Genomic DNA, 56,342 nt, shown 5'->3' with positions numbered 1-56,342 from the left:
GACGAAACGTTGCCTTCCCCCGTTGCCCTCGACGAAGAATCGGACGAAGGAGTGAATGCGCACGAAAACCAAGAGTCTGATATGCAAAGCGATGAGAATTCGACGCATCATCATAAATTAATGCACGAGTACCGACCGTCTTCCACGATGGCTTGGCCACCGCCTCCTCCGACGGACGATCATAAAATGGTGCATCAACTTGACGACGTGACGAAAGATTCCGAGATTAAAGCCACTCAAGTCTTCGACAAACTTGAAACCGTCAATAACTTTATGATGAGTGCCGAAGAAAATGCCAAAGAAGTCATTAAATTGATCGAGAGCAACATCGCTCTTTTTGAGACTTTGGTGACGAAATTTCCTAAAATCGAACAATTTCAAAACGCATTAGACGACAATAAAACCATGAAAGTACGCGTTGAAGATATGTTGATGAATGCGCAGATGGCGGAAGACGAAATTATGATGACGATGGATATTATGCAGTATCAAGACATTCACCGCCAAAAAATTGAACGCGTTATCAACGTTATGCGCGCACTTTCGAAGTATATGAGCGCGCTTTTCGAAGGTGCGAAAGACGACACCAAACGGGTCAGCTCCGCGGTACATATTCACGGAGACGAAACGACCGAAGACGTCGTTAGCAACGAAGATATCGAAGCGTTGATCGCTAGTTTAGGAAAAAAATAGGTGTCTAACGTCGAACTGCTTTCTCCTGCCGGAAATTTTGAAAAGTTAAAAATAGCGCTCTCATACGGCGCGGATGCCGTTTACGCGGGAGTGAGCCACTTCTCTTTGCGTATCAGGTCGGGTAAAGAGTTTACGTACGAGAGTTTCGAAGAGGCCATCGCGTATACGCATGCGAAGAACAAACGCTTGCATGCGACGATTAACGGGTTTCCGTTTAATGCGCAGATTCCTCTTTTGGAAAAGCATATCGAACGCGTCAGCGCGATGAATCCCGATGCTTTTATCGTTGCGGCTCCGGGCGTCATCAAACTTGCGCAAAAGATCGCTCCGCATATTCCCGTGCATCTTTCGACGCAAGCCAACGTTTTAAGTTATTTGGACGCGGAAGTGTATGCAGATATGGGCGTCAAGCGCATTATTGCCGCGCGCGAAGTCAGTCTCAAAGATTTGGAACAGATTAAAAAACACTTGCCGCATATCGAACTCGAAGTTTTCGTTCACGGTTCCATGTGTTTTGCCTATAGCGGGCGTTGTTTGATTAGTTCGATTCAAAGCGGTCGCGTTTCCAATCGCGGAAGTTGTGCCAATGATTGCCGTTTTCCTTACACGCTTTACGCGCACAACGAAGAGAGCGGAACCCTCTTTAGAGTTGAAGAGAACGAAGAGGGAACGCATATTATGAATGCAAAAGACCTCAATTTAAGTGCACATGTCAAAGAAATTTTAGATTCGGGCGTGATCGATTCGTTGAAAATCGAAGGACGTACGAAGAGTGCTTATTACGTAGGTATCACGACCAAGACGTATCGCCAAGCGATTGACGATTATGCGCGCGGAGCTTTTGATGCAAACGTCTATGCGAAAGAGCTTGCCACGACGAAAAACAGAGGCTTTAGCGACGGTTATTTGGTCAACCGTCCTTACGAAAAAAACGATACGCAAAATTTGGCGCATTCGATCAGCGAAGGGTCGCATCAGGTGGCGGCGCAAGTCGACGAATCGGGTAAAACCTGTTTGTGCAAAGACGTTTTGGCGCTACATGTAGCCTATGAAATCATCACTCCCTCATCGGCACACGTTGAAGCGGTTGACAATGAGATCGGGACGATTTTTAAAGAAGACGGTCTTTGGAAAATTCGGTTTAAAAAGCTTCAAACGCCTTCAGGAAAACAGTTTGAAGAGATTCATAGCGGCAACGTCAATGCGATCGTTTTACCGACGTTGTTGGCGGGATTTACGTTTTTTAGAATACAACAAAAGGATAGTATGTGAAATTCGTTTCTATATTAATGGGAAGTAAAAGCGATTACGGCGTGATGGAAGAGTGTGCCAAAACGTTGGAGAAATTCGGCGTCATGTACGAATTGATCGTTTCTTCGGCGCACCGAAGTCCGGATCGTACCCATGCTTACGTTAAAAATGCGGAAGCCAAAGGTGCAAAAGTGTTTATTTGCGCAGCGGGAATGGCGGCGCATTTAGCGGGAGTCGTTGCTTCGTTAACGACAAAACCCGTTATCGGCGTTCCAATGAAAGGCGGCGTCATGGAGGGGATGGACGCTCTTTTAAGTACGGTCCAAATGCCCGGAGGCATGCCCGTAGGTACGGTGGCGATCGGTTCGGCGGGTGCAATGAACAGTGCGTATTTGGCAATGCAAATTCTCGCGATCGACGATGAAGAGTTGGCGGCTAAATTGAAAGAAGATCGCATCTTAAAAGCCAAAAAAGTCGAAACCGATTCTTCAGGGATTGAAGTTATTTTATCGTAAGGAGACGCATAATGAACAGTTGGTTAGAAATTGAGGCATTTAGCCGTTTGGTCAACTTAGATATACCCGCTGTTCGTTTATTGATAGACGAAGGAAAACTTGCGTCCAAAGAAGAAGAGGGGCAATGCTTCGTCGAAATCAGCCGCAGTGCGCAAGCTTTGATTCCGGCAACGCAAGGCGTCGTCGTTGAAGACGGCTTTAGCAATACCGGAAACCTGACGATGAGCTCGGAATTCGTCGAAAAAACCGTCGGGGCTATTTTAAGCTTGCACGAAAAGGTTTTGGATGCGAAAGAAGAGACGCTAGACGCGCTCAAAAGTGAAAACCGTTTTTTAAAAGAGGCCCTCTTTTCGATGCAGGAGCTTTACGACGAAGATCGCAAAACGATCGAAACGCTGAGTAAGCAAATCGAATTTTTAAAAGACGAGCTTGATTTTACCAAACGAAAATATAAAATGATGTGGAATAAAGCGGTGGAGGGTTATACCCCGCCTACGAAATAATCTTTACATGTAAGAAAAAGGATCTGTGCGTGCTTACTTTTAGTCAAATGCTTTTAAACCTCCAAACCTATTGGCAGCAAGAGGGATGTACGATCGTTCAGCCCTACGATATGCCAGCAGGTGCGGGAACGTTTCACAATGCAACGTTTTTACGAAGCCTCAGTTCAAAACCGTGGGCAACGGCATACGTCGCTCCGAGCCGAAGACCTACCGACGGACGTTACGGCGAAAATCCCAATCGTTTGGGAAGTTATTACCAGTTTCAAGTGTTGATCAAACCAAGCCCCGATAATATTCAAGAGCTTTACCTTAAAAGCCTTGAAATGCTAGGACTCGACATTAAAAAACACGATATTCGTTTCGTGGAAGACAACTGGGAATCGCCGACTTTAGGCGCATGGGGCTTAGGCTGGGAAGTGTGGTTAGACGGTATGGAAGTGACGCAATTTACGTACTTTCAGCAAGTCGGCGGTATCGTGTGCAATCCCGTTTCGGTTGAAATTACTTACGGCGTCGAGCGTTTGGCGATGTACCTTCAAGAAAAAGAGTCCGTTTTCGATCTCGTGTGGAACGAAAACGCGTTTGGCGTCACGACGTACGGCGACGTGCATAAACAAAGCGAATACGAGTTTAGCCGTTATAATTTTGAAGTCGCAAACGTTGCAATGCTTTTTGAGCATTTTGAAAACGCGCAAGCCGAATGCAAGCGTTGTTTGGACGAAAATTTGCCGTTACCTGCGTACGATTATTGTTTGGCGGCGTCGCATACGTTTAACGTATTGGATGCCAGAAAAGCGATTTCGGTAACGCAACGTCAAAATTATATTTTAAAAATTCGCGAGCTTGCCAAAGGGTGCGCGCTCAAATACAAAGAAGTAGTCGGATAATGCGCTTAGGCGAGATTTACGACTTTCTAGACGCCTTAAGCCCCTTTGCGACGCAAGCTTCTTGGGACAACAGCGGTTTACAGATCGGAGCGCGATCCGCTGCCATCGAGCGTATCTATTTAAGCCTCGACGTTGATCGCGCTTTGGTCGAAGCGGCAGAAAAACACTCGTTGATCATCACGCATCATCCGCTCATTTTTAGCGGCTTGAAACAGCTCGATTTTTCGCGTTATCCGTCAAATTTGATTCAAACAATCGTACGGAAAAATATTGCGTTGATTGCGATGCACACCAATTTCGATCTTTCGCATCTCAACGCGTACGTCGCTCGAAAATTGGGTTTTGAGATCGCGCTGACGAAAGATTTCGTGGCGTATTGCGACATCGATGAAAGTTTTGAAGCCTTGACATGTAAGGTTAAAAATGTCTTAGGGATAAAGCATCTACGCGTCGTTCAAACCTGCGAACATGTCAAGCGTTGCGCCTTAACGACGGGTGCGGGCGGAGATTTGATCCGCACCGTCGAGGCCGATTGTTTTTTAACGGGCGATTTAAAATACCATCAAGCTTTAGAAGCCAAAGAAAACGGGCTTAGTTTAATCGACATCGGACACTTTGAGAGTGAAGCGTATTTTGGGGCGTGTTTAAGTGAGCATTTGAAAAATTTGCCATTAAAAGCTATAATATCAAATTCTAAAAACCCCTTCCAACACATATAGAGGACACAGAGCATATGAATAAGTACTTAGAGCAGTTAATTGAGCTTTCCAATTTAGACAAAGAGATTGACGATTTTGCGCCGCGCATCGCTAAAGTGGAGAAGACGTTAAAACTCTCTTTAGATAAAGAAAAAGAGCTAAAATCGCAAACCGAGGTTTTTCAAGCCGACATCGCCGACGCTAAACTCAAAAAAGCAAAAAACGAAGCACATTTGGCGGAACTTTCTGCTAAATTAAAAGATTTTACGAAAAAAAGTGCGTTGGTAAAAACGGCAAAAGAGATTAAAGCCTTGCAACTTGAAGAGGAAATCGCCAAAGAACAATGCGATTTTGCGAACGAAGAGATCGCTCGTTTGGAAAAAATCATCGAGCTAAAACAAAACAGCATCAGTGCCCTTCAAGAGAAAATCGCGCAAGCCGCAGCCGAAGCCGAAAAGATTAAAGAGACGATCGATTCGCAAATTCAAGCGATTGAAGAAGAACGCAAAAATGTTTACAAAGCCAAAGACGAATTGGTTTCCGATATGAGTCATAAAATTTTGACGTTTTACCAAAAAATTCGTAAATGGGCAGGAAACTCTACGGTCGTGCCGGTCAAAAAACAGGCTTGCTACGGATGTTTTATGCGTATCAACGATAAAACGTATGCGAGTGTTTTAAAACAAGACGATATCGTGACATGTCCTCATTGCGGTCGCATTTTATACAAAGAGATCGAGGAAGAGAAGGCGTAAGCGTTGCGCTTTGTCTATTACGGTGCGGCGGTGTTGCTCTACGTAGCGGCACTGCCTTTTTTAGTTTTCCTTTGCTTTAAATCCAAATATACGTTTTCGATTCCCGCACGCTTTTTTCTGAAAAATAACGCTCCTTTCGAACCGAATGCCCGTATGTGGTTTCACGCGTGTTCTTTAGGCGAGGTGCGATCGTTGAAGCCTTTGGTGGAGACTTTTGCGCCGAGCGACGTTCGCATTAGCGTTATGACGCAAACCGGATTTCGCGAAGCCGCTTTACTTCATACGGCGGTGCGTTATTTGCCGTTTGAAATTTTTTTACCGTTTTGGATACGCCCTCAAGACGTTTTAGTCGTGATGGAAGCCGAGCTTTGGCCGCTTTTGTTTATCAGCGCGAAAGCCAAAGGAATACGAACGGTGTTACTGAATGCAAGAATATCGGATCATTCCTATGCTTCGTACGCGAAATTTGCATGGTTTTACCGTTGGATTTTTCGCTACGTCGATACGGTATTGGCGCAAAGCGAAGAGGATAAGGAGCGTTTGGCTTTTTTAGGCGCGAAGCGCATCAGCGTCGTCGGCAATATCAAACAGTACCAACGCTACGGCGTTACGAAAGTTTACGATAAGCCGAAAAACAAGCGATTGATCGTCATTGCAAGTACGCATGAAAAAGAAGAGGCGTTGATCTTAGAGCATATCGCGATCAAAGAAAACGATACGATCGTCGTCGTACCCAGACATCCGGAGCGTTTTGAAAAAATTCGACGTTGGTTGGCATCGTATGCGACAGAGCATCGACGTTCATTTGACTCTCTTTCGCACAGCGAGAGCTTGGATAGCGATCTTATTTTATGCGACCAAATGGGACGCTTGATCGATCTTTATGCCGTTGCCGACGTGGTCATCTTAGGCGGCTCGTTTGTGGAAGGCGTCGGCGGGCACAATCCGCTAGAGCCTGCATTTTTCGGCGTTAAATTAATTAGCGGAGCATCGATCTTCAATCAAAAAGTGCTCTTTGAAGCGGTAGAAAACGCCAAAATCGTTGCGATCGACGCACTTTACGATGTTTTTGAACACATCGACGAAGTCCGTCCTTCTTTCATTACTCCCAAAGACGCGATTGAGCCTCTTTTGGAAAAAATCAGAGGAACAGACCATGATAGATAAAGCCTATAAACTTTTAGCCCTTCAAGAAAAAATTTCCAATCGCGCCGCAAAAGAGTTAATCGATCGAGGCGTTGTTTACGCGGCGGGAAAAAAAGTAAGTGTTGCGCGCGGAGAGTTGGACAGTTCGACGAAGTTTAAAGTCGAAAAAATCGCACCGATTCGCGTTTTATTTGAAGACGCGTTTCTTATGGCGGTCGATAAGCCGGCATTTATGACTTCCGAAGAGGTCGCCGAAGCGAAAAATTTACCGTTGTTACATCGTTTGGATCGCGAGACGAGCGGAGTTTTATTATTAACCAAAGACGATGATTTTCGTAAAAAAGCGGTCAATGCATTTAAAAAACGCGATGTTCAAAAAGAGTATATTGCGATCGTCGAAGGTAAAGTCGTTGAAGCTATGGAGATTAACGCTCCGATTTTGACGATTAAAAAGGGCAATACGGCGTACAGTAAAATTAGCGATGACGGTAAAGAAGCGATCAGTTACATCGAACCTTTAATGATCGAAGGTAAACGCTCCAAGATTCGCGTCAAGATCGAAACGGGACGAACGCATCAAATTCGCGTGCATTTAAAAAGTATCGGAGCTTCCATTTTAGGCGATACCGAATACGGCGGGCGTCCTTACAAACGCTTAATGCTTCATGCTTCCAAAATCGCACTTTTAGGGTATAAATTTGAGAGCAAAGAACCTGAAGATTTCATTAAATTCGCGGCAGTCTGATTTAGAATTGAGACACTCAAAAATACGATAAAATCGTTATTTATAAACAATAAGGCTCTTTTGAATATACGCAAAAATTAAGGTTTAATTTAGTTTAAAGTATTGGTTGGATACAATACGAACTCTTTTTCAAATGAAGATGTTTGAATAGCTTAGGAAGGATAATGCGTGTTTGAGGTTTTAACCGATTCATTTCGTACGGCCGTTAATAAAATTCGTTTCAGCGACGATGAAAAGTCGCTCAAAAATGCACTTGAAAATTTAAAAAAAGCATTACTCAAAGCCGATGTGCATCATAAAATCGTTCGAGACTTGCTCAAACAAGTCGAGATCGAGACTAAAGCGAAAGGCATCGGACAGGTTAATTTTTTACGCGCTCTCAAAACAAATTTAACGCAGATTTTGACGGTTCCCGGTCGCCAAGGATTCGTTTATGCGTCAAAACCGCCGACCAAAGTTTTGATGGTCGGTCTTCAAGGTAGCGGTAAGACGACGACGACCGTGAAATTGGCAAATTATTTAAAATTAAAACAGAAAAAAGTGTTGGTCGTCGCCTGCGATTTACAGCGTTTAGCCGCCGTAGAGCAGTTAAGACAGTTGTGTAGCGCTAACGAAATCGATCTTTATTTTGAAGAAAACGGTAATCCCGTAACGATTGCCAAAAATGCACTCAAAAAAGCCAACGAAGGCTTGTACGACGTCGTTTTGGTCGATACTGCGGGTCGATTGGCGATCGATGCAGAGTTGATGGATCAACTCGAAGCGATTAAAAAAGAGACCGCGCCCGATGAAATCTTTTACGTTGCCGATTCGATGACAGGTCAAGATGCGGTGCGAAGTGCGGTAAGTTTTCATGAAAAAATTACCTTAAGCGGCGTGATTCTCAGTAAATTCGACGGTGACGGTAAAGGCGGCGTAGCGTTAGGTATCGCCGAGCAAACCGGCGTTCCGCTTCGTTTCGTGGGCGTGGGCGAAAAAGTAGCGGATCTCGAGCATTTTATTCCCGATCGTATCGTTAACCGTTTAATGGGCGAGGGCGATCTTGAAACTTTGGCGGAGAAGACCGGTTCGATTATCAACGAGCAGCAAGCCAAAGCGATTACGAAAAAGATCAAAAAAGGCGAGTTTAACTTTAACGACTTTTTGGAACAAATGGAGCAGATGAAAAAGCTCGGAAGCATGAAATCGTTGATCGGGATGATTCCGGGACTCTCGTCGGTCGCGGGAAAACTTCAAGACGTCGATATGGAAAATTCCGTTGAAATGAAGCGCATCAAAGCGATGATCGGCTCAATGACCAAAAAAGAACGCGAAGATCCGGAGCTTTTAAACAACAGTCGCAAAAGAAGAATTGCGGAAGGCTCCGGACTTTCTCAAGTTGAAGTCAACCGCTTTTTAAAGCAGTTTGCCAATGCTGCGAAAATGGCAAAGAAGTTTTCGGGCAAAAAGGGAATGCAAGATTTGCAAAATATGCTATCCCAAAATAAACACGCACATCTTCGTTAAGATGTGACGGTTTATATCTACATGTAGACTTACATGTAGATATAAGTTGTAACAAACGAAACATAAACATAGGAGACCATAAAATGGCAACAGTTGTAAGATTAACACGAATGGGTAGAAACAAAACTCCGTTTTACAGAATCGTCGTAACGGACAGCAGAAAAAAACGCGACGGCGGTTGGATCGAGTCTATCGGTTATTACAATCCTCTCACTAATCCCGAAAGCATTAAATTCGATGCGGAGAGACTTGCTTATTGGAAAAGCGTCGGCGCAAAGCTTAGCGACAGGGTTGCAAAAATTACCGGTAAATAATGATGATTGATAAATTCCTCGAAGAGTTTGCAAAACTTTTGGTAGATAATCCTAAAGGCGTAAGAGTCGAACGAAGCGATGTCGACGGCAGTTTTTGCGAAGTGGTCATTTATGCGGACAAAATCGATACGGGTAAATTGATCGGTAAAGACGGCAAAATGATTAACTCGCTTAAAACGCTTATTTCCGGTTGTAAAGCCAAAGACGGCAAGTCTTATAGAGTTACCGTTAAAGCCAACGATGAATAATCAATCTTCTCTCATCGAAGTCGCCGTTCTCGGGCGACTCGTGGGACTTAAGGGAGAACTCAAACTTCATTTGGAGTGTGATTTTCCGGAACAGTTTAGAAAAGGCAAAACGTTTACGACCCAAAAAGGCGAAATGCTTGAAGTCTTTTCGTACCACCAAGCGCGCTCGCTCATCTCTTTTGTCGGCTATCTTGACCGAGAATCTGCCGTAAAGCTCGTCAATACTCAGTTGTTTACGTCGAAGGAAACTTCGCTTAAAGAGTGTGCGCTTCAAAAAGACGAATTCTTTTGGTTTGAGTTGATCGATGCTCGCGTGATCGATGAAGACGGGACGCTCTTAGGCACCGTCGATGAGATCGAGCGTATCGTAACGACGGATTATTTGGTAGTTCGAACCGATGCGGAGTTGGTCAAAAAAGGACATGTCACATCCTTTTATCTTCCGTATATCGAGCGGTATATTCTCTCGTTCGACCCAAGTGCAAAAGAGATACGTAGTAAAGATGCTTTAGGAATTCTGGAGAATTCGTGATGCGTTTTTCTTACGTGACGCTTTTTGAGGGATTGATCGCTTCGTATTTTGAAGATTCTATTTTGAAGAGGGCGATCGCCAAAGGGCTCTTAAGCGTGGATTTTTTTAATCCTCGCGATTTTACCGACAACAAACACGGTAAAGTAGACGACTATCAAGCCAGCGGCGGAGCAGGACTCGTGTTGTTTCCGCAACCGCTTTTTGATCTGTTACGTCGGATCAAAGAGTCTTCGCCCGAGGCATATATGATTTTTCCGACACCCGCCGGAAAACTTTTTACGCAAAACGATGCGAAACGCTTGGCGCAAAAAGAGCATATTGTTTTTGTTAGCGGACGGTATGAGGGGATCGACGAACGCGTTATCGAGACGTTCGCCGATGAGCTCTTTTGCATCGGGGATTATGTCCTAACCGGAGGGGAACTTCCGAGTTTGGTACTCAGCGATGCCATTAGCCGTAACATCAAAGGTGTTTTAGGCAACAGTGATTCGTTAAACGTGGAGAGCTTTGAAGAGCCTCTTTTAGAGGCCCCGTGTTTCTCAAAGCCGGCAATTTATGAAAATAAATCCGTGCCCTCAGAGTTTTTAAAGGGAAACCACGCTAAAATCACAAGCTTAAAAAATAAAATGTCTGAATCAAAGACGAAATATTTCAGACCGGATCTGTTTTCTCGCTTTAGCGTGAAGCATTAGAAATGATATAAAGGATGATGCAATGAGAAATAAATATATTGAAGCTTTTGAAGCAGGACAGATTTCTGCGAAGAATATTCCTGATTTTAGAGCAGGTGATACGATTAAAGTTGCCGTTAAAATTATCGAAGGCGACAAACAACGTGTTCAAAATTTTGAGGGTATCTGTATCGCAAGACGCGGAACCGGTACGGGTGAAACATTTATCGTACGTAAAATCGGTGCTAACGGCGTAGGCGTTGAGAGAATTTTCCCTATTTTCTCCGACAGTATCGAAGAAATCGTTGTCGTAAGACGCGGTATCGTTAGACGTTCAAAACTCTTCTATCTTCGTGATAGACGCGGTAAAGCTGCAAAAATTAAAGAACTTAGAAAATAATTTTTTTTCGAAGCGGTGGATGTCTTGGTTTCGCCGCTTCTTCTCCTTTTTTCTTCGCGTATCTTCTTTGAAAGTTTGTAATGTATCTTGATCAACGCTGTTTAACCTGTATTTACGACCAAAGTAAACGCGTGGGTACGCTCTTAAATCTAACGTCGGAACAAAAAAACGCTATCGACTCCTTGGCACGCCGATTGATTGAGGATTTTGACACCGATCAAACGCCGCCTCACAATGCCGCACCGCTTTATGAAGCGATGGCTCGGTTATTGGGCGTTAGGGATTTGTACGGCGACTTTAAAAAAGCTTCATCTCTCAAAGCCAAAGCCTTTCTCCCTTTATGTCAAACGCATATCGAGCAAAGCACCGCCCCTCTTCTAAGTGCACTTAAAACCGCCGTGGCGGGTAACGTGATCGATTTGGCGGCGGTTATGCTCTACGACCTCTCCGAAGAACTGGAAAAAATCTATCATACCCCTTTTGCAATCGATGATTTTTCGGCATTGCAAGCAACACTTCAAAAAACGCACACCTTAGTTTACCTTGCGGACAATGCGGGGGAAGAAATGTTTGATAAACTGTGCATTCAGACGATTCGAAGGCTTTACCCGACGATCGACGTCTATTATTTCGTGCGCGGTCGACCGATTATTAACGATTTGACGTATGAAGATGCTATGGCTTCAGGCATGGACGAAGTGGCAACGCTTGTCGACAGCGGCGTTCCGACGCCCGGATTGGCGTTTGAGCTGATGTCGCCGTCGGCTCGAGAGCTTTTTGAAAAAGCCGACTGTATCCTTTCCAAGGGCATGGGTAATTTTGAATGTCTGAACGAACGAAGCGATGATCCGATTTTTTTTCTTTTTAAAGTCAAATGTCAGGTTGTCGCCGAAGCCGTAGGGGCAACGCTCGGCGACATCGTGTGTAAAAAATCTTAAAGTTCGCTATAAGCTTGTTGTAATTTTCTCACGCCTTCATCGATTTGCTCTAAGCTCGAGTTGGTATAGTTGAGTCTTCCGTAACCGCTTTCATGTTTATCGGCAAAGAAAACCGAACCGGGCACAAAGGCAACCCCTTTTTGAATGGCAAGGTCGAACAGTTTCATACTGTCGTTGCATTTTTTAAAATGAACCCAAATAAACATACCGCCCTCCGGTACGACAAAATCGATACTCTCGCCAAAATAACGTTTGAGTGCCGCTACCATCGCATCGCGTTTCGGACGATAATAATCGACGAGGCTTTTGACATGTGCTTGCAATTCGCCGCTTTGCATCATGCGCGCGCAGACGAGTTGAAAAAATTTGGAATTTTGAAGGTCCGTACTCTCTTTGGAAAGGGTTAACGCACTGATAATCTCTTTGGGTGCTTTGATCCAACCGATACGAAAATCCGGTGCCAAAGTTTTCGAAAACGTTCCCAACGCCACGGTCCATTCGGGTAAGAGATCGGCAAACGAAGTCGTCGATACGCCTTCGTAGCGAAGCGCTTCGTACGGGCTATCTTCCAACAAGATGACGTGATATGCTTTCGCCAAACGCACTACTTCAAGACGGGTTTGCATGGTGTACGAATAGCCTGTGGGGTTTTGAAAAATCGGTATCGTATAAAAAAATTTGGGACGATGGGTTTTAAAAAGAACTTCCAAGGCTTCGGTATCAACGCCATCAGGCGTTAAGGGTGCCGCTTTGATCGTAACGTCGTACATGCGAAAAAGCCCCAATGCCGCAAGATAGCTTGGGTCTTCGACGATAATGCAATCGTTCGGGTCTAAAAACGTTTTACACATCAAATCAAGCCCTTGTTGAGAGCCGTTCGTTAACATAATCTCTTCTGCGTGCGTGTCGCGGTAGTGTTTGGCGATTTGCTCTTTGAGGGCGGGAACGCCTGAAGCATTGCTGTATTGGAAAAGACGATTGTCTTTTTCGGCAAAAAGCGCTTTGGAGTGTTTTTCGATAGCATCCGCCGGAAACAACGCCGCATCGGGAAGTCCGCCGGCAAAAGAGATAATCGTATTTTGTGCCGTCAAATCTAAAATCGTTCGCGTAAACGAACGTGAAGCGGTTGTGATGCGTTTGGCTAATTTGGTTTGCATAAGAAGAGCCTTTTTCAAAATATAAAGCGTTATTATAGAAAAGATACGATGAAATAACCACCGATAAACACCGATTTCCTTTGTCCGTTTGTGCTATAATTGTTGCATGAAACATAAAAGAACGACTCAAAACGACCATATCGAGCGTATCAACGAAACGTTGTATGCGATTCATGCCGACTTGTCGCAAAATTTAAGCGTCGAAACCTTGGCGGGTAACGTTGCGATGTCGGTCTTTCATTTTAACCGCATTTTTAAAGAAGTCGTCGGCGAGAGCGTTCATGCGTATGCGAAGCGCGTCAAACTCGAACATGCCGCCAACGTGTTACTTTTCACGCCCGAGGCAACGATTACGCACATTATGCGCGAAGTCGGATTTCACTCCAATGCTTCTTTTACGCAGGCTTTTAAAGAAAACTTCGGCGTTACGCCCAGTAAATGGCGCGAAGTCGACCAAATCAATGCCCATCGCGATTTGAGTTTCTCGGGGAAACCCTTACATGTCAAAGTGGCGGCGATGCCTTCGTTCGAGGTTGCCTACGTTCGGCATAAAGGTTACGACAAGAGTATTCAAACCGCATGGTTAAAACTTCAGGCGTGGGCATTGCAAGAGGGTATCGCGTTTAACGCGCAAACCATGATCGCCCTGCACCATAGTAATCCGCGTTTTGTCGAGGCTTCTAAATGCCATTACGTTGCGTGTTTGGAGCTTCCCAAAACACGCAAATTTTACCGAAGCGGTGAAATCGGCGTGATGAAAATACCGCAAACCTTTTGCGCAATTTTCTCGTTGCAAGGCGTCTACGGCGATTTGAAAAAGTATATGGACGTCATTTACCATGAATGGTTCCCTAAAAGCGATTATGAAAAAGTCTCTTTACCTTCGTTTGCGATCTATCGGCAAAACCACTTCATCGATCCGTGCGAACGGTTCGACCTCGACTTTTGCGTTCCCGTACGGTTTAAGTAAACGCCGGATTTTGATCGCATCTTTATTTTTTAAGAGTATAATTTTGCAAAAAAAGAAGCTTCATGATGAAATATCCTCCCTTATTTATTAGTGCAACCAATACCGATATCGGTAAAACCTATACGACGCTTAGGTTGCTTGAAACATTGAGCGAACAAGGCTTGAAAGTCGGCGTGATGAAACCTATCGAGACGGGCGTAGCTCCTGTTCCTTTAGACGGGACGCTTTTGTTCAAGACTGCCAAAGCGCACAATAAGGCGTTAGAATCGTTGACGATTCACGACATCGTTCCGTACCGGTTTGAATTGCCCGCGGCGCCGTATGTCGCCAAAGGACGTAAAAAAATCGATCCGGACGTTTTACGCCATGCTTATGAAAAGATCGAAGCTTTAAGCGACATCGTTTTGATTGAGGGGGCGGGCGGTTTGCTCGTGCCGATCGAAGAAGATTTTTACATGTACGATCTGATGCGCCTTTTTAACGCCCGAACGCTCTTGGTGGCGCACGATAGATTAGGGTGCATCAACGATTTATTGCTTAATTTGCATTTGTTGGATTCTTTAGGCGTCGATAACTACGAATGGTGCGTCAATTCCAAATGCGCGGAGGATCGTGCGGCGTTTGAGAAGATTTCCCTGCCGTTTTTAAAAAAACTCTTCGGCAGGGTTTTAAGCGTGCAAGACGATATGTCCGCAATCGCACGCAGTTTAGTAACTTACCGTGACGTTAACGCGAATATAGTCTAACGGACGATCGGAGTATTTGACGATCGGTTGGTTTTTATAATACGCGGTGTTGCGAAAAAGCGGCGCACCGTCGTTTCGTTCTTCGTAACGCGTCGTACAACGTCTTTGCGTTTTATACGTCGGTCCCGAATTGTTTTCCGCAACGTTTTTTCCGACCATCGTTCCGACCACCGCTCCGCCGATCGTTGCCGCCGTTTTACCCGTTCCGCCGCCGACTTGATGACCTAAAACGCCGCCGGCGACACCGCCGATAATCGCACCCACGGTTCCTTCGTTTCCCGAAGAGGAAGAGGGCACTTCGACTTGTTCGTCCCAACACTCTTGATACGGAACGCTTGTGGATGAGCCGTGGTATTCTCGTTGGCTATTGGAGACGCGAACGTCTTCTTGAAACGTAAAACTTTCGGCATAAAGTGCAGAAGCGAAAAGGCATAAGCATGAGAGATAAAGGTGTTTTTTCATAACGTTTTTCTCCTTTTTTTCGGAATTGTAGCACATCTTGAACAATAAAACGTTAATCAAACTTACAGTCATGCTTTGTTACAATTTTGGCAGATTTTGCAAGGAGCAACGCGTGAAACATTTGATCAATACGCGAGATTTTTCGTTGGAAGAAGTCGAACATATCTTGGCGCGCGCCGATGAATTTTTAGACGAAAAACCAAGAGATATTTTGAACAATAAAACGGTCATTACGATTTTTTTCGAAAATTCGACGCGAACGCGCAGTAGTTTTGAAATTGCCGCAAAACGGCTCGGTGCGATGGTCGTGAGTTTGGACGTTTCGCGTAGTTCTTCGAGCAAGGGCGAAACGCTTTTCGATACGGCGGCCAATCTTGATGCCATGGGACCCGATGCGATCGTCGTGCGACATAAAAGTTCCGGTGTTCCGCATATTTTAGCCAATTACGTCAATTGCCCTATCGTAAACGGCGGCGACGGCTCGCATGCCCATCCGACGCAGGCTTTGTTGGACCTTTTTACGATGCGACGCCATTTCGGCGACGTGCGCGGTAAAAAGGTCGCGATCGTCGGCGATATTAAAAATTCCCGCGTCGCCAACAGCAATATCGAGCTTTTAGGCCGTATGGGCGTCGAGGTTATTTTGGTCGCTCCGCCGCATTTCCTACCGCAAACGCATTTACGTACCTCCCATCGCATCGAAGAGGTGATCGACGACGTCAACGTCATCATGAGCCTTCGCACGCAAACCGAACGCCATACCAATCAAATTTACGCTTCGCTCAAAGATTATGCGACCGATTTTTGCATTACGTCTAAGTTGATGAAAGATCGCGATATTATCGTTTTGCATCCAGGCCCCGTGCATCGTAACGTGGACGTAGACGATTTTATGATGAAAGATCCGCGGTCTAAGATTTTGGAGCAGGTTAAAAACGGCGTTGCCGTTCGAATGGCGGTTTTGGAGAAGCTGATTGCCCATTGAGTTTGTTCAAACGCTCAATCGCTTCGGACAACAACGTACGCCTTTTTTCTTTGTCGTCGATTATAACATTAAACAGTTTTACGCCCAAGCGCTTTCAACGCTTGATCCGGATATTTTGTATGCGCTCGATGCCGAGCCTCCTTCTTTGAAACAGACGTTTACGTTTGAAAAATCGTTTCCGGATTTTCACAATTACCTTCGTAAAATCGAGGCGGTTCAAGAAGCAATACGCTCGGGTAATACCTACCTTCTCAATTTGACCGCACCGACGTTGTTGCGCGGCGATTTAGACCTTCGCGCGATTTTTTATGCGGCAAACGCACCGTTTAAACTCTTTTTTAAAGATCGGTTCGTCTGCTTTTCGCCCGAACGTTTCGTCAAAATCGAAAACGATTGCATTATGGCGTATCCGATGAAGGGAACGATCGATGCAAGCATCGATAATGCGAAAGAACGTATTTTAAACGACGAAAAAGAAAAAGCCGAACATGTGATGGTCGTCGATCTTTTACGCAACGATCTCGCACGTGTCGCGACAAACGTCCGTGTCAAGCGTTTTCGTTACGTCGAGGCGATCCAAGCGGGCGAAAAAGAGCTTTTACATGTCAGTTCGCATATTAGCGCATGCTTGGAGCCGACATGGCATGATCGTATCGGCGAGATTATCGCCGATTTATTGCCGGCGGGGTCGATCAGCGGAACGCCGAAACGAAAAAGCGTCGAGTTGATCGAGCAAATCGAAGGTTATGACCGCGGCTTTTTTACCGGAATTTTCGGCGTATACGACGCAAAAGGGCTAAACAGTGCGGTGATGATCCGTTTTATCGAAAAAACCGATGAAGGGTTTGTCTACAAAAGCGGCGGAGGAATCACGCTTTTAAGCGATCCGCTGAAAGAGTACGAAGAGGTGTGCCATAAAGTTTATATCCCCGTGCTTTGAAACGATCAAGGCCGTTGATGGCACGTTATTGCATTTGGAGTACCATCAAGCCCGCTTCGATCAAACGAGGCGAGCACTGTTTACATGTCAAGAGCCGATCGCGCTTTCACGAGCGATCATTCCGCCTTGCCGCGGCGTTTTTCGGGTGCGCGTCGAATACTGTGAAACGATTACGCACATCGACTACCGCGCGTACGAACCTACACCGATCCAGACGATCGCTTTGGCCGAAAGCCCGCTTGCGTACGACTACAAATATTGCGATCGCGAAGCGTTGAATCTGCTGAAACGCGACGATACCGATGAGGTGTTGATCGTTCGTCACGGCGAATTAAAAGATACGACGATTGCCAATATCGCTTTATGGATCGACGGCGAATGGAAAACGCCTTTGTGTCCGCTTTTGGCAGGAACGACACGGGCAAGATTGCTGGCGCAAGGGAAGATTAAAGCCGAAAGTTTATCCGTAGGAGACATTCAAAAAGCCCGAAAATTTGCTATAATGAATGCTCTTAGAGGATTTGAAATTCTTGAAAACGTATGTGTGAAGGATTAAGTATTGAATTGGGATTTATCCGCTTTATACAAGCACGAATCTGACTTAGAAGCAGATTTGAACGAGGCACGAAATCGTGCGATCGGTTTTGAGAACGTCTGCAAAGGCAAGCTCAAAGAGCTGAGCGGTCACGAATTTTTAGAATCGATTCGTGAGTACGAGGCGATTAACGAGATTTTGGGTCGCATTATGACGTATGCTTTTTTAAACTTTGCGACCGACAGCGACAAAGGCGGTTTTTTCGCCCGTTACCAGCAAGAACAAAGCCGTATCGGCGAGCATTTGCTTTTTTTCGAACTTGAATTTAACAAACTAACGAAAACCAAACAAGAAGAACTCATCGCGTTAAGCCCGCATTACGCCTTTTATTTAGAATCGCTCATCGAAGAAAAACCCTATCAGCTTTCTCAAAAAGAAGAGCGTATTTTATTGAAAAAAGAGATGACGTCCGCTTCGGCGTTTAGCCGTTTGTTCGATGAACACTTTAGCCGATTGACGTTTAACTTTGAAGGCAAAAAGCTCTCCGAAGAAGAGATTCTCAGCAAGCTTCAAGACCCCTCCCGCGAAGTGCGCAAAAAAGCCGCCGACGCTTTTACGAAGGGCTTAAAACCCCATCAGCCTTTGTTAGCGTATATTTTTAACATGATCAAAACCGATTTGGCAAGCGAATGTGAACTTCGCGGTTATAAAAATGCCGAACAACCGCGCCATTTAGACAATAAAATCACGCAAAAAAGTGTCGATGCGCTCATCGCCGCCGCCGAAAACAGTTTTCACCTCGTGCATGAATATTATGCGTTGAAAGCCAAGCTTTTGGGATTGGAAACGTTGTACGAGTACGATCGTTACGCACCTTTGGAAGAGAGCAAGGCGTGCTATGATTTTGAAAACTCGAAACAGATCGTCTTAGACGCGTTTGCCAAATTTAATCCCAAATTTTACGAGATCGCTTCAACGGCATTTACGCAAGGTTGGATCGACGTTTTTCCTCAAACGAAAAAACGCGGCGGCGCATTTTCACATCCGGCGACGCCTAGCACGCATCCGTACGTGTTGCTCAACCACACCGATACGCGGCGTGATCTGTTTACCTTGGCGCACGAGCTTGGGCATGCGATTCATCAGTATCTTTCTCGCGACGTCGGTTATTTAGGCAGCGATACGCCCTTAACGACCTCCGAAACCGCTTCGGTTTTTGCCGAAATGCTTGTTTTCGACGCCATTAAAGAGGGATTGAGCTTAGACGAAAAACGCTCTTTATATGCCAGTAAAATCGAAGATATTTTTTCAACGCTTTACCGTCAGATCAACTTTACGACGTTTGAACGCAAAGTGCATGCGCATGAAGGCGAATTGGATACGGCAACGTTCAATCGTTACTGGATGCAAGAGAGTCAAAAGATGTTCGGCTCAAGCATTACGCTCAGTTCCAATTATCATTTGTGGTGGAGTTATATCCCGCATTTTATTCATTCTCCGTTTTATTGCTATGCGTACAGTTACGGGCAACTGTTGGTACTGGCGTTGTACGGTTTGTATAAAAAAAGCGATAAAGCGACGTTTGTACAACACTATACGAGTTTTTTAAGTGCCGGAGGAAGTCAAAGTCCTAAGACGTTGATTCAAAAGTTCGGATTTGACATCGACGACGAGCGTTTTTGGCTTTTGGGTATCGGCGAAATCGAAAACTTACTCCAAGAATTCAAAGGAATGTGCGATGCTTGACGCTTTATTGGGGGACGAAGAGTTTTGTCAATTGATGAAGAAGCACGGTAAAGAGATGGTAGAGTTGCTTTTAAAGCGAGGCGTTCATTTTTCCGTTTTGACCAATATCGCCGATGTGACGTTTGAGCCGGAACTTCCGCCTGAAATTCGACAAAATTTTAAACCCATTACGATGTTTTATTTGGCGGGTTATACGTTTGAAAGTACGCAGGTGTATAACGGGACGATCAGTTTTGAAGCGGGATTCGGAAGTCATAATTTCGGCTCTTTGGTGACGTTTCCGTTGGAGTCGATTTTACAAATTATCGTCGAGGAAGTGCCTATTTTTATTAACCTCGGTACCGCTTCTAGCAAAAAAACACCCAAAGAAGACAAATCAAACGGGCTTCAACGCTCCATGAGCGCGTTTCTCTCCAATCCCCACAATCAAAAATTGATTAAAAAATAACAAAGGATCGAAGAAGGCGGGTTGTACGAAACAGCCCGCTTTGATTCTTACATGTAAGCTTTACATGTAAGAAGTCGTTAACTCTTTAGCTCTTGTTTGCTCATAATGTAATTAATGACGTTATCGATCAAAGCATCGTGTTTGCGGTCTTTGATATGGCAAAGATAGAGCATTCGCGTGAGTTTAAGCCCTTTCATTTTCGTCGTAAACAGTAAGCCTTGCTCGACCTCTTCGCTGATAATATGTTTCGAGAGAATCGATACGGTCGGCTTTTCTTCGATGTTGGCTTTCATGAGCGTATTTTTGACGGCGGTCGAACTTGTGACGATACTTTTGACCTTAAAGCTTTTGCAGTCGATGTCCATCTTCTCAAACGTTTCGTGAATAATTTTACGCGTGTTGGACTCCTCTTCGCGACAAATCCAATTGTAGGAGAGTAAATCTTCTTTGCGAACGATTTTGGGAAGCGGGGAACGGCTGGTAATGACCAATTCGTCTTCAAGCCATTCGCGATAGATAATCCCTTCTTGGAAAATCGGTGCTTCGATCAATGCCAAATCGATTTTTTTATCGAGCAGTTTTTCGGTAATACCCGCGGCGTCTTCAACTTTCAGCATCACGTTGTTTTTAATCGCTTCTTGGATGTCGTTGAGAAAGTTGGGCAGGATATAGTTTCCGATGACGGGAGAGGCTCCCAAGACGAAAATAACCTCTTTGTTGACGAGTCGTAACATCTCTCGTTCCGCCGCTAAAATCTGTTTTTCGAGTTTAATCGCGACTTTGAAAAGTTCTTCGCCGGCCGTCGTTAATTTAATGCCGTTTTTTTTACGATCGACGATTTGCGTATCCAGATACTCTTCTAAAAGCTTAATTTGCTGCGTTACGGCGGGCTGACTGATGCCGAGTTTTTTAGAAGCTTTTGAAAAGCTTTTTTCGCGAACGACCGTCAAAAAGGTTTCTATTTTGGAGAAATCTTTTAACATAAAAATCCTTGTAATTTCGTAGTGTATAACCGTGCTTCGTTTGAGCATTTTATTATAACCAAAAATAATAGTAAAAACAATGACGACCTGCTTTGCGCGCTCTTTAGAGGTTTGCTTAAACTTTTTTTGCTATAATAAAAATAAAAAGTAGACCGAACGATGCAAGATGCAGCCACACTGAACGAATCGCAACAAAAAGCCGTTGAATGTATCGACGGTCCTATTTTGATTTTGGCGGGAGCCGGTAGCGGTAAAACGAAAACGATCACCGCTCGCTTGGCGTACCTTTTAGACCAAGGCATTCCTCCGTCCAATACGTTGACCCTAACGTTTACCAACAAAGCCGCAAGCGAAATGCGCGAACGTGCGATGGCATTGCTGGGAGATCACCAGTCGTATCCTCCGCTATTGTGTACGTTTCACAAATTCGGGTTGCTTTTTCTGAAGTTTCACATCGAGAAAATCGGGCGAAAAAACAGCTTTGTCGTGATCGATACCGATGATAAAAAACGCATTTTAAAAGCACTCAATACTTCGACGGAGTTACCGACCGGTATGATCTCAAGCGAAATTTCGCGCTATAAAACTTCCTTGCTCGATCCGCAAACGGCATGGGAAAAAGCCGAACAAAAGCACTATCAAAGCATCGCTAAAATCTACGAACGTTACGAAACGTATCTGCAAGAGAACAATTTGGTCGATTTTGACGATTTGCTGGTTTTACCCTATCTCATTTTAGAAAAAGACGAAGCCTTGTGTGAAGAGATGAGCCGACGTTATCAGTACATCATGGTCGACGAATATCAAGACACGAACGAATTGCAGTACAAACTGCTTCGCAAACTCTGCCATACGCACAACAATCTTTGCGTCGTCGGCGACGACGATCAAAGTATTTACGGTTGGCGCGGCGCAAACATCAAAAATATTTTGGAATTTCACGAATCGTTTGAGGACGTGACGATTATTAAGCTTGAAAAAAATTACCGCTCAAGCGCTCAGATCCTTAAAGCCGCCAACGATTTGATCGATCATAACCGCGGACGTATCGGAAAAGTTTTGGAGAGCACCAAAGGCGAGGGAAAAGAGATCGAAGTGATCGAATCGAGCGACGAGAATCAAGAAGCGTCCACGATCGCCAAGCGCATTAAAAAATTGATTGAAAGCGGCGTCAATCCTAAAGACATTGCCGTTTTGTACCGCATTAACGCCTTAAGCCGTTCCTTGGAAGAGGGACTCAATAAAGCGCAAATTCCTTACAATATGGTCGGCGGCGTCAAATTTTACGAGCGTGCGGAAGTCAAAGACGTGATTAGCTATTTGCGTATGATCGCCAATCCGCATGACGATTTCTCCATCAAACGCATTATCAACCGCCCTAAACGCGGACTCGGGAAAGTGACGATGGAGCGTATTTTTAAAGCTGCGTACGATCAACGTTTATCGGTGTACGAATACATCGGTAAAAACGAAGAGATCATCGAGAAAGAAGCGACGAAAAAAGCGGCCGTCGCCCTCAAAGCGTTTGTACAAAATATCGACCGTATGCGCGAGATTCAACAAACTTCTACCTACGACATGATCGATGCGATCGAAGAGGCGTTTGCGATCAAGTCCTATTACGACAACCAGCCCGATTCGGTGGAAAGACTTTCAAATATCGACGAATTTTACGGACTTTTCCGCGATTACGTCAAACAAAATCCGCAGATGAACGTGGACGATTTTCTCAACGAACTTGCGCTTCAAAGCGACCAAGATCAAATCGACAGTGAAAATATTTCAATTATGAGCATTCATGCCAGCAAAGGATTGGAGTTTGAATACCTTTTCGTTATCGGATTGGAAGAGGGTTTTTTCCCGTTGATCGGAGACGGAAGCGATATCGAAGAAGAAAGACGCTTGGGCTACGTCGCGATTACGCGTGCGAAAAAAGAGTTGACGCTGAGTTATTCGAGTAGCCGTTTTTACAAAGGACGCCGCGCCGAACTCAGTAAAAGCCGCTTTCTTAAAGAGGCGGGCGTCTGTGAGGGAAGTTTGATTTTTGAAAAGACGACGTCGTTTAAAAAAGGCGATTTGGTCAAACATAAGATTTTCGGTATCGGTCGCGTAAGCGAAGTCAGTAAAGTCGGCAGAGAATTCAAACTTCAAATTAATTTTAGCGGAACGAAACGCGATATTTTGGCGTCGTTCGTGGAAAAAATCTAATGTCAAATCGCCTTTTTGTCGCTTATAAACCCGAGGGTACGGTATGCAACCATTTTTTAAGCCGCATCAAACGACGCTACGGCGTTAAAAAAGCGGGCTTTTCGGGAACGCTTGATCCGTTTGCCAAAGGCGTTTTGATCGTTGCTTTCGGAAGTTATACCAAGCTTTTTCGTTTTTTGAAAAAAGCTCCCAAGCGTTATCGCGCGACGCTTTGGATCGGCGCGCATAGTCCGAGTTTGGACATCGAGAAGATCGATCGCGTCGAGCAGATGATGCCTTTTCACCCCGATTCGATCGCCATTGTTTTAAAGAGTATGATCGGGCGAATAACTTACGTACCGCCTAAATATTCGGCAAAGAAGATCGAAGGCGAACGCGCGTACGATTTGGCGCGTGCCGATAAAGCGTTTGAGCTCAAACACATTACCAGCGAGGTTTTTGACTGTACGTTGGTGCATTACGCGCATCCGTTTTTAACCTTTGATATCACGATTTCAGAGGGCGGTTACGTACGCAGTATCGGCGAAATGATCGCACGAAAATTGGGATTTGAGGGAGCTTTAAGCGCTTTGGAACGCTTGAGCGAAGGCGATTTTACGTACGAAAACGAACGCGCTTTAGCTCCTTTAGATTATCTGGATTTACCGAGAAATACGTATTGGGGTGATCCGAGCGATATTGCATTGGGTCGAAAGCTTGCTGTTGAAAATTTCGAATGCCGCGACGAGGGCGTCTATGCCCTCGTCATCGATGAGGTCTTAAGCATTGTGCAAATCAGCGCAAATGGAGTAGAATATCTTCTCAATTCACTATCGCTCAAAGGCGTTACATGTTAATACTTACACGAAAAACCGGCGAGGGCATCGTTTTAAACGACAACGTCACGATACGCGTCGTTGAAATTTCCAAAGGCGTCGTGAAACTCGGTTTCGATGCGCCCAAAGAGACGTTGATTTTGCGTGAAGAGCTAGCGCGCGCCATCAAGCAAAGCAACATTGAAGCCAGTCGACATGTCGAAACGGAACTGCTTTTAAGTCTCAGCCAAAAGCTCAAATAATGCACTATTTCGCTCACGCTAAAGTCAATATTTTTCTGAAAATCGTCGGTACGCGCGGAAACTATCACGAACTTTATTCCCGATTTATGCGCGTTCGCGATCTGTACGACACGCTTTCTTTCGTCCCGAAACAAACGACGCAAGCGTTTGAATTGGTCGGTGATTTTAATTGTGCGCTCGAACACAATACGCTTTACAAAATCTATCGCGTTTTGCAAGAGCAGGGATTTTCCAAAGAGATCGAGCGCGTGATGCAAATGTACGCCTTACATGTCAAGAAACAAATTCCGACGGGAGCGGGTCTTGGCGGCGGAAGCAGCGACGCGGCAACCTTTTTACGGATGCTAAACGACAGGGCAGGGCTTTTCTTATCGAACGAAGAGATGATGCGTATCGGCTCGCGCGTGGGAGCCGACGTCGCTTTTTTCGCCTCTGGCTATGAAAGTGCCAACGTCAGCGGCATCGGCGAAACCGTCTCATTATACGAAGAAGAGGCGTTGGAACTTGAGGTTTTCACGCCAAATCTTGCATGCGACACCGCACGCGTCTATACGACTTTTCGGGAGTTTTTTTTAGCATCGATCGCGCCGCAAGACGCTTTGCCTATGCTTTCGTGCAAAAGCGCGGAGCTTTTAGCGTCGTATGAACCTCAAAGGCTCAACGACTTGTACGCCGCGTGTTTAAAAGCCTACCCTGAGCTTCCGACGATGGCAAAAGAGGGATGGTTTTTTAGCGGTAGCGGCAGCAGTTTTTTTCGAATTAAAGCACACTAAAAGAGGTTTTTAAATGGGTGAACCCGTTGCACGCAATAAAAAAGCGTATCACGATTATGAAATTTTAGAAAAATTAGAAGCGGGAATCGTCTTGCAAGGCAGTGAGGTGAAAGCCATTCGCCAAGGCAAAATCAATCTCAAAGATTCGTTCGTACGATTGATTAAGGGCGAAGCGTTTTTACTTAATGCGCATATTTCGCATTTAAGTACCGCCAATCCGCATTTTACGCCGAACGAACGAAGCGATCGTAAATTATTGCTTCATATCAAAGAACTTCGAAAATGGGATGCCAAAGTCGCAAAAGAGGGGCTGACGATCGTTCCTTTGTCGGTTTATTTTAACGCCAAAAACATCGTTAAAGTCGAAATTGCTTTGGTGCGCGGTAAAAACTTGCACGACAAGCGTGAGGATTTGAAGCGCAAAGATGCGGAACGAGAGGCTAAAACGGCTATCAAAAATCATCTTTATAAAGAGTAATTTACATATTATTTATATAAAGCATGTAGAATTTTGAAAAAATGAGGATGATCTTATGAAACATTTCTTACGACTTTTTTTGACAATAATGTCACTAATGTTTTTTATCGGCTGCGACTCTTCGACGCCCAAAGCATCGCCTAGCGTCGTCGAACCCTTTAAAGACGGCGATAAAGTCGAACTCAAAAGCGTTTCGGGCGCGAAAATAACGCTTTTGCGCCAAAACGGCGGATTTGTGATCGAAGACGATGAAGAGAAGATTCTTATGTTTGATATCTTCGGTACGTTTTGTGCACCTTGCCAAGAGGAAGCTCCTTCGTTGATGGACTTTCAGTTGCAAAACGCCGACAACGTGATGTTAATAGGTCTCAACTTCTTTGAAGAGGTGAGCGACGAGTACGTGGTTGAAAATTTCGCCGCGAAATACAACGCCTATTATTTTATCAGTAACGCGGCTACCAATAAACGTTTGGTCGAGACGATTTTACGCGATATTCAGTATAAAGCGACGTTGCAAGTTCCTTTTAAAGTCGTTTTGAAAAAAGGCGTTTATCAAAACGTTCGGGATATTTATACAAATCTTCCCGACACTAAATTTTACATCGGTAAAGTCGGTTTGGACGTGATTCAACGCGACATCGACCGTATCGTGGAAAAGTAGGAAAATATGCATTCAAAGGCGCAAGGGGAAGTTCAAAACGACACTGCCGAAGCGATCAGGGTTCAAGAGCCTAAACTCTATAAAGTTTTGCTTTTAAACGACGATTACAGCAGTATGGATTTTGTGATTAAAGTCTTGATGCAAGTCTTTCATCATCGTTTTGAAAAAGCCGCCGAAATTATGTTAAACGTACACGAACAAGGCAAAGGCTTATGCGGCGTTTACGTTTACGAAATCGCCGAAACCAAAGTGGCACGCGTGCGTAAAATGGCGAAAGAGGAGAAATTTCCCCTTCGCGCCGTCATGGAAGAAGATTGAAAGGATGAAAAATGGTTAGTCAAGAACTCAACTTCGTTTTCAACGACGCGATGACGTTCGTTCGCAAACATCGCTATGAATATATCACGATCGATCATCTTTTTTACGCGCTTTTAAGCAACGAGAGTATCGTCGATCTCCTGATCAATTGCGGCTTAAGCATTACGTTCTTGCAACGTTCCATGGAAAAATATTTTGCCGCACATCCTCAAATCGTACCGAACGAAGAGAATTACGAGCCCGTCGAAACGGTTGCGTTAACGCGCGTCATCGAAACCATGATGTTACATGTCAAAAGTGCGGGGAAAAGCGAAGCGAACGTCTACGATCTTTTGATCGCGATGATGGACGAGCCCAACGCTTTTTGCGTTTCGCTCTTGGTTCAACAAGGCGCGGACAAGCTCTTGATTACCGAAGAGGTTACGGCGATGAGTGCACCGGAACACAAAAAGAGCGAAAACGACGAAGAAGCGGGCGAAAGTGCTTTGGCAAAATACACGCTCGATCTCATCGCTTTAGCCAAATCCCATCAAATCGATCCGCTCATCGGACGAAGCGAAGAAGTTGCCCGCGTGATGCAAGTGTTGTGTCGCAGAAAGAAAAACAATCCGATCTTAGTCGGAGAACCCGGCGTGGGTAAAACGGCGATCGTGGAAGGTTTGGCCAAAAAAATCAGTGAAAACGACGTTCCCGAAATTTTGAAAAACACGCCCGTTTATGCCCTTGATATGGGCTCTTTACTTTCAGGAACCAAGTATCGAGGCGATTTTGAGAAACGTCTCAAGGAGATTTTGAGCGAACTCGAGCAAAAAAAAGGGGCGATCTTATTTATCGACGAAATTCATACGATTGTGGGAGCGGGTGCAACCGGAAGCGGTTCGATGGACCTTTCCAATTTGTTAAAACCCTCTTTGGCGTCGGGAAAGATTCGTTGTATCGGCGCGACGACGTACGGAGAGTTTCGTAATTTCTTCGACAAAGACAAAGCACTCAGCCGTCGTTTTGCCAAAATCGACGTTTTAGAGCCGAGCATCGAAGACTCGTTTTTGATCTTAAAAGGGTTGAAAAGCAGTTACGAAAAGCACCACGGCGTCAAATACCCGAATGAAGTGATTCGCGCATCGGTCGAGTTGGCGAAAAAATATATCAACGATAAATTTTTACCCGATTCGGCGATCGATCTGATCGATGAAGTGGGGGCGTCGTTTCATCTAGCGAAAAAACGTAAAAAAGTTGTAGAAATGAGCGACATTGAAGCCGTACTCTCACGCGTAGCGCATATCCCAAGTCCGAACGTCAGCAAAGACGAGGGCGAGATTATGCAACACTTAGAAGCGCACCTTAAAGCGAAAATTTTTGGACAAGACGCCGCGATCGAGGCGTTGGCAAAAGCGATCAAACGTAGCCGTGCGGGACTTGGAAATCCGACCGCACCGATCGGAGCGTTTTTATTTGCAGGGCCTACGGGCGTGGGAAAAACCGAAGTCGCCAAACAGCTTGCGTATGAATTGGGCGTCCATTTCGAGCGTTACGATATGAGCGAATACATGGAAAAACATACCGTCAGCCGCCTGATCGGCGCACCTCCGGGATACGTCGGTTACGATGAGGGCGGACAGCTCAGCGAAGCGATCAAAAAGCACCCGTATACCGTATTACTCTTAGACGAAATCGAAAAAGCGCATCCCGATATGCTGAACATTTTGCTCCAAATCTTTGACAGCGCGACGTTGACGGACAATAACGGAACCAAGATCGATTTTCGCAACGTTATCATCATTATGACTTCCAATCTGGGAACGAAAGAAGCCCCGACGATGGGCTTCACGAAGAGCGAGAGTTCGCGAACGGATCATGCGATTAAAGAGTTCTTCTCTCCCGAGTTTAGGAACCGCTTGGATGAGGTGATTCATTTTGCGCCTTTGAGCGAATCCGTGATGATCCATGTCGTAGAGAAGATGTTAAACGAACTTAGCGATCAGCTTAAAAACAAACATGTCGAAATTCAAGCTACGCCGGCGGCTAAAAAATACCTTGCCGCGGAAGGGTACAGCAAAGAGATGGGCGCGCGCGTGATACGTCGCGTGATTGCCGAACAAATCAAAACGACCCTCTCTGAAGAGGTGCTTTTCGGTCGCTTGAAAAACGGCGGGCTTTGCCGTATCGATTGTAAAGCCGATCAATTGGTTTTCACGTACAGCGGTGGCAACTAAAATCCTTATTCCCAAACTGCATCCGCACGAGCATACGTTTCCCGATCCTCGTTGCGCGAGCGAAGAGGGACTTTTAGCATGGGGAGGCGATTTGAATTCCGATCGCTTGTTGCGTGCTTACGAACAAGGCATTTTCCCGTGGTTCAACGAGGGCGATCCGGTGTTATGGTGGTCTCCCGACCCGCGACTTATTCTTTATCCGAATGCGATAAAAATTTCCAAAAGTTTAGCCAAAAGCCTCAAACATTTTGAGATTCGCTACGACACTTGTTTTGAAACGGTGATGCGTCAATGTTGGCAAACGCGGTTGCAAAAGGGACAAAACAGCTGGATTAGCGAAGCGTTAATCGAAGCGTTTTGCGACTTACATGTCAAAGGCTTTGCTCATTCGGTCGAAACGTTTTTCGAGGGAGCTTTGGTCGGCGGTTTGTACGGGTTGCATTTGGGCGGTATGTTTTGCGGCGAGTCGATGTTCTCAACAAGACGCGATGCTTCTAAAGCCGCATTGGTCGGACTTTGCCGAAAAATAGATGCTTTGGGAAGCGATTTTATCGATTGTCAATTGCCGACCGATCATCTCAAATCTTTAGGAGCAATCGAAATAAACCGCGAGACGTTTTTGGGCTTTGTCCGCGAGACGGTGAATAAAAAGACGATTCAACCGTGGAATACCCCTATCTCGTCGGAGCCTTTAGAAGCGTTGAAGCTTTAAGCGGTCGTTGAAGCGTCTAAGATTAGTTTATAAAAAAAAGAGTATGATGCATTCACGGTTTTAGCGGCGGCGGGCTTTTTAAAGCCTTGGTTCAAACTTTTACTTTTATTTTATGTTTCTCTTCTCGTGAAACCATAAATGGAAAACAAAAGGATGGAAAACAAGTTTTCGGACACGTAAGCGAGTCTGAAAATAGGAAAACAAAGAAATGGAAAACAAACATGGAACACACTCAACAACACTACCTTTTTACCTCAGAAGTCGTTAGCCCCGGACATCCGGACAAATGCGCGGATATTATCGCCGACAGTATCGTCGATACGCTTTTAATCAACGATAGCAATTCACGCGTCGCCAGCGAAGTTTTCGTTGCAGGCAAACACGTCGTCATCGGCGGTGAAGTCAATACCAAAACGATTCTCTCGTTTGAAGATTATGAAAAAATCGTCAAAGACGCGCTGATTAAGATCGGCTATAACGGCAAATCGGCCTTTACCAAAGCGCAATGCCTCCATCCGGACGATCTTAAAGTGCAAGTATTACTCAATCAACAAAGTAGCGACATTAATCAAGGCGTCGATCAAGAAAGCGGCGAGATCGGTGCGGGCGATCAAGGCATTATGTTTGGATTTGCTTCGTGCGAAACGGCGGATTTGATGCCCGCCGCGATTACGTACGCACGTATGTTGTGCGATAAAGTGTATAACTACGCTTTGATTCACAACCATAAACTCGGGGTTGATATTAAAACGCAAGTGACCGTCGATTACGGTACGAAAAAAAATTTTGAAGAGTGCAAGCCTTGGCGTATTCATACGATCGTCGTTTCGGCTCCTTCCAACGAAAATATGACGATCGAAGAAGTGCGTTCGTTGATTAAAGGTCTGATCGACGATACGGGGCTTCCGACGGAACTTTACGATCCGAACAATACGATTATTCACATCAATCCCACCGGACGTTACGTCAACCATAGTTCGCTTCACGATTCGGGTTTAACCGGACGCAAGCTCATCGTCGATAGCTTCGGCGGCTACTCTCCTATCGGCGGAGGCGCGCAATCGAGCAAAGATTATACGAAAGTAGATCGTAGCGGTCTTTATGCCGGACGTTGGATTGCGAAAAATATCGTTGCGGCGGGTTTGGCGAAAAAATGTTCCGTTCAACTCTCCTACGCGATCGGCGTAGCAAAACCCGTTTCCGTTTCGGTCGATACCTTCGGAACGTTTACGAGTATCGGAGACGACGAGCTTTCGCAATTTGTTTACGAAACGTTCAGCTTAACGCCTCGCTGGATTACGCGTAAATTCGGATTGGACAAACCAGGCCCCGATACGTTTTTGTATGCCGACGTCGCGGCACGCGGGCAAGTCGGTCAAAGCGACTATCCGTGGGAACAACTCGACGCCGTCGAATTATTTAAAAACCTCAAAAAATAAAAAACACTCAGATCGAACGAAGCTTACATGTAAAGACGCCGCGGCGTCTTTACGGTAAGATAATACCGCTGATACCGCCGTTAGCGGCATGATAAATCACCGTTTGGTATTTTGCCGCATAATAACGAAGTAACAGGTGTTGCAAGGTTTGTTCGATGGAAGGTTCAAACCACGCATTGTTGCTTATGGCGATCATATAACGCGGATGTCCTTCAAACAGTTCGTCTCTGGTAGCTTCAAAACAAATAGCACTTCTAAAGGTCGTTCCATGAATGACGAAATCTTGCGGCGTTTTTGCTTTTTGATAATCTTGCGCGCCGTCGAAAAAGAGTCGGTTGACGATTTTGACGATCCATTCGGGCAAGGGAACCTCTTCGCCGAAAGGCACTAAAATAATTTTATGGGCGATTTGCATCTTGCCGTCGGCGAAAAAATACGACGAATTGTAATAACCGACGTTCTCTTCGTACGTTAGTGCCCCCGCAACGATGGCGATTTGCTTGGAATACGCCGTCAATTTTTCGATCACGGGTAAAGCACGATTCAAATACATCGGAAAGGCACTCTCAGGCAAAACGATCAGGTCGTCGCCGTTTTGAATCGCCGCTTCGATCAGCCGAAAATTTTCGTCCAATGCGGCTTCTTGATACGCTCTGTCCCAACGTTGCGACTGAGGGACGTTCGTCGTGGGCAGTGTCGCTTTGAGCGGCGGGATGCTTACATGTAAAGATTCTAGAGGGTAGTTCAAGGACGCAAGAAACGGAACGATTGCGACGATTTTGAGGGCTTTAGTGGGCATTTTTAATAGGGAAAGCGCTACAAGAAAAAGCCAAAGAGCCCACCACGTCGGCTTCATATAACTATCGAGGAACAAGAGATCGAGTTTGAACCAATTAAACTCAAACGGCGCGATAAAAATCGTAGCGACGAGAAGCACGCTTTGGACGATGGGAAAAGTGCTGATGCGCGCGATTAGCCAAAAAAGAAACGCGTACGCCAACGCGACGCTTAGGATAATAAAAGGAATAAGAAACGCCAAATCGTAGTAGACAAAGCTAAAACTAATCCAATAAAACCATAAAATACCGATGAAAAAACCGCTCCAAAAATAGACGATACGATTTTCACCCAACAAAAGGTAGAATCCGATGCCCGCAAGAAGGGAATTCATCATGGGGATTGTAAGGTTTGCATAGGCGAAATAGATGAAGGCGGAGAGGCATGAAGCGATAAGAAAGGCTTTTATTAGATAAATGCGTGTAAAATAGGATATTACAATTTTTTTCATAAAGGATTTCCATGCAAGGTTCTGCAAGTTTACTTTCTTCATTACTTCCACTCGTCGTGCTTTTCGCGATTTTTTATTTTCTTGTGATTCGTCCACAACAAAAACAAGTGAAGAAGCATAAAGAGATGCTCGATGCACTGAAAAAAGGCGATAAAATTATTACTAACGGCGGTTTAATATGCGAAGTCGTGAAACCTGAGGAAGATTCTATCAAAGTTAAGCTTAATGATGAAGGGATGATCGTAAAGGTTTCCAGAGACTTTATTTCAAAGAAAATCGATGAATAACACCGGAAAATTTAACTATCGTTTAGTTATTTTTTTAATAGCTATTATTTTCGGCGTGGGAATGTCCATGCCGACGTTTCTGCAAACGCAAAAAGGTGCGAAAGTCTCTTTAGGACTCGACCTTCAAGGCGGTCTTCATATGCTCTTAGGCGTCAAAACCGAGGAAGCGATTAAATCCAAAGTAAAATCGATTGCTTCAAGCGTCAAATTTTTTGCACAAAGCAATGATATTATCATCGACGATTTACGCGCGATCGAAGAGACGATTTCGTTTAGCCTTCTCGATAAAGACGAAGAGAAAAAAATCGACGAGATGCTCAAAACGATTAGCGGTTTGCAAGTCAATAAAGAGGCGTTAAGATATACGCTTACGTTGAGCGATAAAGAAAAAGATTTGATCAAAGAGTACGCGCTTTCCCAAGCGGTCGAGACGATCCGTAACCGTTTGGATCAATTCGGTTTGGCAGAGCCTAACGTTGCTAAACAAGGAAGCGATAAAATTTTGGTCGAACTTCCGGGCGTTAAAAATGCCGAAGACGAACAACGTGCGCGCGAGTTAATCGCCAAAGCCGCCCATCTTCAATTGATGGCGGTCGACGAGAAAAAACAAGATCGTTCCGCGACGATGAGTCCGACCGAAGCGGAGCAGTACGGCGACGTCATCTTAAGCGATGCGAAGAGCGATCATATTCGCTATATCTTGAAAGAGATTCCCATCTTAGACGGCAGTATGCTGACCGATGCGAAAGTCGGTTTTGATCAAATGCAACAACCCGTCATCAATTTTACCCTCAACTCCGAAGGCGCTAAAATTTTCGGCGATTTTACGGCCGGTAACGTCGGCAATCGCTTGGCGATCGTTTTGGACAATAAAGTCTATTCCGCACCCAATATTCGCGAACGTATCGGCGGCGGTAGCGGACAGATTAGCGGCGGCTTTAGCGTCAAAGAAGCACACGACGTAGCAATTGCGCTTCGTAGCGGCGCGCTTTTGGCTCCGGTAACCTTGCTTGAAAAACGAAGCGTCGGTCCTTCTTTAGGAGCGGATAGTATTCAAGCCAGTTTACTAGCGTTAATTTCAGGCTTCCTTTTAGTCTCCGGCTTTATGCTCTTTTATTATCGATTAGCGGGTGTTGTCGCCAATATGGCATTGATCGTTAATCTCTTTTTGCTAATTTCGATTATGGCGCTTTTTGGAGCGACGTTGACCTTGCCGGGTATGGCGGGTATCGTCTTGACCATCGGTATGGCGGTCGACGCCAACGTTATCATCAATGAGCGGATTCGCGAACTCTTACGCCAAGGCGTCTCGATGAAACAAGCGATCGAACACGGCTACGAAAATGCCATGAGTGCTATTTTGGACAGCAATCTTACGTCGATTATTACCTCGGTGCTACTGTACGTATACGGTACGGGGCCGATTAAAGGATTTGCGATTAGTACGGCAATCGGTATTAGCGTATCGATGTTAACGGCAATTTTGGGAACACACGGTATTTATGACTTTTTTATGCCGCGTATCGAAAAAAGTAAAAACATTCACATGTGGTTTGGTATGAAGAGGAGTCATTAATGGAGTTTTTCTCACAGCATAAAGTATACGATTTTATGAAAGTAAGTCGTTTTTTTATTGTAACGACGCTTTCTTTAGCACTCTTCTCCGCCATTCTTTTTTTTAGCAAAGGGATGAGTTACGGAATCGATTTCTCCGGCGGAACGATCGTTCAGCTTAAATACGAACAACCGGCACCGATTCACGATATACGTCAGTTACTCGCGAAAGACAAAATGTTCTCAGGTGCTTTAATTACTGAGTTCGGTTCTCCCGAAGAGGTCCAAATACGTTTTGCGACGACGACGGAAGGTGTCACGCAAGACGTAGGCGATATCGTACGAACGCTTTTAAAAGAAACGGGAAAATTCGATGTACGTAAAGTCGATATCGTAGGACCAAAAGTGGGTGGGGAACTTCGCCAAAAAGGTATTATGGCAGCCGTTTTAAGTATGCTTGGCATTATGGTCTACGTTGCGTTTCGTTTTGAGTGGACGTTTGCGGTGGCTTCGATTATTACGTTGTTGCACGATGTTTGTATTACCGTAGGGGCTTTGATTCTCTTTGATATAGAGATGAGTTTGGATGTCTTGGCAGCAATTTTGACCTTGATCGGTTATTCGATTAACGATACGATTATTATTTACGACCGTATTCGTGAAGAGCTCAAAAGTACCAAAGATATGGATTTGATGCATGTGATTAATACCTCCGTTTCCAAAACCCTTTCGCGAACGATTTTAACGGTATTAACCGTCTTCTTTGTGGTTTTTACCTTGTATCTTTTCGGCGGCGAGATTATTCACGGATTTAGTTTTACCATGTTGTTGGGTCTGATTATCGGTAGTTACAGTTCTATTTTTATCTCCGCACCGTTTTTGAAAGTGTTGGGTTTTAGCGTTGAAGACTACAAAAATAAAATGGCACTTAAAGAGAAAAACAGACTGGAAAAAGCTAAAATGCGCTCACAGTACGAAAAAGGCACGGTATAGGAATTAAGATGCAGTACAATCCTTTAGAAATTGAAAAAAAATGGCAAGATCGCTGGCATGCAACGAATGCGTTCGAACCCCATAGCGATTTTGCGCAAAAGAAAAAATACATTTTAAGTATGTTTCCCTATCCGAGCGGTCGGATTCATATGGGGCACGTACGCAACTATACGATCGGCGATGCGATTGCAAGACATTATCGTAAAAACGGTTTTAACGTTTTACACCCGATCGGCTGGGACAGTTTCGGAATGCCCGCCGAAAACGCGGCAATCAAGCACAAAGTTCACCCTAAAAAGTGGACGTACGAAAATATCGACTATATGCGTAAAGAACTCTCTTCTTTGGGACTTTCGTTTTCCGCCAAACGTGAATTTGCCGCGAGCGATCCTTTGTACACGAAGCATGAACAGCGTATTTTTATCGAAATGTTTAATAAAGGTTTGGTCTATCAAAAAAACGCCGTTTTAAATTGGTGCAATACATGTCAAACCGTTTTGGCCAATGAACAAGTCGAAGAGGGATGTTGTTGGCGTTGCGACAATCCGGTCGAACAACGCTTGCTTCCGGGCTATTACCTTAAAATTACGCAATATGCACAAGAATTATTGGATGATTGCGAGAAGTTGCGCGCAGGTTGGCCGAACCAAGTTTTAACGATGCAGGAAAATTGGATCGGTCGAAGCGAAGGTTTGGAATTTACGTTTGCTTTAACTCCCGAATCCAAGGCAAAATTGGACGGAAAATTTGAAGCGTATAATGTTTTTACGACCCGCCCCGATACGATTTACGGGGTGAGTTATTCCGCCTTGGCACCGGAACATCCGATCGTCAATTATCTGATCGAACATCGGCTTTTAAGTGAAGAAAAAACGGCGCAGATTAAAGCGATGCAACGCGTGGGTGCGCGTGAACGCGCCCAATCGGAAAAAGAGGGTGTTAGCTTAGGCATCGACGTGATTCATCCTTTAACGGGGAAAAGCGTTCCTGTTTGGGTTGCCAACTTCGTTTTGATCGAATACGGCGGCGGTGCGGTTATGGCGGTTCCCGCTCATGACGAGCGCGACTTCGAATTTGCCAAAAAATACGATTTACCGATTATTCAAAGCATTGAAACTGCTTTGCCTTTTGACGGAAGTGCGGCGACATGTGAATACGGCACGCTTGTGAATTCGGGAGAATTTAGCGGGTTAGATTCCAAAAGCGCACAAAAACGCATTATCGCCCGTTTTGAAGAAAAAGGCATCGGTACGAAAGTCGTTAATTATAAATTGCGCGATTGGGGCATTAGCCGTCAGCGTTATTGGGGTGCGCCGATTCCGATGGTGCATTGTCCTAAATGCGGGCTCGTTCCCGAAAAATTTGAAAATCTTCCGGTTGCGCTTCCCGATGACGTCGAAATCTCGGGCGAGGGCAATCCTTTAGACAAGCACCCGACGTGGAAGCACACGAAGTGTCCCGTATGCGGACACGACGCAACGCGCGAAACCGATACGATGGATACCTTTTTTCAATCCAGTTGGTATTTTTTACGTTATACGTCCGATCCGGCGTTTTGGAGCGACGTACCTTTTGATAAAGAGAGCGTTAATTACTGGATGAACGTCGATCAATACATCGGCGGTATCGAACATGCGATTTTACACCTGTTGTATTCGCGCTTTTTTACCAAAGTGCTTCGCGATTTGGGATACGTGAATTGCGATGAACCGTTTGCCAATCTTTTAACCCAAGGCATGGTGCTTAAAGACGGTTCGAAAATGAGCAAAAGCAAAGGCAATACGGTCGATCCCGATTCGATAATTAAGACTTACGGAGCGGATACGGCACGTCTGTTTATTCTTTTTGCCGCACCGCCTCAAAAAGAGCTTGAGTGGAACGATAGTGCGGTGGAAGGGGCGTTTCGCTTCATCAAACGGTTTGTGCAAAAAAGCGAAAACGTTCTTACATGTAAGGCTTTGCCGAACATCGATCATGCAACTCTTTCCAAAGCATCGCAATACGCGCGTAAAAAAGTCTACGAAGCACTTAAAAAATCCAATGAGGTTTTTGAGGGAAGTTACACGTTCAATACTTTAATCGCAGCATGCATGGAAGCTCTCAACGCGCTTGGTGAACAAAACGATTCGGATGTTTGGACGGAGGGTTATTTTATCTTGCTCAACCTTTTGGAACCGGTGATCCCGCATACGTGTTGGGAACTCAGCGAAAATCTTTTTACATGTAAGAATTTTACGACGATTGCATTAAAAGAAGAGGTCTTTGTCAGTGATAGTATGATTTTGGCGGTCACGGTTAACGGTAAAAAACGCGCCGAAATCGAAGTGTCTACGAGTATTTCTCAAGAAGAAGCTTTAAAATGCGGCAAAGAGAGTGCGGCAAAATGGCTGGAAGGCATGACGCTTCTCAAAGAAATTTACGTTCCCAATAAATTGATCAATCTGGTGGTAAAGTAGTATGAAACAACTTTTTCTTGGACTTGTCGTTCTCCTATGGCTCGGCGGATGCGGGTATAAACCCTCTTCGTATTATGCCAAAGAGGCTTTAGGCGATACGATTTATGCGGAAGTGAGTATTTCGAGGCAAGACCCAAGAAATAGCGTTTTAATTAACGATGCGATCAACGAAGCAATCGTGAACCGTTTCGGAGCGAAATTGGCAACGAAAGAGCGTGCCGATACGATTTTAAAAGTGCGGATAGACAGCCTCTCGTTTACACCGACGATTTACGATAAATACGGTTACGTCAATGCCTATAAAACTTCGGTCGTTCTTTCGTTTACGTATGAGGCGAAAGATAAAAAGGTGGAAAAACTAACCGCGTCGGGAGAATACGACTTTTTTATCGCAACCAACAGCATTATCTCCGATACGAATCGTTACGAGGCGATTAAAGCGGCGTCAAGCGAAGCTTTGGACGAGTTTATTTCGAAAATTGCGATCAAAGGACTACGCAATGGCAACCACCATCAATGAAATCATTAAAGAGTCTTTAGAGTCCATTAAAGCCGAACATTTAAGCCTTACACCCGATAATTACGCGAAAGTCTTCTGTAAAGTCGCGAAGCAAAAAGGCGTGATCGTCGAAGATTGCCAAAAAGTCGAAAAGTACGTCAAAAAACTCGATGCGACGATTATCGCCGATATGAAACGCTTTAATATCGGCTCGGTGGACGAATTGCTCTCCTTTCTCGTTGCCAAACTCAATCGTGCCAATGAAGGCGATGCGCTCAAAATGGTGAGTGCTTTAGCGTTGTTGACCAAACGCGTTTTGCAGGCGATTACCTTGTTGCATGATGCCAAAGCAACGAACCTTGCTAATGCTTCTTTGGAGCGTTTGGATTTTCACCAAAACCTCCAATCCATTGAGTTAGTCAAAGAAAAATGGTTTGATTTTATTTCCAACTACGACGACAGTTATCTTAAAAAACTCGATGTATTCGGGCATATCTCAAAAGACGATTTGGAGATGATGGTTCGAGACGTCTTGCGTTTGCTAAACAAAGACGACAGTTTAGAAATTTACAGAGGGTTGGTTCCTTTGATCGTCGCTTCGTTATCGCCTTCCATCGCTTCGGGTATGAACGACGAACTTGCCAATATCGGACACGAACTTCGGGCTTCTCCCGAAGCGTTAGGCACGCCGGCGTTTCAACAAGAGATCAAGCAGTTAATTTCTAAGCGCATTACGCTCGATAAAGAAGAAGTTAAAAAGAAAGTTGCCGCGTTAGATAAAATCTTGGATGAAATCAATAAAAAAATCGTTGATTTGATTCAAAGCAGCAATCTTAGCCATCAACAAGTCAAAATTATTCGTGCCGATTTACAAAAAATCGATTTTTCGCAAGACGGTTTTGAGAGTGTACATTCGAAACTTTTGCATATTGCCTCTTCTTTGGAAAACGAAACGCGTTCCTTAAGCGAAAAGATGATGAGCAATCAAGAGACCATTACCAAATTGCAAAGCCGTATCACGAAGCTTGAATCGGCGTTACTGGTCGCTAAGCAAGAGGTTAAAGAAGATTATCTTACGCACGTTGCAACGCGTAGGGCCTTATCAAACGAACTCGAACGCGTCGAAGATGCTTTTGCGCGCTATAAAGTCGATTATACGCTCTGTTTTATCGACATCGATCACTTTAAAAACGTAAACGACAACTATGGACACGAAGCGGGCGACGTTATTCTTTCGACGGTCGGTAAGATTTTACGCAAGTATATCCGTCAGGTCGATTTTGCGGGACGTTACGGCGGCGAGGAGTTTTTGGTTATTTTACCGAGTACCGATTTGGCACAGGGAATTCATTTTGCGGAAAAAATTCGAAACGTCATCGAGCAGTTTAAGTTTTTATACAAAAACGAACATATCAGCGTTACGATCAGTTGCGGCGTTGCACAGCGTTCGCAATACGCCTCTAAAGAAGAAGTCTTAAACGCCGCCGATACGCTTTTATATAAAGCCAAAGAAAACGGGCGCAATCAAGTGATGCCTATTTTGTAAATGACGCTTTTTTCTTTTTTAGACCCTAAACCGCTTTCTTACGACGAGATCGACTATGAACGTATGCCAAGAACGTATCGTCGTATAGCAGCGCACTTTAAACTTCCTCGAATCGTTCACGTCGTCGGTACGAACGGGAAAGGAACGACGGGACGCTTTTTAGCGCAGATGTTACGCCATAACGGCTTTCGCGTCGGACATTACACTTCGCCGCACATTCTTCGTTTTAACGAGCGAATCTGGATCGACGGGGGCGACGTCCAAGATGCGATTTTAGAAGCGTATCATCAAAAACTGCTTTCGTGGCTTGATGCAAAAGAGGCACAAGCTCTTTCGTATTTTGAGTATACGACGCTTTTAGCCATGGCTATTTTTTGCGATTTTTGCGATTACGTCGTTTTGGAGGCAGGGCTTGGCGGCGAGTTTGACGCGACCAACGTTTTTCCTAAAATACTTTCGATTGTAACGCCTATCGGGTACGATCATCAAGATTTTTTAGGCGATACGATCGAAGCGATTGCAACGACAAAACTCAATAGCATCGCCAACAATTTCGTCTTAGCCGCACAATACGAAGCGAGCGTCGAAGTTTTAGCGCGTCAAAAAGCTCAAAGCTTACATGTCACGATGGTTCAGCCTCATTTTGACGCAAAAACGTCTGACATGTTAGAAGCGTATATCTCTTCGTATACGAACGCGCCCTTTTTAATCGATAACTTTAAGACGGCGTTTTGCGCGTTAACCTTTCTTGGGTATGATATAACGTTTGAAAGTTTTTCCGTGGCGATGTTACAAGGACGCCATCAAAAAATCCTTCCCAACGTTACTTTAGACGTCGGGCATAACGTAATGGCGGCTTTAGCGTTAACACAAAGCTTTGATGGAAAAAAAGTAGGGCTTATTTATAATTGCTATAAAGATAAAGATTACAGGGCGATTTTAAAACTCTTGGCTCCTATCATCGAAGAGATCTACGTGATTGCGATTCAAAGTCCGCGTGCGGTGGATGAAGCACTTTTGTACGAGACGGCGAAAGAATACGGTTTGAAAATCTCCTCGTTTCAAGCGATTGATCCTCAAAAAGAGTATGTCGTTTTCGGCTCTTTCAGTGTTGCCGAGGCATTTTTAAAAGGGATAAAGTGAAAGATAAATTTACGGTTACGATCTCCGACGTTCACGGTTCGCGCCATTTTTTATTGCACCAAGTCATTAAAAAATTTCTTTTGTATTTTACGCTTTTTGTCGCCTTAGTGATTCTTGTCGGCAGTTTTGTGATTCTTTTTCTGATGAAAGAAGTTTCTACTTTGGAAGCAAAAAAAGAGAGCGCGATTAACGAACGCAATATTTTATTAGCGCAAAACGAGTCTTTACAAGAAGAAATTTCGGAAAAGTCAAAAGAGTACGAAGCGATTCGCGATAAAATCAGCAACGTCGAAGAGTTGATCGGTCTAAGAGCCAACGATGAAGAAGCGCTTGATACGCGTCTTGAGGAGATCGACGTAACCGTTTTACAGCAAAAAACCTTTTTTGACAATATCCCCAGCGGCGACGTGATGGCGTACAGTGAATTTTCTTCGCGTTTCGGATGGCGGGAAAATCCTATTTTGAAGCGTAAAGAGTTTCATGCGGGAACCGATTTACGCGCGCCGATCGGAACGCCTGTCTTAGCACCGGCAGACGGCGTCGTCAAATTTATTCAATACAATCAAAACAGCGGTTACGGAAACGTCGTCTCTCTCAGCCATAATTACGGGTTTGAGAGTTATTATGCTCATTTGATGAACAAACCGATCGTCAAAGAGGGGCAGTTTGTGAAAAAAGGGGATATCATTGCCTATTCGGGTAACAGCGGTATGTCCACAGGTCCTCATTTGCATTATGAAATCAAGTTTATAGGGCGTCTTTTAGACCCTGAAACCTTTTTACGTTGGAAAGGGTCTAATTTTACGGAAATCTTTCAAAAGGAGAAGAGAGTCACATGGGAATCTTTGATAAAACTAATCAATGCGCAGTACCCGCTTCCGAAACAACCATCGTAGCAAGCGGCGCAAAAGTCGAGGGTATTTTTCATTGCGAAACGCGTTTACATGTCGACGGTGAAATTATCGGTAAAATTCTTTCCGAAAGTATCGTGACGATCGGTAAACAAGGAAAGGTGAGCGGCGAAATTCGTGCAAGTCGGCTGATTATCAACGGGCTTTTCGAGGGCAATGCCGATTGCGACAACGTCGAAGTCTTGGAAGGCGGAAAGCTTTTGGGTAAAGTGGTTTCCAAAGAACTGATTATTGAAGCGAAAGCTATTTTTGAAGGCGAGAGTAAGATTAAAACCGCAAGCGAAGAAGCACCCAAACTCTCCTACGAAGGATAAAGGAATTTTTTGTTACAAGCCTCGTGTTACGAATTTTTAATATCCAAACCGGATACCCAACTCATCGGCGTCAAAGGCGATAAAGAGGCATTTTTAGCCTGCGAAGTCGCACTTTACGTCGGATATAAAGCGTACGTACTTCCCGATCTTCGGGCCAATAGCGGCGATGACTTACTCTCGTTTCACGACGAGATGTTCGTTTTGCTTCGAACCTTGCAGGCATTTTATCAAGACGCTTCGTCGAAAAAATTGCTGATTGCACCGATTCGAACGCTTTTGACGCCGCTTCCCAAACCTGAAATCTTTCAAACCTTACATGTAGAATTCGGCTCCCGCCTTGAGCTAGACGTATTTCGAGAAACAATGTTTTATTGGGGATACCGTTTTGTCGATGTGGTGCAAGGTAAAGGCGAAATTTCCGTACGCGGCGATATTATCGATCTTTTTCCTCCCGATCAAGACTATGCCGTGCGTATTTGCCTCTTCGACGATGAAATCGAAAGCCTTCGTTTTTTTGATTGCGAGACACAAAAGAGCGATAAAGAAGAGCTTGAAAGCTTGAGGATTATTCCGGCTTTGTTTGCACTCGATCAAACGCGCTACGAAACGATGGAAAAACGTATAGAGCATCTCAAAAGCGATAGCTTTACCAAAGATATGCATTCGCTAGGTTTGTGGGTTCTGGGAGAGTATGCCGATAACTATTTAACGCGTTTTCGTATCCGCTTGGCAGGCGATATAGACGATGAACTTGAAGAGATTGCTTTGTTTAACGAAGAAGAAGCCGCATCGTTACGTGCATTGCCAAAAATTCCCGAGGCAACGCGTTTTAGGGATATTGATATCGCTACGAGCAATCTTAAAACGTTTTTAGAGCTACATCGCGCTAAGAAAATCACGCTTCTTGCCAAAAACGAGCTTCTCTTGCGGATGGCGGAACTCGATTCTTTGCAGACGAAATTTACCGAGAGCGAACGCATCGTTACGATTATGAGTCAAGACGAGGTTATTTTTTCGCTCAATAAACCCGTCGTCAAAGCCAAACGAAAGCGTGCAAATTTCGTACTCGATGAACTAAAAATCGGTGATTACGTGGTGCATGAGCACTACGGTATCGGTATTTTTAGAGGTTTGACGCCCATTAGCGTTTTAGGGGCGACGAAAGATTTCGTGCTCATCGAATACCTCGGCGACGACAAATTGCTATTGCCGGTTGAAAATCTTCATGTCATCGATCGTTACATCGGCGAAAGCGGCGGTTTAATCAGCGTCGATCGTTTGGGTAAAGGCAGCTTCCAAAAGCTGAAAGCCAAAACCCAAGAGCGTTTGATGGAGATCGCAAGCGAGATTATTGCGATTGCCGCAAAACGCGAGATGATCGAGGCTTTGGATATTGAAAGCTCCGCAGAAGCCTTGGCGGCATTTCAAGACGATGCCGGATTCGTCTATACCGAAGATCAAAAACGTACGATTAGCGAGATTTTAAACGACTTGCACAGCGGTAAAATGATGGATCGGCTCCTAAGTGGCGATGTGGGATTCGGAAAAACCGAAGTCGCGATGAATGCTATCTTCGCAACCGTTCAAAAAGGGTATCAAGCTTTGTTAATCGCGCCGACGACGCTTTTATGTTCGCAACATTTTAAAAGTCTTTCAACGCGTTTTTCAAAATACGGCATTCGCGTCGCGCAACTCGATCGCTTTACCACGCCGGCACAAAAACAAACGATTCTCAAAGGGCTTAAAGACGGAAGCTTACATGTGTGCGTCGGAACGCATGCCCTTTTTGACGTGGAATTGCACAATCCTGCGCTCATCGTCGTGGACGAAGAGCATAAATTCGGCGTGAAACAAAAAGAAAAACTCAAAAATTTCCGCGAAAACGTGCATATTCTCTCGATGAGCGCGACGCCGATTCCCAGAAGCCTCAATATGGCACTCAGTTCCATCAAACAGTATTCGCAACTGCTCACGCCTCCGAACGATCGCGAAGACGTGCGTACGTTTGTTAAAGAGTATGACGAAAAAGTGATTAAAGAGGCTATTTTACGAGAGTTGCGACGCGGCGGTCAGGTCTTTTTCGTTCACAACCGCATTGCGACGATCGAAGACAAACGCAAAGCTTTGCAACGTATGATGCCGCATCTGCGCATTTTAACGTTACACTCCGAAATTAGCGCGAGCGTGACCGAAAAAGAGATGCTTCGTTTCGAAGAAAAAGCGTACGACGTATTGCTTTCGACCTCAATTATCGAGTCTGGAATTCATATTCCCAACGTCAATACGATTATGATCGATTCGGCCGATCATTTCGGTATGGCGGATTTGCATCAGCTGCGCGGACGTGTAGGGCGAGGCAAACGACAAGGCTTTTGCTACTTTTTGGTCAAAAACAAAGAAGAACTTTCCGAAGCCGCTAAAAAACGCTTAATCGCCTTGGAATCCAATTCGTATTTAGGAAGCGGCTCGATTTTGGCATACCATGATCTTGAAATCCGCGGCGGAGGCAATCTCGTCGGCGAAGCGCAAAGCGGACACATCAAGCATATCGGCTACGCGTTATACCTAAAAATGCTCGAGGACGCCATCAACGCCTTACTCGGTAAAGCACCGGTCGCCCATCGCGAAGTCGATATCAAGCTCTCTATAAACGCTTTTATCAGTGAACAGTATATTTTTGAAGAACGCGTGAGATTGGAACTCTACCGAAGGTTGAGTCGATGCCAAAACGTTCAAGAACTTTTCTTAATCGAAGAGGAGATGTTGGACCGTTTCGGTAAGTTAGACGTTACGACACGACAGTTTTTACAGCTAATCGAAATCAAGATCCTAGCGGCGCAAAAAGGCATTAGTTTGATTTCCAATTACCACCAAATGATTACGATCAAATACGAAACCGAGCAAAAAACGACGCTTCAGTCGCGAAGCCGCGACGATGACGATGTTATTGCTTGCGTGTTGACGTATTTAAAGCAAACACCATGACGATAGGTTTCATCGGCGATATCGTCGGTCGCCCCGGACGTGCGATGATCGAGGCGCATCTGAAAAAGATTCGCCAAGAGTTTGCGCTTGATTACGTGATCGCTAATGCGGAAAATGCCAGTCACGGTTTCGGGCTTAACGCACAGCACGCAAACGAGCTTTTCTCTTACGGCGTTAATCTCATCACGGGCGGAAACCATACGTGGGATAAAAAAGAGATTATTCCGCTTTTAGAGACTTTGCCGATTTTAAGACCGCATAATTATCCCAAAGGCGTTGCGGGTTCGGGCGTTAAAATCGTACATGTGAATGCCGAACCGATCGCCGTACTCAATATTATGGGGCATTACGGTATGCCGACGCTGAATAATGCCTTTTTGTGCGCGCAAGAGACGGTCGACGCGCTTTTGCACGAGGGAATTCGAACGATTATCGTCGATTTTCACGCCGAAGCGACTTCTGAGAAATATGCGATGTTTCACCTGCTTAAAGGCAAAGCGAGTGCCGTTTTCGGAACGCATACGCATGTCGGAACGGACGATTTGCAGATCGACGAAGGAACGTGTTTTGTGAGTGACGTAGGGCTGAGCGGGGCACGCGACGGCGTTATCGGGATGGACAAAACCGCACCGCTCAAACGCTTTTTAACAGGACTTCCCTGTGCATTAGAACTTCCTAAAAAATGCAAGAAAATTTTTCAAATGGTGATTGTGAAGATCGAAGAAGGAAAATGCATCGATGCGTTTAAAGTGCGTATTTTCGACGATCAAGAACGTCACATTGCAAAGGCGATTTATGAACGATAGTTTTGAACTCTTATGTGCGTTAAAAAATGCGGGTTATCCGAAATCGGCTCGCGATCCTTTTTGGTGGCCGCGATCGGGGACGTTTTGGGTTGTCGTCGGTGCGATTTTAACCCAGCAGGCCAAATGGGAAAAAGTTGAAAAAAGTATTGAACATCTGGAAACATGCGGCGTCGATTGTTTGGATACTCTGGCTCGACTCGAGATTGAAACCCTAGCCGAATGCATTAAACCGAGCGGCTTTTACAACACCAAAGCTAAAAACCTTCGTGCTTTAGCCAAAGCGATTCTTGAAACGTTTAGTACCTTTGAAATCTTCCAAACAAACGTGACGCGAGAATGGCTCTTGGCGCAAAAAGGCGTCGGAGAAGAGAGTGCGGATTCTATTTTATGTTATGCCTGTTACCAAGAGGCGTTGGTCGTCGATGCCTATACGGCAAGACTTCTTAATGCTTACGGGTACGATTTTGAAAGCTACGAAGCACTTCAATCGTGGATGCTCGAAGGACTAAGCGATAAGGATGCACTGCGACGATTGTATGCCAAAGAGATATCTTTGCACGAACTCTATGCGCGCTTTCATGGAAAAATCGTAGAATATTGTAAGGAAAACAGTCGAGGAAAAGTCGTAGATGTAGAGCGTTTGGGCCTTTAAGCCCAAACGAATCGATTAAAGGCTGTGCTCTTTTTTATACGCAAGAATCATGGCGTACGCTTCGTCTTTAAGTTTGAGTTTTTCTTTTTTAAGTGCATCAAGCTCGGCATCGCTGATATGATCTCTGCCCGCGTCGGCATCGGCAATTTTTTGGTCGAGCTCGTTATGTCGTTCAAAAATTTTTGCAAAGTGGGCGTTGTCCAATTTTAATTTTGAGATAATATCTCGGTACTCGTGTAGCATGGCTTCTCCTTTTATATTTGTTTTATTTTACCTAAAAGTACTTAATCTTAGGGCTAAGTTCTGTAATCCGCATTGATTTCGACGTAACGATGTCCCAAATCGCACCCGTAAGCGGTAAAAGAACCGTCTGCGATTCCCAGTTCGCAACGGATACGAAACGATGCTTTTTTCATCACTTCCGCCGCTTTTTTTTCCGTTTGATCGTCGAGGGAACGTTGATCTTTCGAATAAATTAAAACGTCGTCGTAGTGAATAACTAAACTTTCTTCGTTACATGTAATGCCGCTTGCTCCGATCGTCGAGGCAATACGCCCCCAATTCGGATCTTCGCCGAAAAGCGCGGTTTTGACTAAAAGCGAATTACTGAGTGCTTTTGCCGCACGTTCGGCTTCGTCGTCGTTTTGAGCGCCGCTGACTTCAAATGCAACCACTTTCGTAGAGCCTTCTCCGTCTCGAACCAACATTAAACTTAACTCTTGCGTGATACGTTTGAGAGCTTCGTTAAACGCTTCTTTCTCGTAAACGCCGCTTTTGCGAGAACTTAAAAGTAACACCGTATCGTTAGTCGATGTGTCTCCGTCCACGCTCACAGAATTAAACGATGCTTGTACGGCAGGCAATAACAACGCGTCCATATCGGCTTTGGGAATGGCAGCATCGGTTAAAATGAAGCAAAGCATCGTCGCCATCGCGGGATTAATCATACCCGCACCTTTACAAATAGCGGCGATATGAAAGAAGCTTCCGTCTTCTAGAATGACTTTAAGGCATAGCTCTTTTTTAAACGAGTCGGTGGTCATAATCGCTGATGCCGTCGAATGCGAATCTTTTGCGTTAAAGTCGAATTTTTCAAATGCGAGCACCATTTTATCGACATTGAGACGATAGCCGATAACGCCCGTCGAACTCATGATAGGATGGTGTAAGTTCGGAAAAATCGTTTGAAGTTTTGCAAACAAGGTATCGATATCTTCGATTCCTTTTTCTCCCGTCATCGCATTGGCATTTTTGGCATTCATTAAAATAAAGTTGGTTTGAAAGCCTTTGGGATAACGTAAAAAATGTTTGATAGGAGCGGCTTGAAAGACGTTACTCGTAAAAATACCGCTAACGTCGCACGGTTCGTCGGTGCGAATAAACGCGACGTCCTCTTTTTGGTTAGGTTTAAAACCCGCATGAACGCCTTGGCAAAAAAAGCCCTCAACGTTATCCAATCCATTTTGAACAGGAAGCAGTGTAAACATCGGTAAATCCTTTTGGATTTTTATAAAGTGTCGTGAAAGAAAGGGACGAAAAAGTAAAGGTAAAATTTCCCCGTAAACGGAGAAATTTTAGCCGTGTTTCTTCATGGTACGAAGTGTCGAAGCAGCAATTCTAATTTTCTTAGTCGTTCCGTCTTCAAGCGTCACGCGGACGGTTCTTAAGTTTGGAAGGAATCTTCTTTTAGTTTTGTTGTTCGCATGGCTTACGTTGTTACCAACCATAGGGCCTTTACCCGTAATAGCGCATTTTCTTGCCATATCGATATCCTTAGAAATTTTTTGTCGTGAATTTTACACTAAAAAAGCAAAAGAACTACTTAATTTAGTGAGCCGAAGATTATAGCAAAAATTTTATAAATTTAGATACAATTTTACTTTAAAAGTTTTGACGAACGGACGGCACGCTTTTGAAAGTGAAACTTTGAAAGCGACGTGAAGATCGGGTAATCTTAATATTGATAGAGCATACCCGCGTACCTTCGGTGTTTTTATTTTTTTCATAAAGGTTTTGAGAATGTTAGTGGCTCCGAGTATCCTTTCTGCTGATTTTGGAAAGTTAAACGATGAGATAACGGCAATTTGTACGGCAGGATGCGATTTGGTGCATGTCGATGTGATGGACGGGCATTTCGTGCCTAACTTAACGATAGGTCCCGTCGTCGTTAATGCCGTAGCTAAGGTGGCTACAAAGCCTTTGGATATTCATTTGATGGTGGAAAACAATCCGTTTTTTGTCGACTTGTTTGCTCCTTTAAAACCTCGATACCTTTCCTTTCATATCGAAGAAGAGAAACATCCGCATCGTTTGATTCAAAAAATTAGGGATTTGGGAATTTCTCCGGCAATCGTGCTCAATCCGCACACGCCGCCTTCTTTGATCGAGTATTTGCTCGAAGATTTGGATATGGTGCTTTTAATGAGCGTCAATCCCGGATTTGGGGGTCAAAAATTTATTCCGAGCGTTTTGGAGAAAGCTTTGATCTTAAAAGAGATGATTTTAAAACGAAATGCCAAAACGTTGATAGAAGTGGACGGCGGCGTTAACGATACGAACATCAAGGCTTTAGCCGATGCGGGTGTCGACATCGTCGTTGCGGGCAATTACGTTTTCGGTTCCGATCATTATAAAAACGCGATCGATTCTTTAAAAGTCTAAGAATGTGGGTTAAAATTTGCGGTATTACCAACCTTGAAGACGCGCGGTGTGCAATCGATGCGCAAGCCGATGCGCTTGGCTTTGTTTTTTATCCGAAATCTCCGCGTTATATTCGCCCCGAAGAGGCTCAAGCGATTGCGCAACTGCTGCCTTTACATGTACAAAAAATCGGTCTCTTCGTCGACGTTACGCCTGAAGAGATCAATCTGACATGTCAGCAGGCGCGGATGGATACGGCACAGATCCATTTTGATGTAGACGATGCGTTTTTAGGTGCCTTACATGTACCGTATGTACGCGTCGTTCGCGCAAAAAATCCCTCCGACGTCGTGCGCTATGAAGGTTCGATTCGCTTGGTGGACGCCTATGTGGACGATTACGGCGGAGCGGGCAAGCGGATCGATCTTTCGTGGTTTGAGAATGCCGATAGAAAAAATATTATTTTAGCCGGTGGTTTAAGCCCTGAAAATATCGAACATGTGAAAGCCTTAGGCTTTTACGGCGCGGATGTCAGCAGCGGCGTCGAAAAAAGCAAAGGTATCAAAGATCATGCCAAAATCCGAGCGTTTCTTCACAAGGCAAAAGCGTGAGGCCTTTGGATACGTACATTACGAAAATGGTGCAAAAGCCGGTCTTTCACAAAGAATTTTTTGCCAAAATGCGTACCTTTAAAGAGTTGGAGCATATCGACGTCGAAGACGTGAACATGTTAAAACTTTTAGGGCTTCCTTTGATCAAATACTCCAACTATGCGTTTAGTTTAGAAACCGTCGACACCGACATCGCCGCGGGAAAATTTTGCATCGTCGACATCGAAGCAAACGGAAGCAAGCCGAGTCTGCATCAAATTATCGAAATCGGGGCGGTGATGATCGAAAGCGGCGTGGTCGTTGCCGAATTTTCTTCCCTTGCTAAAGCGGACGTATTGCCTGAAAGTATCGAGCAATTAACGGGCATTACGCTCGAAGAGCTTCAAAAAGCCCCGCCGTTGCGCCAAGTGCTTGAGTCGTTTCGACTTTTTTTAAAAGATGCGGTTTTTGTTGCGCATAACGTAAATTTTGACTACTATTTTATTTCATACGCGCTCGAACAAGCCGGATTTGGACCTTTACTCAACCGAAAGCTTGATACGATAGAGCTTTCCCGCAAATGTATCGAAGCACCGAAATACGGATTGGGTGCTTTGACGGAGTATTTGGGGATCGGTTTTGAACATCACCATCGCGCACTTTGCGATGCTAAAGCGACGGCGGAAGTGTTTTTTAAAGCGTTGGAAAAATTACCCGAATCGGTTAAAACCGTCGAAGAACTCATCGCTTTTACAAAACCGCAACATCTAAAAAAACGCAAAAAAGAGAAAGATGCGTCGTTTAAATCGAATACAACGCTTTAAAACGAACGTAATTTTCCGCCGATCGAAGTAAGGAGTCGATTTCGTTCTCGTTTAATTCACGCACGAATTTTGCGGGATTTCCCATAATGAGCGAACGCGGAGGAAAGACTTTGTTTTTCGTGACGAGCGATCCGGCTCCGACGATCGACGATTCGCCGATAATCGCACCGTCGAGAATCGTCGCACTCATACCGATCAGGCAGTTGTTCTCAATCGTACAGCCGTGTAGCATAACGCGATGTCCGATCGTGACGTTATCGCCGATGAGGGTTTCAAATCCGTCTCCTCTGTCTTCTCGCGTGTAATGCGTCACGTGAATCATACTTAAATCTTGAATGTTCGTATTGCGTCCGATGCGAATGCGATTGACGTCGCCGCGAATGACGCAGCCAAACCATACGGAGCTATTTTCCCCGATGCACACGTCGCCGATGACGTCCGCGCTCGGGGCAAGAAAGACGCTTTCGTGAATGCGAGGCGTCACTCCTTGAAATGCAATGAGCACGTTTAGCTCTCTTTAAAAAGACGTTTGACCAACTTCTCGGCTCTGTGCGTACTGTCTTTCTTTTGCGCTTTGTAGATTTTATTCATATAATCTTCTAAAATCGTATGGTTATTGATCGATTTTTCATCGCCGCTGACGGCTTGCGTGTAATCGCCGTTGCTTCCTAGATTCCAGCTTAAGGCATTGTCGTTCAGCTGCAATTGTAAAATTTCGAAGAGTTTTTGTTGCAAAGCTTTATCGAAAATCGGCGTCATCAGCTCCAAACGTCGCTCTAAGTTTCGAGGCATCCAATCCGCACTCGAAATAAACGTCGTGGTCGGCTCGGCATTTTTAAAGTAAAAAATACGCGCATGCTCCAAATATTTACCGACGATCGATTTGACGTGAATCGTTTCGCTCACACCCGCAACGCCGGGACGCAAACAACAAATACCTCGGGCAATAATATCGATCTGAACGCCCGCCATCGATGCTTCATACAAGGCTTGAATAACGTCCTGATCGACCAAAGAGTTCATTTTAACGATGATACGCCCTTCCGCGCCGAATTTGGCTTCATTGTGGATCAAGCTGACGACTTTAGGTTTGATTTGCGTCGGAGACATCGAAAGCGTTTGAAGCTTTTTGTATTTGGAAAAACCCGAGAGAATATGAAAAAACGTCGTACCGTCTTTCGCAAAATCTTCTTTACATGTAAAAAAACTGGTGTCGGTATAGACTTTAGCGGTAGCTCCGTTGTAGTTTCCGGTACTCAAATGCATGTAAAACTTGAGCTTGCCGTCTTCTTCTTGGCGAATGACTTGCGCGATTTTCGCATGGACTTTAAAACCCGTAATGCCGTAAACCACATGTGCGCCGGCTTGCTCTAACGCTTTAGCCCAATGCAAGTTGTTCTCTTCGTCGAAACGTGCTTTGAGTTCCACGACGGCAGTGACTTGTTTTCCCTCGTTTGCCGCATCGATCAAGGCTTGAACGATTTGAGAGTTCTTCTCCACGCGATAGAGCGTCATACGAATGGAGATCACTTTGGGATCTTTAGACGCCTCTTTGATCAGCTTTAAGACCGGATCGAAACTTTCGTACGGGTGAAACAGTAACACGTCGCCTTTATCGATAACTTTGAAAACCGATTCGTTGCTGTCAAAAGGCGGTAAAACTTTGGGATTGTACGGCGGTAACGCGAGATGCGAAAAGTCTTTGTTGCCGACGATTTGCCATAGCGCCCCTAAATTGAGCGGAATTTTATAGGTATAAATGTCTTTGAAAAAGATTTGCATGTGCGAATTTAAAAACTCTAAAATATCCGGATCGGCACCTTCTTCGATATTGAGGCGTACGAACGCTCCTTTACGTCTGAGTTTTAGTCCTTGCTCCATAATCATCATAAAGTCGTCGGCTTCCTCTTCCTCGATGACCATATCGGCGTTGCGCGTTACGCGAAACGCGGCGGAAGCGATGAGTCTATAACCGGGAAAAATCTCTTCGACATGCTTTTTAACGATCGATTCGATCGGAACGTAAGTGTTTTCGCCCGCTTGGAAAAAACGAGGCAGAACACGGGGAATGCGTATCATGCCGTATTTGTAGTTCCCTTCTTCTTCACTCTCTCCGTCTTGAAGTTTGACCGCCAACGAAAAGCTTAGGTTGTTGAGGTGCGGAAACGGATGGGTCGCGTTGACGGCGATAGGAACGATGACGGGCAGGATATTGGAAAAGAAATAGTCGTTGGCTTGACGCGCCAATACCGGACCTAATTCGTGGTAGTTTTTGATGTAGAGATTCTCTTTTTCCAAGTCGGCGACGATCTCTTCGTAACTGCTTTGAATCACCTCTTTTTCGCTTGCGAGGTAGGCTCTGATTTCGCGTAACTGATCGAGGGGCGTTTTTTGATCGGCTCCCGTTTCGATGACTCCGGCACTAAAAAGCTGTTTAAGTCCCGCCACGCGAATCATGTAAAATTCATCGAGGTTGGTAGCGTAAATCGCCAAAAATTTGAGTCGTTCGAACAAAGGCAACTCTTTTTTCATCGATTGGGCGAGGACTCTGGTGTTAAATTTGAGCCATGAAAGCTCGCGATTGAGATATAAGCTAGAGTCGTTTAAATCAGGCACGTCTTATCCTTTATAAAAAGTGGGGATATTTTATCGAAAAAAGGTTATAAAAAGGTAACGAAAACGTGCTTAAACGTTACGCTTTTTTGAGCTTTTCGATTTGGTCGCGCAGTTTGGCGGCTTTTTCAAACTCTAAAATCTTTGCCGCTTCCATCATCGCTTTGGTTAATTCGGCGATAATTTTTTTCTTTTGGGAAGGCGGAATCTTTTCCGTTTTTGAATAAACGTTGTAGAGTTCGGCTTGCTCTTCGAGTTTAAGATTTTCATCCATTTTTCGCGTCGTACTGTGCGGGGTAATGCCGTGTTCTTGGTTGAAGGCTTCTTGAATGGCGCGTCTTCGCATCGTCGTTTCAATCGCTTTTTGCATCGAATCGGTAATCTTTTCCGCAAACATCAAAACCCGACCGTTGATATTGCGCGCGGCACGTCCCATCGTTTGGATCAAGCTCGTTTCGGAGCGTAAAAACCCCTCTTTATCGGCGTCCAAAATCGCGACCAAAGAGACTTCGGGTAAGTCCAGTCCCTCCCGCAAAAGGTTAATGCCCACTAAGACGTCGAATTCGCCGTTACGCAGTGCGCGAATGATTTGATTGCGTTCGATTGCGTCGATTTCCGAGTGCATGTATTTGATTTTGATGCCAAGATCGGCGTAGTAACGCGTGAGCTCTTCCGCCATCTTTTTGGTCAGAACGGTCACGAGCACTTTTTCGTCTTTACATGTCACTTTTTTGATCTCGTCGTAGAGCGTTTCGACTTGATGCTTACTGCTTAAAATCTCCACTTCGGGATCCAAAAGTCCCGTCGGACGGATAATCTGTTCGGCAGTATTTTCGCCGCTGAGTGCTAACTCCAACTCTTTAGGCGTGGCACTCACGAACAAATAGCGCGGTGCTTTGCGGATAAACTCGTCGAACATCAACGGACGGTTGTCCAAAGCACTCGGAAGCCTAAAACCGTACTCTACCAAAACCTCTTTGCGACTGCGATCTCCCGCAAACATACCGCGAAATTGCGGCAGACTGACATGGGATTCGTCGACGATGACGAGGTACTCTTCGTTCATGGCTTCAAAGTAATCGAAAAGCGAGTAGGGCGTGCCGCCCGCTTCGATGCCGGTGAGATAGCGCGCATAGTTTTCGATGCCTTTGCACATGCCCGTACTTTGGAGCATTTCAAGATCAAATTCGACGCGTTGTTTGAGGCGTTGGTATTCGACCAGTTTGTCCTCTTGTTTCAAAAACGCCAAACGCTCTTCGAGCTCTGTTTCGATCTGTTTGATGGCAAGTTGAAGGCGTTCGTGTCCGACGATAAATTGATTGGCGGCGTAGATAACGACTTTGGTGAGGGATTGTCTTTTTTGATTGAGTAAAACGTCAAAATAGTAGATGCTCTCAACTTCGTCGCCGAAAAATTCAACCCGTATCGCCTCTTCTTCGTTGTAGGCGGGATAGATATCGACGATGTCGCCGTTGACCCTGAAACAGCCCCGATCGAAATAGACGTCGTTGCGTTTATACCCCATATCGACCAAACGTAAAAGCAGGGTTTTTTGGTTGATCGAAACCCCTTTTTCGATGATTTGTACCATTTTTTTGTATTCGTGCGGATTGCCCAATCCGTAGTTGGCGGAGACCGAGGCGACGCAAATGACGTCGCGATACGAAAGCAACGAAGCGGTGGCACTGAGACGCAACCTCTCAAGTTCTTCGTTGATCGAACTGTCTTTCTCGATGAAAAGATCGCTTCGCGGAATATAGGCTTCGGGCTGATAATAATCGTAATAACTGATGAAATACTCCACGTGGTTTTGAGGGAAAAACCCCTTAAATTCACTGTAAAGCTGGGCGGCAAGGGTTTTGTTGTGCGTCATAATCAACGTGGGCATTTGTAGCGTTTGGATAATCTGTGCCATCGTGTACGTTTTGCCGCTTCCGGTCACGCCGATGAGCGTTTGGTAACGATTGCCTTTTTGAATAGACGCGCTCAGTTTAGCGATCGCCTTGGGTTGATCGCCGGAGGGTCGGTAGGGACTTTGAATGTGAAAAGGGTTCATATAGACACTTTGGGAATAATTTTGTTACAATTATAGCAAACAGTCCACCATGGAGCCTTAAATGCAAGAGCAAACCATCAACGTTTTAACGCAAAAGATCGGCGAACTTGTCGAAAAATACCAAGAACTTCAAGCGCAAAACGAGTTTTTACGCCAAGAACTCGTCAAAGAAAAGGCTCAAAGCGAAGCCAAAAGCGTGCAAATCGCCAAGCTGGAAAACGACCTGATCAGCAAAGACGTCAATGCCGACGACCTTTTGAGCAAAATCGAAGCCGTGCTTAAAAAATGAATAAGATTACGATCAGCCTCGGCGGCAAAGATTACGACATCAAGTTGGAAGGCGATTTTGCCGTTCAATTTGAACAAGATTTTAAAGAACGGTTTAAAAATAGAAGCACCATCGATCCTAAAGAGTTACTGTTCGCGTATGTCGGTAAATGCTACGACGCTTTTATGTTGGAAAACGAAATCGCGCAATTGGTACGAAAGTTAGACGAGCTTTAAGTTAGACTTTACGTTCCTTTCATTATAATCCTAACAATTGTCAATAAGTGTATTGGCAAACACCATAACAAGGAGTTTTCATGAGAAAAGGTTTCACGATGATCGAATTGATCTTCGTCATTGTTATTTTAGGTATCTTGGCGGCAGTGGCATTGCCGAGATTGACGAGTACCGCTACTGATGCTAAAGTTGCAACTGCAGAAGCATTTATCGGTACACTCAATCGTTCCGTGGGACCAGCAATGTGGTCACGTTCCATGAGAGATGGCAATGGTTCTGTTACAGGATTTACATTGTCTAATTATACTGAAGTTCCTTCAGGTGTAACGATTGATTTACGTAATTGCTCTAACACAGGTGATGGTAATGGTTCTAACGCAGGTACTTATGGCACTCCTGCATTGCCAGCTCAAGAAACTATTTATTGTCGAGATGGAAATGCAACGACTGCTCCATTGTTTGGTTTTTCATCAGATTTAAATGCTTCTGTACAACAAGCAGGTAATAAATAGAAAATTTTAATAAATATTGCTAGAAAAGTCATAACTTTTTCTAGCAATATTTTATAGAGGTCGAGCATGACGAAAGCATTTACAATGGTTGAGCTTATTTTTGTCTTAGTTATTATAGGTATTTTGTCTGCTATTGCCATTCCTAGATTGGGTAGTGTCCGTGAAGATGCTATTATTTCCAAAGGAAAAGCAGAGGTTGCTTCCATCCGTAGCGGGATTGCGCTGTTGAAATCTCAACGCCTCCTTGAAGGTAATACGACACTTCCTCCAAAGCTGGATGCTGCCAATGCAAATACGGCGGGTGCATCTCTCTTTAATGGAGGGCTTTACGGTAATGTACTCTCTTCTCCTATTTATGCCAAAGAAAGTAGCCGTGACAACGGATGGATAAAAACAGACGATACAACGTATAAATTTTATATTAACGGTGCAGCGATTTCCTTTACGTATAGTACGACAGCGGGTACGTTTGATTGTAATGCAAGCGACACCACAACAGGTACGAATTGTAAATTATTAACGCAATAAATGTGTTT

63 protein-coding genes (2 of these 63 only partly in view) are annotated in these 56,342 nt (G+C 44.8%); 53 read left to right on the top strand and 10 right to left on the bottom strand.

Annotation, left to right across the window (positions count from 1 at the left end; genetic code table 11):
• From OA34_RS05555 to OA34_RS05480, 16 genes are all read left to right on the top strand, one after another.
• Positions 1-693, top strand: partial view of a chemotaxis protein gene (locus OA34_RS05555; protein WP_039673196.1) — the 3' portion only. It extends 51 nt beyond the left edge of the window; 693 of the gene's 744 nt are visible here — the last part of the coding sequence; its start codon lies beyond the left edge, outside the window; it ends in the stop codon at positions 691-693.
• Positions 694-1,965 carry a peptidase U32 family protein gene (locus OA34_RS05550; RefSeq protein WP_039673194.1) on the top strand — a complete coding sequence of 424 codons (1,272 nt, stop codon included), beginning with the start codon at positions 694-696 and terminating at the stop codon, positions 1,963-1,965.
• The gene (gene purE, locus OA34_RS05545; protein ID WP_039673192.1) at positions 1,962-2,459 is read left to right on the top strand and encodes a 5-(carboxyamino)imidazole ribonucleotide mutase; all 498 of its coding nucleotides are present in this window, start codon (positions 1,962-1,964) and stop codon (positions 2,457-2,459) included. Before OA34_RS05550 ends, purE begins: the two co-directional genes overlap by 4 nt.
• 11 nt (positions 2,460-2,470) lie before the next feature.
• The gene (locus tag OA34_RS05540; RefSeq protein ID WP_039673190.1) at positions 2,471-2,962 is read left to right on the top strand and encodes a DUF3972 domain-containing protein; all 492 of its coding nucleotides are present in this window, start codon (positions 2,471-2,473) and stop codon (positions 2,960-2,962) included.
• 29 nt (positions 2,963-2,991) lie between these two features.
• Positions 2,992-3,849, top strand: coding sequence for a glycine--tRNA ligase subunit alpha (gene glyQ / locus OA34_RS05535; RefSeq protein ID WP_039673188.1), 858 nt, complete (start codon positions 2,992-2,994; stop codon positions 3,847-3,849).
• On the top strand, positions 3,849-4,568 hold the full coding sequence (locus OA34_RS05530; protein ID WP_039673186.1) for a Nif3-like dinuclear metal center hexameric protein: 720 nt from the start codon (positions 3,849-3,851) through the stop codon (positions 4,566-4,568). Before glyQ ends, OA34_RS05530 begins: the two co-directional genes overlap by 1 nt.
• Positions 4,569-4,582: 14 nt before the next feature.
• Positions 4,583-5,302 (top strand): zinc ribbon domain-containing protein, encoded by a 720-nt coding sequence (locus tag OA34_RS05525; protein WP_039673184.1) that lies wholly within the window; start codon positions 4,583-4,585, stop codon positions 5,300-5,302.
• 3 nt (positions 5,303-5,305) lie between these two features.
• Positions 5,306-6,469: a lipid IV(A) 3-deoxy-D-manno-octulosonic acid transferase gene (gene waaA / locus OA34_RS05520; protein ID WP_039673182.1), complete on the top strand. Its 1,164-nt coding sequence runs from the start codon at positions 5,306-5,308 to the stop codon at positions 6,467-6,469.
• Positions 6,459-7,193: an RluA family pseudouridine synthase gene (locus OA34_RS05515; RefSeq protein WP_039673180.1), complete on the top strand. Its 735-nt coding sequence runs from the start codon at positions 6,459-6,461 to the stop codon at positions 7,191-7,193. Before waaA ends, OA34_RS05515 begins: the two co-directional genes overlap by 11 nt.
• A gap of 168 nt (positions 7,194-7,361) precedes the next feature.
• A complete protein-coding gene (gene ffh / locus OA34_RS05510) occupies positions 7,362-8,699 on the top strand; it encodes a signal recognition particle protein (RefSeq protein WP_039673178.1) in 1,338 nt (445 codons plus the stop codon).
• 83 nt (positions 8,700-8,782) lie between these two features.
• Positions 8,783-9,013 carry a 30S ribosomal protein S16 gene (gene rpsP, locus OA34_RS05505; RefSeq protein WP_039673177.1) on the top strand — a complete coding sequence of 77 codons (231 nt, stop codon included), beginning with the start codon at positions 8,783-8,785 and terminating at the stop codon, positions 9,011-9,013.
• Between the two features lie 2 nt (positions 9,014-9,015).
• On the top strand, positions 9,016-9,261 hold the full coding sequence (locus OA34_RS05500; RefSeq protein WP_039673329.1) for a KH domain-containing protein: 246 nt from the start codon (positions 9,016-9,018) through the stop codon (positions 9,259-9,261).
• Positions 9,254-9,793 (top strand): ribosome maturation factor RimM, encoded by a 540-nt coding sequence (rimM, locus tag OA34_RS05495; protein ID WP_039673175.1) that lies wholly within the window; start codon positions 9,254-9,256, stop codon positions 9,791-9,793. The genes OA34_RS05500 and rimM overlap by 8 nt, the downstream gene beginning before the upstream one ends.
• On the top strand, positions 9,793-10,485 hold the full coding sequence (trmD, locus tag OA34_RS05490) for a tRNA (guanosine(37)-N1)-methyltransferase TrmD (protein WP_039673173.1): 693 nt from the start codon (positions 9,793-9,795) through the stop codon (positions 10,483-10,485). The genes rimM and trmD overlap by 1 nt, the downstream gene beginning before the upstream one ends.
• 22 nt (positions 10,486-10,507) lie before the next feature.
• A complete protein-coding gene (gene rplS, locus OA34_RS05485; RefSeq protein WP_039673171.1) occupies positions 10,508-10,864 on the top strand; it encodes a 50S ribosomal protein L19 in 357 nt (118 codons plus the stop codon).
• An 80-nt stretch (positions 10,865-10,944) separates the two neighbouring features.
• Positions 10,945-11,802: a damage-control phosphatase ARMT1 family protein gene (locus tag OA34_RS05480; protein ID WP_039673169.1), complete on the top strand. Its 858-nt coding sequence runs from the start codon at positions 10,945-10,947 to the stop codon at positions 11,800-11,802.
• On the opposite strand, the gene OA34_RS05475 is transcribed toward OA34_RS05480, so the two are convergent.
• A complete protein-coding gene (locus OA34_RS05475; RefSeq protein ID WP_039673168.1) occupies positions 11,799-12,959 on the bottom strand; it encodes an aminotransferase-like domain-containing protein in 1,161 nt (386 codons plus the stop codon). The two genes, OA34_RS05480 and OA34_RS05475, sit on opposite strands and share 4 nt — an antisense overlap.
• A gap of 106 nt (positions 12,960-13,065) precedes the next feature.
• Here OA34_RS05475 and OA34_RS05470 point away from each other — a divergent pair, with 106 nt between their 5' ends.
• Positions 13,066-13,929 (top strand): AraC family transcriptional regulator, encoded by an 864-nt coding sequence (locus OA34_RS05470; RefSeq protein ID WP_039673166.1) that lies wholly within the window; start codon positions 13,066-13,068, stop codon positions 13,927-13,929.
• Between the two features lie 62 nt (positions 13,930-13,991).
• Positions 13,992-14,675: a dethiobiotin synthase gene (gene bioD, locus OA34_RS05465; RefSeq protein ID WP_286682872.1), complete on the top strand. Its 684-nt coding sequence runs from the start codon at positions 13,992-13,994 to the stop codon at positions 14,673-14,675.
• On the opposite strand, the gene OA34_RS13575 is transcribed toward bioD, so the two are convergent.
• Complete coding sequence (locus OA34_RS13575; RefSeq protein WP_286682871.1) at positions 14,637-15,137, bottom strand: glycine zipper 2TM domain-containing protein; 501 nt, start codon at positions 15,135-15,137, stop codon at positions 14,637-14,639. The genes bioD and OA34_RS13575 overlap by 39 nt on opposite strands.
• A 112-nt stretch (positions 15,138-15,249) precedes the next feature.
• On the opposite strand from OA34_RS13575, the gene OA34_RS05455 reads away from it, so the two are divergent.
• From OA34_RS05455 to OA34_RS05435, 5 genes are read left to right on the top strand one after another with little or no spacing between them, the layout of a single operon-like run.
• Positions 15,250-16,122, top strand: coding sequence for an aspartate carbamoyltransferase catalytic subunit (locus tag OA34_RS05455; RefSeq protein WP_039673164.1), 873 nt, complete (start codon positions 15,250-15,252; stop codon positions 16,120-16,122).
• Entirely contained in the window at positions 16,112-17,062 is a 951-nt protein-coding gene (locus OA34_RS05450) for an aminodeoxychorismate synthase component I (RefSeq protein WP_286682870.1), read from the top strand. Before OA34_RS05455 ends, OA34_RS05450 begins: the two co-directional genes overlap by 11 nt.
• 28 nt (positions 17,063-17,090) lie before the next feature.
• Positions 17,091-17,618 carry an aminotransferase class IV gene (locus OA34_RS05445; protein WP_286682869.1) on the top strand — a complete coding sequence of 176 codons (528 nt, stop codon included), beginning with the start codon at positions 17,091-17,093 and terminating at the stop codon, positions 17,616-17,618.
• Between the two features lie 3 nt (positions 17,619-17,621).
• Positions 17,622-19,343, top strand: a complete 1,722-nt coding sequence (locus OA34_RS05440; RefSeq protein WP_039673160.1) for a M3 family oligoendopeptidase — start codon at positions 17,622-17,624, stop codon at positions 19,341-19,343.
• On the top strand, positions 19,336-19,791 hold the full coding sequence (locus OA34_RS05435; protein WP_039673158.1) for a hypothetical protein: 456 nt from the start codon (positions 19,336-19,338) through the stop codon (positions 19,789-19,791). Before OA34_RS05440 ends, OA34_RS05435 begins: the two co-directional genes overlap by 8 nt.
• Positions 19,792-19,868: 77 nt before the next feature.
• On the opposite strand, the gene OA34_RS05430 is transcribed toward OA34_RS05435, so the two are convergent.
• Positions 19,869-20,774: a LysR family transcriptional regulator gene (locus OA34_RS05430; RefSeq protein ID WP_039673156.1), complete on the bottom strand. Its 906-nt coding sequence runs from the start codon at positions 20,772-20,774 to the stop codon at positions 19,869-19,871.
• Positions 20,775-20,933: 159 nt separating this feature from the next.
• Between OA34_RS05430 and OA34_RS05425 the strand changes: the two genes are divergently transcribed.
• The 10 genes from OA34_RS05425 (at position 20,934) to metK (ending at position 30,633) form a co-directional block, all read left to right on the top strand.
• A complete protein-coding gene (locus OA34_RS05425; protein ID WP_039673154.1) occupies positions 20,934-22,982 on the top strand; it encodes an ATP-dependent helicase in 2,049 nt (682 codons plus the stop codon).
• On the top strand, positions 22,982-23,818 hold the full coding sequence (gene truB / locus OA34_RS05420) for a tRNA pseudouridine(55) synthase TruB (RefSeq protein WP_039673152.1): 837 nt from the start codon (positions 22,982-22,984) through the stop codon (positions 23,816-23,818). Before OA34_RS05425 ends, truB begins: the two co-directional genes overlap by 1 nt.
• Positions 23,812-24,039 carry a carbon storage regulator CsrA gene (gene csrA / locus OA34_RS05415; protein ID WP_039673151.1) on the top strand — a complete coding sequence of 76 codons (228 nt, stop codon included), beginning with the start codon at positions 23,812-23,814 and terminating at the stop codon, positions 24,037-24,039. The genes truB and csrA overlap by 7 nt, the downstream gene beginning before the upstream one ends.
• Positions 24,039-24,812, top strand: a complete 774-nt coding sequence (locus tag OA34_RS05410) for a 4-(cytidine 5'-diphospho)-2-C-methyl-D-erythritol kinase (protein ID WP_039673149.1) — start codon at positions 24,039-24,041, stop codon at positions 24,810-24,812. The genes csrA and OA34_RS05410 overlap by 1 nt, the downstream gene beginning before the upstream one ends.
• 13 nt (positions 24,813-24,825) lie before the next feature.
• Positions 24,826-25,290: an SsrA-binding protein SmpB gene (gene smpB, locus OA34_RS05405; RefSeq protein WP_039673147.1), complete on the top strand. Its 465-nt coding sequence runs from the start codon at positions 24,826-24,828 to the stop codon at positions 25,288-25,290.
• 97 nt (positions 25,291-25,387) lie between these two features.
• Positions 25,388-25,951, top strand: coding sequence for a thioredoxin domain-containing protein (locus OA34_RS05400; RefSeq protein WP_286682868.1), 564 nt, complete (start codon positions 25,388-25,390; stop codon positions 25,949-25,951).
• Positions 25,952-25,957: 6 nt separating this feature from the next.
• Complete coding sequence (locus tag OA34_RS05395; RefSeq protein WP_039673143.1) at positions 25,958-26,269, top strand: ATP-dependent Clp protease adaptor ClpS; 312 nt, start codon at positions 25,958-25,960, stop codon at positions 26,267-26,269.
• An 11-nt stretch (positions 26,270-26,280) separates the two neighbouring features.
• Positions 26,281-28,482 carry an ATP-dependent Clp protease ATP-binding subunit ClpA gene (gene clpA / locus OA34_RS05390; RefSeq protein WP_039673141.1) on the top strand — a complete coding sequence of 734 codons (2,202 nt, stop codon included), beginning with the start codon at positions 26,281-26,283 and terminating at the stop codon, positions 28,480-28,482.
• A complete protein-coding gene (aat, locus tag OA34_RS05385) occupies positions 28,472-29,194 on the top strand; it encodes a leucyl/phenylalanyl-tRNA--protein transferase (RefSeq protein WP_286682867.1) in 723 nt (240 codons plus the stop codon). Before clpA ends, aat begins: the two co-directional genes overlap by 11 nt.
• A gap of 221 nt (positions 29,195-29,415) precedes the next feature.
• Positions 29,416-30,633, top strand: a complete 1,218-nt coding sequence (gene metK, locus OA34_RS05380) for a methionine adenosyltransferase (RefSeq protein WP_039673139.1) — start codon at positions 29,416-29,418, stop codon at positions 30,631-30,633.
• Between the two features lie 49 nt (positions 30,634-30,682).
• Here metK and OA34_RS05375 read toward each other — a convergent pair whose 3' ends face one another.
• Positions 30,683-31,921 carry an apolipoprotein N-acyltransferase gene (locus tag OA34_RS05375; RefSeq protein WP_039673137.1) on the bottom strand — a complete coding sequence of 413 codons (1,239 nt, stop codon included), beginning with the start codon at positions 31,919-31,921 and terminating at the stop codon, positions 30,683-30,685.
• Between the two features lie 11 nt (positions 31,922-31,932).
• Between OA34_RS05375 and yajC the strand changes: the two genes are divergently transcribed.
• Genes yajC through OA34_RS05315 form a run of 12 tightly spaced genes read left to right on the top strand, consistent with a single transcriptional unit; the run spans position 31,933 to position 46,067 of the window.
• The gene (gene yajC, locus OA34_RS05370; RefSeq protein WP_039673134.1) at positions 31,933-32,208 is read left to right on the top strand and encodes a preprotein translocase subunit YajC; all 276 of its coding nucleotides are present in this window, start codon (positions 31,933-31,935) and stop codon (positions 32,206-32,208) included.
• Positions 32,201-33,784: a protein translocase subunit SecD gene (gene secD, locus OA34_RS05365; protein WP_039673132.1), complete on the top strand. Its 1,584-nt coding sequence runs from the start codon at positions 32,201-32,203 to the stop codon at positions 33,782-33,784. The genes yajC and secD overlap by 8 nt, the downstream gene beginning before the upstream one ends.
• The gene (gene secF, locus OA34_RS05360) at positions 33,784-34,755 is read left to right on the top strand and encodes a protein translocase subunit SecF (protein ID WP_039673130.1); all 972 of its coding nucleotides are present in this window, start codon (positions 33,784-33,786) and stop codon (positions 34,753-34,755) included. The genes secD and secF overlap by 1 nt, the downstream gene beginning before the upstream one ends.
• Positions 34,756-34,763: 8 nt before the next feature.
• Positions 34,764-37,211, top strand: a complete 2,448-nt coding sequence (gene leuS, locus OA34_RS05355) for a leucine--tRNA ligase (protein WP_039673128.1) — start codon at positions 34,764-34,766, stop codon at positions 37,209-37,211.
• A gap of 1 nt (position 37,212) precedes the next feature.
• Complete coding sequence (gene lptE / locus OA34_RS05350) at positions 37,213-37,731, top strand: LPS assembly lipoprotein LptE (protein WP_039673127.1); 519 nt, start codon at positions 37,213-37,215, stop codon at positions 37,729-37,731.
• Positions 37,712-39,256, top strand: a complete 1,545-nt coding sequence (locus OA34_RS05345; protein WP_039673124.1) for a GGDEF domain-containing protein — start codon at positions 37,712-37,714, stop codon at positions 39,254-39,256. The genes lptE and OA34_RS05345 overlap by 20 nt, the downstream gene beginning before the upstream one ends.
• Positions 39,257-40,399, top strand: coding sequence for a bifunctional folylpolyglutamate synthase/dihydrofolate synthase (locus OA34_RS05340; RefSeq protein ID WP_039673123.1), 1,143 nt, complete (start codon positions 39,257-39,259; stop codon positions 40,397-40,399).
• Positions 40,396-41,295 carry a M23 family metallopeptidase gene (locus tag OA34_RS05335; RefSeq protein ID WP_039673121.1) on the top strand — a complete coding sequence of 300 codons (900 nt, stop codon included), beginning with the start codon at positions 40,396-40,398 and terminating at the stop codon, positions 41,293-41,295. Before OA34_RS05340 ends, OA34_RS05335 begins: the two co-directional genes overlap by 4 nt.
• The gene (locus tag OA34_RS05330; RefSeq protein WP_039673119.1) at positions 41,235-41,624 is read left to right on the top strand and encodes a bactofilin family protein; all 390 of its coding nucleotides are present in this window, start codon (positions 41,235-41,237) and stop codon (positions 41,622-41,624) included. The genes OA34_RS05335 and OA34_RS05330 overlap by 61 nt, the downstream gene beginning before the upstream one ends.
• Positions 41,625-41,633: 9 nt before the next feature.
• Positions 41,634-44,609 (top strand): transcription-repair coupling factor, encoded by a 2,976-nt coding sequence (gene mfd, locus OA34_RS05325; protein ID WP_039673118.1) that lies wholly within the window; start codon positions 41,634-41,636, stop codon positions 44,607-44,609.
• The gene (locus tag OA34_RS05320) at positions 44,606-45,415 is read left to right on the top strand and encodes a TIGR00282 family metallophosphoesterase (RefSeq protein ID WP_039673116.1); all 810 of its coding nucleotides are present in this window, start codon (positions 44,606-44,608) and stop codon (positions 45,413-45,415) included. Before mfd ends, OA34_RS05320 begins: the two co-directional genes overlap by 4 nt.
• On the top strand, positions 45,405-46,067 hold the full coding sequence (locus OA34_RS05315; protein ID WP_039673114.1) for a 3-methyladenine DNA glycosylase: 663 nt from the start codon (positions 45,405-45,407) through the stop codon (positions 46,065-46,067). Before OA34_RS05320 ends, OA34_RS05315 begins: the two co-directional genes overlap by 11 nt.
• Before the next feature lie 15 nt (positions 46,068-46,082).
• Here OA34_RS05315 and OA34_RS05310 read toward each other — a convergent pair whose 3' ends face one another.
• The 3 genes from OA34_RS05310 to rpmB form a co-directional block, all read right to left on the bottom strand.
• On the bottom strand, positions 46,083-46,310 hold the full coding sequence (locus tag OA34_RS05310) for an HP1242/YdcH family protein (RefSeq protein ID WP_039673112.1): 228 nt from the start codon (positions 46,308-46,310) through the stop codon (positions 46,083-46,085).
• A 53-nt stretch (positions 46,311-46,363) separates the two neighbouring features.
• A complete protein-coding gene (argJ, locus tag OA34_RS05305) occupies positions 46,364-47,554 on the bottom strand; it encodes a bifunctional glutamate N-acetyltransferase/amino-acid acetyltransferase ArgJ (protein ID WP_039673111.1) in 1,191 nt (396 codons plus the stop codon).
• Between the two features lie 87 nt (positions 47,555-47,641).
• Positions 47,642-47,830, bottom strand: coding sequence for a 50S ribosomal protein L28 (rpmB, locus tag OA34_RS05300; RefSeq protein ID WP_039673109.1), 189 nt, complete (start codon positions 47,828-47,830; stop codon positions 47,642-47,644).
• 256 nt (positions 47,831-48,086) lie between these two features.
• On the opposite strand from rpmB, the gene rpe reads away from it, so the two are divergent.
• Genes rpe through OA34_RS05285 form a run of 3 tightly spaced genes read left to right on the top strand, consistent with a single transcriptional unit; the run spans position 48,087 to position 50,121 of the window.
• Positions 48,087-48,728 (top strand): ribulose-phosphate 3-epimerase, encoded by a 642-nt coding sequence (rpe, locus tag OA34_RS05295; protein ID WP_039673107.1) that lies wholly within the window; start codon positions 48,087-48,089, stop codon positions 48,726-48,728.
• 2 nt (positions 48,729-48,730) lie between these two features.
• Positions 48,731-49,318 carry a phosphoribosylanthranilate isomerase gene (locus tag OA34_RS05290; RefSeq protein ID WP_039673105.1) on the top strand — a complete coding sequence of 196 codons (588 nt, stop codon included), beginning with the start codon at positions 48,731-48,733 and terminating at the stop codon, positions 49,316-49,318.
• Entirely contained in the window at positions 49,315-50,121 is an 807-nt protein-coding gene (locus OA34_RS05285; RefSeq protein WP_039673103.1) for a 3'-5' exonuclease, read from the top strand. The genes OA34_RS05290 and OA34_RS05285 overlap by 4 nt, the downstream gene beginning before the upstream one ends.
• On the opposite strand, the gene OA34_RS05280 is transcribed toward OA34_RS05285, so the two are convergent.
• The 3 genes from OA34_RS05280 to uvrB all read right to left on the bottom strand — a co-directional run bounded on the left by OA34_RS05280 (position 50,099) and on the right by uvrB (position 54,790).
• Entirely contained in the window at positions 50,099-50,626 is a 528-nt protein-coding gene (locus OA34_RS05280; RefSeq protein WP_039673101.1) for a gamma carbonic anhydrase family protein, read from the bottom strand. The two genes, OA34_RS05285 and OA34_RS05280, sit on opposite strands and share 23 nt — an antisense overlap.
• A gap of 2 nt (positions 50,627-50,628) precedes the next feature.
• On the bottom strand, positions 50,629-52,737 hold the full coding sequence (locus OA34_RS05275; RefSeq protein WP_039673099.1) for an RNA degradosome polyphosphate kinase: 2,109 nt from the start codon (positions 52,735-52,737) through the stop codon (positions 50,629-50,631).
• Positions 52,738-52,813: 76 nt separating this feature from the next.
• A complete protein-coding gene (gene uvrB, locus OA34_RS05270) occupies positions 52,814-54,790 on the bottom strand; it encodes an excinuclease ABC subunit UvrB (RefSeq protein WP_039673097.1) in 1,977 nt (658 codons plus the stop codon).
• Positions 54,791-54,851: 61 nt separating this feature from the next.
• Here uvrB and OA34_RS05265 point away from each other — a divergent pair, with 61 nt between their 5' ends.
• The 5 genes from OA34_RS05265 to OA34_RS05245 form a co-directional block, all read left to right on the top strand.
• Positions 54,852-55,079 carry a hypothetical protein gene (locus OA34_RS05265; RefSeq protein ID WP_039673095.1) on the top strand — a complete coding sequence of 76 codons (228 nt, stop codon included), beginning with the start codon at positions 54,852-54,854 and terminating at the stop codon, positions 55,077-55,079.
• Positions 55,076-55,294 (top strand): hypothetical protein, encoded by a 219-nt coding sequence (locus OA34_RS05260; protein ID WP_039673093.1) that lies wholly within the window; start codon positions 55,076-55,078, stop codon positions 55,292-55,294. The genes OA34_RS05265 and OA34_RS05260 overlap by 4 nt, the downstream gene beginning before the upstream one ends.
• An 80-nt stretch (positions 55,295-55,374) precedes the next feature.
• Positions 55,375-55,806 carry a prepilin-type N-terminal cleavage/methylation domain-containing protein gene (locus OA34_RS13570; RefSeq protein WP_286682866.1) on the top strand — a complete coding sequence of 144 codons (432 nt, stop codon included), beginning with the start codon at positions 55,375-55,377 and terminating at the stop codon, positions 55,804-55,806.
• Between the two features lie 66 nt (positions 55,807-55,872).
• Entirely contained in the window at positions 55,873-56,334 is a 462-nt protein-coding gene (locus OA34_RS05250) for a type II secretion system protein (protein WP_039673091.1), read from the top strand.
• A gap of 2 nt (positions 56,335-56,336) precedes the next feature.
• Positions 56,337-56,342 carry the start of a primosomal protein N' gene (locus OA34_RS05245; RefSeq protein WP_039673089.1) on the top strand. Its footprint extends 1,833 nt past the window's final position, so 6 of the gene's 1,839 nt are visible here — the first part of the coding sequence; the start codon lies at positions 56,337-56,339; its stop codon lies beyond the right edge, outside the window.

Origin of the sequence: Sulfurospirillum sp. MES (assembly GCF_000789415.1) — a bacterium.
GTDB lineage: Bacteria > Campylobacterota > Campylobacteria > Campylobacterales > Sulfurospirillaceae > Sulfurospirillum > Sulfurospirillum cavolei.
Note: the sequence above shows the minus strand (reverse complement) of the source record. Positions and strands in the feature narration are given on the sequence as shown.

Bases quoted from the DNA above. Each gene is read 5' to 3' on its own strand.
- OA34_RS05540 (WP_039673190.1), top strand. From the start codon at position 2,471: ATGAACAGTTGGTTAGAAATTGAGGCATTTAGCCGTTTGGTCAACTTA.
- OA34_RS05530 (WP_039673186.1), top strand. From the start codon at position 3,849: ATGCGCTTAGGCGAGATTTACGACTTTCTAGACGCCTTAAGCCCCTTT.
- OA34_RS05525 (WP_039673184.1), top strand. From the start codon at position 4,583: ATGAATAAGTACTTAGAGCAGTTAATTGAGCTTTCCAATTTAGACAAA.
- OA34_RS05515 (WP_039673180.1), top strand. From the start codon at position 6,459: ATGATAGATAAAGCCTATAAACTTTTAGCCCTTCAAGAAAAAATTTCC.
- rpsP (WP_039673177.1), top strand. From the start codon at position 8,783: ATGGCAACAGTTGTAAGATTAACACGAATGGGTAGAAACAAAACTCCG.
- OA34_RS05500 (WP_039673329.1), top strand. From the start codon at position 9,016: ATGATTGATAAATTCCTCGAAGAGTTTGCAAAACTTTTGGTAGATAAT.
- rimM (WP_039673175.1), top strand. From the start codon at position 9,254: ATGAATAATCAATCTTCTCTCATCGAAGTCGCCGTTCTCGGGCGACTC.
- trmD (WP_039673173.1), top strand. From the start codon at position 9,793: ATGCGTTTTTCTTACGTGACGCTTTTTGAGGGATTGATCGCTTCGTAT.
- rplS (WP_039673171.1), top strand. From the start codon at position 10,508: ATGAGAAATAAATATATTGAAGCTTTTGAAGCAGGACAGATTTCTGCG.
- OA34_RS05480 (WP_039673169.1), top strand. From the start codon at position 10,945: ATGTATCTTGATCAACGCTGTTTAACCTGTATTTACGACCAAAGTAAA.
- OA34_RS05475 (WP_039673168.1), bottom strand. From the start codon at position 12,959: ATGCAAACCAAATTAGCCAAACGCATCACAACCGCTTCACGTTCGTTT.
- OA34_RS05470 (WP_039673166.1), top strand. From the start codon at position 13,066: ATGAAACATAAAAGAACGACTCAAAACGACCATATCGAGCGTATCAAC.
- bioD (WP_286682872.1), top strand. From the start codon at position 13,992: ATGATGAAATATCCTCCCTTATTTATTAGTGCAACCAATACCGATATC.
- OA34_RS13575 (WP_286682871.1), bottom strand. From the start codon at position 15,137: ATGAAAAAACACCTTTATCTCTCATGCTTATGCCTTTTCGCTTCTGCA.
- OA34_RS05435 (WP_039673158.1), top strand. From the start codon at position 19,336: ATGCTTGACGCTTTATTGGGGGACGAAGAGTTTTGTCAATTGATGAAG.
- OA34_RS05430 (WP_039673156.1), bottom strand. From the start codon at position 20,774: ATGTTAAAAGATTTCTCCAAAATAGAAACCTTTTTGACGGTCGTTCGC.
- OA34_RS05425 (WP_039673154.1), top strand. From the start codon at position 20,934: ATGCAAGATGCAGCCACACTGAACGAATCGCAACAAAAAGCCGTTGAA.
- truB (WP_039673152.1), top strand. From the start codon at position 22,982: ATGTCAAATCGCCTTTTTGTCGCTTATAAACCCGAGGGTACGGTATGC.
- csrA (WP_039673151.1), top strand. From the start codon at position 23,812: ATGTTAATACTTACACGAAAAACCGGCGAGGGCATCGTTTTAAACGAC.
- OA34_RS05410 (WP_039673149.1), top strand. From the start codon at position 24,039: ATGCACTATTTCGCTCACGCTAAAGTCAATATTTTTCTGAAAATCGTC.
- smpB (WP_039673147.1), top strand. From the start codon at position 24,826: ATGGGTGAACCCGTTGCACGCAATAAAAAAGCGTATCACGATTATGAA.
- OA34_RS05400 (WP_286682868.1), top strand. From the start codon at position 25,388: ATGTTTTTTATCGGCTGCGACTCTTCGACGCCCAAAGCATCGCCTAGC.
- OA34_RS05395 (WP_039673143.1), top strand. From the start codon at position 25,958: ATGCATTCAAAGGCGCAAGGGGAAGTTCAAAACGACACTGCCGAAGCG.
- clpA (WP_039673141.1), top strand. From the start codon at position 26,281: ATGGTTAGTCAAGAACTCAACTTCGTTTTCAACGACGCGATGACGTTC.
- metK (WP_039673139.1), top strand. From the start codon at position 29,416: ATGGAACACACTCAACAACACTACCTTTTTACCTCAGAAGTCGTTAGC.
- OA34_RS05375 (WP_039673137.1), bottom strand. From the start codon at position 31,921: ATGAAAAAAATTGTAATATCCTATTTTACACGCATTTATCTAATAAAA.
- yajC (WP_039673134.1), top strand. From the start codon at position 31,933: ATGCAAGGTTCTGCAAGTTTACTTTCTTCATTACTTCCACTCGTCGTG.
- secD (WP_039673132.1), top strand. From the start codon at position 32,201: ATGAATAACACCGGAAAATTTAACTATCGTTTAGTTATTTTTTTAATA.
- secF (WP_039673130.1), top strand. From the start codon at position 33,784: ATGGAGTTTTTCTCACAGCATAAAGTATACGATTTTATGAAAGTAAGT.
- leuS (WP_039673128.1), top strand. From the start codon at position 34,764: ATGCAGTACAATCCTTTAGAAATTGAAAAAAAATGGCAAGATCGCTGG.
- lptE (WP_039673127.1), top strand. From the start codon at position 37,213: ATGAAACAACTTTTTCTTGGACTTGTCGTTCTCCTATGGCTCGGCGGA.
- OA34_RS05345 (WP_039673124.1), top strand. From the start codon at position 37,712: ATGGCAACCACCATCAATGAAATCATTAAAGAGTCTTTAGAGTCCATT.
- OA34_RS05340 (WP_039673123.1), top strand. From the start codon at position 39,257: ATGACGCTTTTTTCTTTTTTAGACCCTAAACCGCTTTCTTACGACGAG.
- OA34_RS05330 (WP_039673119.1), top strand. From the start codon at position 41,235: ATGGGAATCTTTGATAAAACTAATCAATGCGCAGTACCCGCTTCCGAA.
- OA34_RS05320 (WP_039673116.1), top strand. From the start codon at position 44,606: ATGACGATAGGTTTCATCGGCGATATCGTCGGTCGCCCCGGACGTGCG.
- OA34_RS05315 (WP_039673114.1), top strand. From the start codon at position 45,405: ATGAACGATAGTTTTGAACTCTTATGTGCGTTAAAAAATGCGGGTTAT.
- OA34_RS05310 (WP_039673112.1), bottom strand. From the start codon at position 46,310: ATGCTACACGAGTACCGAGATATTATCTCAAAATTAAAATTGGACAAC.
- argJ (WP_039673111.1), bottom strand. From the start codon at position 47,554: ATGTTTACACTGCTTCCTGTTCAAAATGGATTGGATAACGTTGAGGGC.
- rpmB (WP_039673109.1), bottom strand. From the start codon at position 47,830: ATGGCAAGAAAATGCGCTATTACGGGTAAAGGCCCTATGGTTGGTAAC.
- rpe (WP_039673107.1), top strand. From the start codon at position 48,087: ATGTTAGTGGCTCCGAGTATCCTTTCTGCTGATTTTGGAAAGTTAAAC.
- OA34_RS05290 (WP_039673105.1), top strand. From the start codon at position 48,731: ATGTGGGTTAAAATTTGCGGTATTACCAACCTTGAAGACGCGCGGTGT.
- uvrB (WP_039673097.1), bottom strand. From the start codon at position 54,790: ATGAACCCTTTTCACATTCAAAGTCCCTACCGACCCTCCGGCGATCAA.
- OA34_RS05265 (WP_039673095.1), top strand. From the start codon at position 54,852: ATGCAAGAGCAAACCATCAACGTTTTAACGCAAAAGATCGGCGAACTT.
- OA34_RS05260 (WP_039673093.1), top strand. From the start codon at position 55,076: ATGAATAAGATTACGATCAGCCTCGGCGGCAAAGATTACGACATCAAG.
- OA34_RS13570 (WP_286682866.1), top strand. From the start codon at position 55,375: ATGAGAAAAGGTTTCACGATGATCGAATTGATCTTCGTCATTGTTATT.
- OA34_RS05250 (WP_039673091.1), top strand. From the start codon at position 55,873: ATGACGAAAGCATTTACAATGGTTGAGCTTATTTTTGTCTTAGTTATT.